This is a genomic window from Megalodesulfovibrio paquesii (genome assembly GCF_054653055.1).
In genome coordinates this window covers 1-54,779 of the sequence record NZ_BAAIGQ010000001.1, presented here as the reverse complement: position 1 = coordinate 54,779, position 54,779 = coordinate 1, and the positions used below count along the sequence as shown (strand labels likewise).

58 protein-coding genes, 1 tRNA gene and 1 other RNA gene (1 of these 60 running past the window's edge) are annotated in these 54,779 nt (G+C 62.7%); 44 read left to right on the top strand and 16 right to left on the bottom strand.

Going from position 1 to position 54,779, the window contains the following annotated elements; all coding sequences use genetic code 11:
• The 3 genes from ACYQ00_RS00300 to ACYQ00_RS00290 form a co-directional block, all read right to left on the bottom strand.
• Window positions 1-850: the 5' portion of an SGNH/GDSL hydrolase family protein gene (locus ACYQ00_RS00300; protein WP_460030236.1), read on the bottom strand. 38 nt of this gene lie to the left of the window's left edge; 850 of the gene's 888 nt are visible here — the first part of the coding sequence; it begins with the start codon at window positions 848-850; its stop codon lies beyond the left edge, outside the window.
• Window positions 851-1,104: 254 nt separating this feature from the next.
• Complete coding sequence (locus tag ACYQ00_RS00295) at window positions 1,105-2,190, bottom strand: AbrB family transcriptional regulator (protein ID WP_460030235.1); 1,086 nt, start codon at window positions 2,188-2,190, stop codon at window positions 1,105-1,107.
• 198 nt (window positions 2,191-2,388) lie between these two features.
• Complete coding sequence (locus tag ACYQ00_RS00290; protein ID WP_460030234.1) at window positions 2,389-3,393, bottom strand: zinc-binding alcohol dehydrogenase family protein; 1,005 nt, start codon at window positions 3,391-3,393, stop codon at window positions 2,389-2,391.
• 457 nt (window positions 3,394-3,850) lie between these two features.
• Here ACYQ00_RS00290 and ACYQ00_RS00285 point away from each other — a divergent pair, with 457 nt between their 5' ends.
• Window positions 3,851-4,129, top strand: a complete 279-nt coding sequence (locus ACYQ00_RS00285) for a UxaA family hydrolase (RefSeq protein ID WP_460030233.1) — start codon at window positions 3,851-3,853, stop codon at window positions 4,127-4,129.
• 14 nt (window positions 4,130-4,143) lie between these two features.
• Window positions 4,144-5,304, top strand: a complete 1,161-nt coding sequence (locus ACYQ00_RS00280; RefSeq protein ID WP_460030232.1) for a UxaA family hydrolase — start codon at window positions 4,144-4,146, stop codon at window positions 5,302-5,304.
• A gap of 150 nt (window positions 5,305-5,454) precedes the next feature.
• Here the strand turns inward: ACYQ00_RS00280 and ACYQ00_RS00275 are convergent, their stop codons facing one another.
• The 5 genes from ACYQ00_RS00275 to ACYQ00_RS00255 form a co-directional block, all read right to left on the bottom strand.
• Window positions 5,455-6,147 (bottom strand): energy-coupling factor ABC transporter ATP-binding protein, encoded by a 693-nt coding sequence (locus ACYQ00_RS00275; protein ID WP_460030231.1) that lies wholly within the window; start codon window positions 6,145-6,147, stop codon window positions 5,455-5,457.
• On the bottom strand, window positions 6,144-6,839 hold the full coding sequence (locus tag ACYQ00_RS00270; RefSeq protein ID WP_460030230.1) for an ABC transporter permease: 696 nt from the start codon (window positions 6,837-6,839) through the stop codon (window positions 6,144-6,146). Before ACYQ00_RS00270 ends, ACYQ00_RS00275 begins: the two co-directional genes overlap by 4 nt.
• Window positions 6,840-6,949: 110 nt before the next feature.
• Entirely contained in the window at window positions 6,950-7,777 is an 828-nt protein-coding gene (locus ACYQ00_RS00265; RefSeq protein WP_460030229.1) for an ABC transporter substrate-binding protein, read from the bottom strand.
• A gap of 459 nt (window positions 7,778-8,236) precedes the next feature.
• The gene (locus ACYQ00_RS00260) at window positions 8,237-9,091 is read right to left on the bottom strand and encodes a ThiF family adenylyltransferase (RefSeq protein ID WP_460030228.1); all 855 of its coding nucleotides are present in this window, start codon (window positions 9,089-9,091) and stop codon (window positions 8,237-8,239) included.
• A gap of 1 nt (window position 9,092) precedes the next feature.
• Window positions 9,093-9,317, bottom strand: a complete 225-nt coding sequence (locus ACYQ00_RS00255) for a MoaD/ThiS family protein (protein ID WP_460030227.1) — start codon at window positions 9,315-9,317, stop codon at window positions 9,093-9,095.
• A 294-nt stretch (window positions 9,318-9,611) separates the two neighbouring features.
• Between ACYQ00_RS00255 and ACYQ00_RS00250 the strand changes: the two genes are divergently transcribed.
• Both ACYQ00_RS00250 and ACYQ00_RS00245 read left to right on the top strand, forming a co-directional pair.
• Entirely contained in the window at window positions 9,612-11,351 is a 1,740-nt protein-coding gene (locus ACYQ00_RS00250) for an aldehyde ferredoxin oxidoreductase C-terminal domain-containing protein (protein ID WP_460030226.1), read from the top strand.
• A 249-nt stretch (window positions 11,352-11,600) separates the two neighbouring features.
• The gene (locus ACYQ00_RS00245; protein WP_460030225.1) at window positions 11,601-12,218 is read left to right on the top strand and encodes a hypothetical protein; all 618 of its coding nucleotides are present in this window, start codon (window positions 11,601-11,603) and stop codon (window positions 12,216-12,218) included.
• 52 nt (window positions 12,219-12,270) lie between these two features.
• Here the strand turns inward: ACYQ00_RS00245 and ACYQ00_RS00240 are convergent, their stop codons facing one another.
• Window positions 12,271-13,506: a molybdopterin molybdotransferase MoeA gene (locus ACYQ00_RS00240; protein ID WP_460030224.1), complete on the bottom strand. Its 1,236-nt coding sequence runs from the start codon at window positions 13,504-13,506 to the stop codon at window positions 12,271-12,273.
• A 265-nt stretch (window positions 13,507-13,771) separates the two neighbouring features.
• On the opposite strand from ACYQ00_RS00240, the gene ACYQ00_RS00235 reads away from it, so the two are divergent.
• From ACYQ00_RS00235 to ACYQ00_RS00220, 4 genes are all read left to right on the top strand, one after another.
• A complete protein-coding gene (locus tag ACYQ00_RS00235) occupies window positions 13,772-14,485 on the top strand; it encodes a molybdopterin-guanine dinucleotide biosynthesis protein MobB (RefSeq protein ID WP_460030223.1) in 714 nt (237 codons plus the stop codon).
• Window positions 14,486-14,589: 104 nt separating this feature from the next.
• Complete coding sequence (locus ACYQ00_RS00230; protein WP_460030222.1) at window positions 14,590-16,533, top strand: molybdopterin biosynthesis protein; 1,944 nt, start codon at window positions 14,590-14,592, stop codon at window positions 16,531-16,533.
• Between the two features lie 61 nt (window positions 16,534-16,594).
• Window positions 16,595-17,479: a formate dehydrogenase accessory protein FdhE gene (locus ACYQ00_RS00225; protein ID WP_460030221.1), complete on the top strand. Its 885-nt coding sequence runs from the start codon at window positions 16,595-16,597 to the stop codon at window positions 17,477-17,479.
• A 1-nt stretch (window position 17,480) separates the two neighbouring features.
• On the top strand, window positions 17,481-18,218 hold the full coding sequence (locus tag ACYQ00_RS00220; protein WP_460030220.1) for a formate dehydrogenase accessory sulfurtransferase FdhD: 738 nt from the start codon (window positions 17,481-17,483) through the stop codon (window positions 18,216-18,218).
• A 111-nt stretch (window positions 18,219-18,329) separates the two neighbouring features.
• On the opposite strand, the gene ACYQ00_RS00215 is transcribed toward ACYQ00_RS00220, so the two are convergent.
• The 3 genes from ACYQ00_RS00215 to ACYQ00_RS00205 form a co-directional block, all read right to left on the bottom strand.
• Entirely contained in the window at window positions 18,330-19,055 is a 726-nt protein-coding gene (locus ACYQ00_RS00215; RefSeq protein WP_460030219.1) for a 4Fe-4S dicluster domain-containing protein, read from the bottom strand.
• A gap of 15 nt (window positions 19,056-19,070) precedes the next feature.
• Window positions 19,071-22,109 carry a formate dehydrogenase-N subunit alpha gene (fdnG, locus tag ACYQ00_RS00210; RefSeq protein WP_460030218.1) on the bottom strand — a complete coding sequence of 1,013 codons (3,039 nt, stop codon included), beginning with the start codon at window positions 22,107-22,109 and terminating at the stop codon, window positions 19,071-19,073.
• Window positions 22,110-23,413: 1,304 nt separating this feature from the next.
• A tRNA-Leu gene (locus ACYQ00_RS00205) sits at window positions 23,414-23,500 on the bottom strand.
• A gap of 186 nt (window positions 23,501-23,686) precedes the next feature.
• Between ACYQ00_RS00205 and ACYQ00_RS00200 the strand changes: the two genes are divergently transcribed.
• The 11 genes from ACYQ00_RS00200 (at window position 23,687) to ACYQ00_RS00150 (ending at window position 40,575) form a co-directional block, all read left to right on the top strand.
• Window positions 23,687-24,373 (top strand): DUF554 domain-containing protein, encoded by a 687-nt coding sequence (locus ACYQ00_RS00200; RefSeq protein WP_460030217.1) that lies wholly within the window; start codon window positions 23,687-23,689, stop codon window positions 24,371-24,373.
• A gap of 113 nt (window positions 24,374-24,486) precedes the next feature.
• Window positions 24,487-27,315: an excinuclease ABC subunit UvrA gene (gene uvrA, locus ACYQ00_RS00195; protein ID WP_460030216.1), complete on the top strand. Its 2,829-nt coding sequence runs from the start codon at window positions 24,487-24,489 to the stop codon at window positions 27,313-27,315.
• 13 nt (window positions 27,316-27,328) lie between these two features.
• Complete coding sequence (locus ACYQ00_RS00190) at window positions 27,329-29,254, top strand: PAS domain-containing protein (protein WP_460030215.1); 1,926 nt, start codon at window positions 27,329-27,331, stop codon at window positions 29,252-29,254.
• Between the two features lie 11 nt (window positions 29,255-29,265).
• Window positions 29,266-29,811 carry a shikimate kinase AroL gene (gene aroL / locus ACYQ00_RS00185; RefSeq protein ID WP_460030214.1) on the top strand — a complete coding sequence of 182 codons (546 nt, stop codon included), beginning with the start codon at window positions 29,266-29,268 and terminating at the stop codon, window positions 29,809-29,811.
• The gene (aroC, locus tag ACYQ00_RS00180) at window positions 29,808-30,917 is read left to right on the top strand and encodes a chorismate synthase (RefSeq protein ID WP_460030213.1); all 1,110 of its coding nucleotides are present in this window, start codon (window positions 29,808-29,810) and stop codon (window positions 30,915-30,917) included. The genes aroL and aroC overlap by 4 nt, the downstream gene beginning before the upstream one ends.
• A gap of 5 nt (window positions 30,918-30,922) precedes the next feature.
• The gene (gene recD2, locus ACYQ00_RS00175) at window positions 30,923-33,169 is read left to right on the top strand and encodes an SF1B family DNA helicase RecD2 (protein WP_460030212.1); all 2,247 of its coding nucleotides are present in this window, start codon (window positions 30,923-30,925) and stop codon (window positions 33,167-33,169) included.
• Window positions 33,170-33,202: 33 nt separating this feature from the next.
• Window positions 33,203-34,780, top strand: coding sequence for a response regulator (locus tag ACYQ00_RS00170; protein WP_460030211.1), 1,578 nt, complete (start codon window positions 33,203-33,205; stop codon window positions 34,778-34,780).
• Between the two features lie 99 nt (window positions 34,781-34,879).
• The gene (locus ACYQ00_RS00165) at window positions 34,880-36,298 is read left to right on the top strand and encodes an SH3 domain-containing protein (RefSeq protein ID WP_460030210.1); all 1,419 of its coding nucleotides are present in this window, start codon (window positions 34,880-34,882) and stop codon (window positions 36,296-36,298) included.
• A 68-nt stretch (window positions 36,299-36,366) separates the two neighbouring features.
• Window positions 36,367-37,146 (top strand): TIGR00282 family metallophosphoesterase, encoded by a 780-nt coding sequence (locus tag ACYQ00_RS00160; protein ID WP_460030209.1) that lies wholly within the window; start codon window positions 36,367-36,369, stop codon window positions 37,144-37,146.
• A 22-nt stretch (window positions 37,147-37,168) separates the two neighbouring features.
• Entirely contained in the window at window positions 37,169-38,359 is a 1,191-nt protein-coding gene (gene tyrS, locus ACYQ00_RS00155) for a tyrosine--tRNA ligase (protein WP_460030559.1), read from the top strand.
• Window positions 38,360-39,441: 1,082 nt separating this feature from the next.
• The gene (locus ACYQ00_RS00150) at window positions 39,442-40,575 is read left to right on the top strand and encodes a DUF362 domain-containing protein (protein ID WP_460030208.1); all 1,134 of its coding nucleotides are present in this window, start codon (window positions 39,442-39,444) and stop codon (window positions 40,573-40,575) included.
• Window positions 40,576-41,136: 561 nt separating this feature from the next.
• On the opposite strand, the gene ACYQ00_RS00145 is transcribed toward ACYQ00_RS00150, so the two are convergent.
• Both ACYQ00_RS00145 and ACYQ00_RS00140 read right to left on the bottom strand, forming a co-directional pair.
• Window positions 41,137-41,589, bottom strand: a complete 453-nt coding sequence (locus ACYQ00_RS00145; protein WP_460030207.1) for a hypothetical protein — start codon at window positions 41,587-41,589, stop codon at window positions 41,137-41,139.
• Between the two features lie 600 nt (window positions 41,590-42,189).
• Entirely contained in the window at window positions 42,190-42,906 is a 717-nt protein-coding gene (locus ACYQ00_RS00140) for an XRE family transcriptional regulator (RefSeq protein ID WP_460030206.1), read from the bottom strand.
• Between ACYQ00_RS00140 and ACYQ00_RS00135 the strand changes: the two genes are divergently transcribed.
• The 17 genes from ACYQ00_RS00135 to ACYQ00_RS00055 all read left to right on the top strand — a co-directional run bounded on the left by ACYQ00_RS00135 (window position 42,900) and on the right by ACYQ00_RS00055 (window position 50,731).
• On the top strand, window positions 42,900-43,124 hold the full coding sequence (locus tag ACYQ00_RS00135; protein ID WP_460030205.1) for a hypothetical protein: 225 nt from the start codon (window positions 42,900-42,902) through the stop codon (window positions 43,122-43,124). The two genes, ACYQ00_RS00140 and ACYQ00_RS00135, sit on opposite strands and share 7 nt — an antisense overlap.
• Before the next feature lie 52 nt (window positions 43,125-43,176).
• Window positions 43,177-43,503, top strand: coding sequence for a hypothetical protein (locus ACYQ00_RS00130; protein WP_460030204.1), 327 nt, complete (start codon window positions 43,177-43,179; stop codon window positions 43,501-43,503).
• A gap of 29 nt (window positions 43,504-43,532) precedes the next feature.
• On the top strand, window positions 43,533-43,772 hold the full coding sequence (locus ACYQ00_RS00125) for a helix-turn-helix domain-containing protein (protein WP_460030203.1): 240 nt from the start codon (window positions 43,533-43,535) through the stop codon (window positions 43,770-43,772).
• Window positions 43,769-45,796 carry a Mu transposase C-terminal domain-containing protein gene (locus tag ACYQ00_RS00120; protein WP_460030202.1) on the top strand — a complete coding sequence of 676 codons (2,028 nt, stop codon included), beginning with the start codon at window positions 43,769-43,771 and terminating at the stop codon, window positions 45,794-45,796. The genes ACYQ00_RS00125 and ACYQ00_RS00120 overlap by 4 nt, the downstream gene beginning before the upstream one ends.
• A gap of 12 nt (window positions 45,797-45,808) precedes the next feature.
• Entirely contained in the window at window positions 45,809-46,021 is a 213-nt protein-coding gene (locus ACYQ00_RS00115; RefSeq protein ID WP_460030201.1) for a Mu transposase C-terminal domain-containing protein, read from the top strand.
• 1 nt (window position 46,022) lies between these two features.
• Window positions 46,023-46,754, top strand: coding sequence for an AAA family ATPase (locus ACYQ00_RS00110; protein ID WP_460030200.1), 732 nt, complete (start codon window positions 46,023-46,025; stop codon window positions 46,752-46,754).
• Entirely contained in the window at window positions 46,754-47,317 is a 564-nt protein-coding gene (locus ACYQ00_RS00105) for a hypothetical protein (protein ID WP_460030199.1), read from the top strand. Before ACYQ00_RS00110 ends, ACYQ00_RS00105 begins: the two co-directional genes overlap by 1 nt.
• Window positions 47,314-47,670 (top strand): hypothetical protein, encoded by a 357-nt coding sequence (locus ACYQ00_RS00100; protein ID WP_460030198.1) that lies wholly within the window; start codon window positions 47,314-47,316, stop codon window positions 47,668-47,670. Before ACYQ00_RS00105 ends, ACYQ00_RS00100 begins: the two co-directional genes overlap by 4 nt.
• A 12-nt stretch (window positions 47,671-47,682) precedes the next feature.
• Entirely contained in the window at window positions 47,683-47,871 is a 189-nt protein-coding gene (locus ACYQ00_RS00095) for a hypothetical protein (protein ID WP_460030197.1), read from the top strand.
• Window positions 47,868-48,509, top strand: coding sequence for a DUF3164 family protein (locus tag ACYQ00_RS00090; RefSeq protein WP_460030196.1), 642 nt, complete (start codon window positions 47,868-47,870; stop codon window positions 48,507-48,509). The genes ACYQ00_RS00095 and ACYQ00_RS00090 overlap by 4 nt, the downstream gene beginning before the upstream one ends.
• A 26-nt stretch (window positions 48,510-48,535) precedes the next feature.
• Window positions 48,536-48,817, top strand: coding sequence for an HU family DNA-binding protein (locus ACYQ00_RS00085; protein WP_460030195.1), 282 nt, complete (start codon window positions 48,536-48,538; stop codon window positions 48,815-48,817).
• Window positions 48,816-48,881, top strand: an RNA gene (locus ACYQ00_RS00080) — hammerhead ribozyme type II. Before ACYQ00_RS00085 ends, ACYQ00_RS00080 begins: the two co-directional genes overlap by 2 nt.
• 11 nt (window positions 48,882-48,892) lie before the next feature.
• On the top strand, window positions 48,893-49,351 hold the full coding sequence (locus ACYQ00_RS00075) for a gp16 family protein (protein ID WP_460030194.1): 459 nt from the start codon (window positions 48,893-48,895) through the stop codon (window positions 49,349-49,351).
• The gene (locus ACYQ00_RS00070; protein ID WP_460030193.1) at window positions 49,351-49,791 is read left to right on the top strand and encodes a helix-turn-helix domain-containing protein; all 441 of its coding nucleotides are present in this window, start codon (window positions 49,351-49,353) and stop codon (window positions 49,789-49,791) included. Before ACYQ00_RS00075 ends, ACYQ00_RS00070 begins: the two co-directional genes overlap by 1 nt.
• Window positions 49,781-50,134, top strand: a complete 354-nt coding sequence (locus ACYQ00_RS00065) for a hypothetical protein (protein WP_460030192.1) — start codon at window positions 49,781-49,783, stop codon at window positions 50,132-50,134. Before ACYQ00_RS00070 ends, ACYQ00_RS00065 begins: the two co-directional genes overlap by 11 nt.
• Entirely contained in the window at window positions 50,085-50,498 is a 414-nt protein-coding gene (locus ACYQ00_RS00060; protein ID WP_460030191.1) for a hypothetical protein, read from the top strand. The genes ACYQ00_RS00065 and ACYQ00_RS00060 overlap by 50 nt, the downstream gene beginning before the upstream one ends.
• Before the next feature lie 95 nt (window positions 50,499-50,593).
• Window positions 50,594-50,731, top strand: coding sequence for a hypothetical protein (locus ACYQ00_RS00055; protein ID WP_460030190.1), 138 nt, complete (start codon window positions 50,594-50,596; stop codon window positions 50,729-50,731).
• A 25-nt stretch (window positions 50,732-50,756) separates the two neighbouring features.
• On the opposite strand, the gene ACYQ00_RS00050 is transcribed toward ACYQ00_RS00055, so the two are convergent.
• Together ACYQ00_RS00050 and ACYQ00_RS00045 are read right to left on the bottom strand one after the other, a co-directional pair.
• Complete coding sequence (locus ACYQ00_RS00050) at window positions 50,757-51,242, bottom strand: thermonuclease family protein (protein WP_460030189.1); 486 nt, start codon at window positions 51,240-51,242, stop codon at window positions 50,757-50,759.
• Window positions 51,221-51,454 carry an Ada metal-binding domain-containing protein gene (locus ACYQ00_RS00045; RefSeq protein WP_460030188.1) on the bottom strand — a complete coding sequence of 78 codons (234 nt, stop codon included), beginning with the start codon at window positions 51,452-51,454 and terminating at the stop codon, window positions 51,221-51,223. The genes ACYQ00_RS00050 and ACYQ00_RS00045 overlap by 22 nt, the downstream gene beginning before the upstream one ends.
• A 310-nt stretch (window positions 51,455-51,764) precedes the next feature.
• Between ACYQ00_RS00045 and ACYQ00_RS00040 the strand changes: the two genes are divergently transcribed.
• From ACYQ00_RS00040 to ACYQ00_RS00005, 8 genes are all read left to right on the top strand, one after another.
• On the top strand, window positions 51,765-52,415 hold the full coding sequence (locus ACYQ00_RS00040) for a Rha family transcriptional regulator (protein ID WP_460030187.1): 651 nt from the start codon (window positions 51,765-51,767) through the stop codon (window positions 52,413-52,415).
• Window positions 52,412-52,630 carry a hypothetical protein gene (locus tag ACYQ00_RS00035; RefSeq protein ID WP_460030186.1) on the top strand — a complete coding sequence of 73 codons (219 nt, stop codon included), beginning with the start codon at window positions 52,412-52,414 and terminating at the stop codon, window positions 52,628-52,630. Before ACYQ00_RS00040 ends, ACYQ00_RS00035 begins: the two co-directional genes overlap by 4 nt.
• Before the next feature lie 76 nt (window positions 52,631-52,706).
• Complete coding sequence (locus ACYQ00_RS00030) at window positions 52,707-52,994, top strand: hypothetical protein (RefSeq protein WP_460030185.1); 288 nt, start codon at window positions 52,707-52,709, stop codon at window positions 52,992-52,994.
• A 126-nt stretch (window positions 52,995-53,120) separates the two neighbouring features.
• On the top strand, window positions 53,121-53,264 hold the full coding sequence (locus tag ACYQ00_RS00025) for a hypothetical protein (protein WP_460030184.1): 144 nt from the start codon (window positions 53,121-53,123) through the stop codon (window positions 53,262-53,264).
• Window positions 53,254-53,712 carry an N-acetylmuramidase family protein gene (locus ACYQ00_RS00020; RefSeq protein WP_460030183.1) on the top strand — a complete coding sequence of 153 codons (459 nt, stop codon included), beginning with the start codon at window positions 53,254-53,256 and terminating at the stop codon, window positions 53,710-53,712. The genes ACYQ00_RS00025 and ACYQ00_RS00020 overlap by 11 nt, the downstream gene beginning before the upstream one ends.
• Before the next feature lie 38 nt (window positions 53,713-53,750).
• Window positions 53,751-53,969, top strand: coding sequence for a hypothetical protein (locus ACYQ00_RS00015; RefSeq protein ID WP_460030182.1), 219 nt, complete (start codon window positions 53,751-53,753; stop codon window positions 53,967-53,969).
• A gap of 20 nt (window positions 53,970-53,989) precedes the next feature.
• Entirely contained in the window at window positions 53,990-54,211 is a 222-nt protein-coding gene (locus ACYQ00_RS00010; protein WP_460030181.1) for a TraR/DksA C4-type zinc finger protein, read from the top strand.
• A gap of 84 nt (window positions 54,212-54,295) precedes the next feature.
• Entirely contained in the window at window positions 54,296-54,646 is a 351-nt protein-coding gene (locus ACYQ00_RS00005; protein WP_460030180.1) for a DUF2730 family protein, read from the top strand.
• The last annotated feature ends 133 nt before the right edge of the window (window positions 54,647-54,779 follow it).

Sequence of the window (54,779 nt, the reverse complement as noted above, 5' to 3'; positions counted from 1 at the left end):
GCGCCACCACGGCATGCCCCTGTTCGGTCCAATGCATGTCCCGGGCAAAGTAGCAGCCCGGATGCTCGTCTGGTCCCTGCATGATGACCACCGGCGCCCCGAACTCTGCATATACTGCGACCAGGGCTTCCAGGCGCGGGCCTACGATGTGGGTGGTCAGTCCCACAACAGGCCACCCCCGCTCCCGGCAAAGCGCCAGGGCCCGGCGGGTCAGGGCCAGGGTGAGGGCGTCGCTGGCCCGGGCAGGGGCAAGGTGGTAGTCCTGCTGCTGCATTACAGATCGCATCCTGGCTTCCAGACCTCGCAGCAATCCCACCAGATGCGAGTTGGCAAGTCCGGGTATGGCTTCCATTATTGTTTGTGCATGACGTTTGATGCCGGGAGAGGGAGGCGGATGCGCAACGAGTTCCCCGTCCGCATCCAGAGAGTACAGGCCTTCCTGCAGATTGTCTGAGTAATCGTTGATACAGTGTTGCAGGACAACGGCGCTTGGGTCCAAGGCCGGAGCCTTGCGTTCCAAAAAGAGCACCCAATACCCGTTGCCGATGCCGCTGATGCCGGCGTTTACCACATCCCTGCCCAGCGACAATCCGACAAGATGGCTGAAGAGTTTGTCATCATTCACCTCCGCACCGAAGGTGAAGGAATCCCCCAGGAACACGACCGGCCGTACTGGCGGGTGCGCCGGCTCCGGGCCGCGATACCCCAGGTTGTTGATGGTGATGGTGGAGCGATACTCCGAGGAGATGCGGGAGATTCGCAGGTTGGCCTTGAGCCGCTTCCCATAGATTGGATCGTACAGGCTGGTGGCCTCGCCAACAAAGAAAGGCGGCGGGATGAAAGCCCGCAAGCATAATTCGACCAAGAGCAGACCGCAGCAGACAGAGCTGAAAACAAGGGCAAGGGAAAGTAAAGGGCGTGGCATGGCTACCCTCTGCAAAACAGCATCTTGCGCCACCGTGGGCTTCGTACATCGTCTGTGGGCGGCTTGATAACAGAGAAGACTGTTATACTTCACCAATATGGTGGGAGCCCGCGTGGCGTCAAGCGGCAGGGAGGGGATACTACCGGTTGGTTTGAAGCGGATTTGTTCTGGTCAGCCGGCTATGCGTGTCCGTTCTCCGTGCCCTGGCCGCGGTGACCACTTATCTTGCAGATGAACCGGGCAATGAGGGGGCCGGTCAGCACCACGGCAAAGAGGCGGGCAGTCTGCAGTGCCAGCACAAAAGGCACATCGCAGCCGCTGCCCACGGCGATGACGGCCACGGAATCCAGCCCCCCGGGACTGGTGGCCAAATAGGCGCTTAGCGGATCCACGTGCAGCCAGGCGGTCAGCATCCAGGCCGCACCGCAGCACAGCAGGATGAGCAGAAAGGTGGCCAGCAACAACTGGGGAATGGCCCGCACGGCATATTTGATTGTTTGTCGCGAAAAGCGCAGGCCAATGTACCAGCCCAGGCTGGCATATGCGGACCAGAGTAGCCAGGGGGGCAGGGTGATGGGCACTACGCCCAGAGAGTTCAACACCGCCCCACCCAGCATGGGAAACAGCAACGCGCCCGCCGGAACGCGCAGCCAGCGCGTCAGCAGCAGGCTGCCGGCGATGATGCCCAGGGTCTGCAGCAGGGGCAGCAAGGGAGCATCCAGCCCTGGAGACCAGGTGTGTTGCGCGGATGCGGCCGCCTCGTGGCCGAGGAGCAGACGGGAGACGCCCGAAGCCGTCAGCACCACCACAAACAGCCGCAGGTATTGCATGAAGGCAACCATGCGCACGTCCGCGCCAAAGGCTTCAGCCATGGCCGTCATGGCTGCGGCGCCGCCAGGAGAGCTGCCCCAGGCCGCGGTATTGCCCGGCAGGGAGCCATAGCGCATGAGCATCAGCCCCACCACGGCGCCGGCGAAGATGACGACGATGATGACCAGCAGCATGGCCAGCCAGTCCTGCCCCAGGGTGGCCAGGGTGGAGGGGGTGAGGGTGATGGCAACCATGCAGCCGATAACGGCCTGCGCCGCGCCAAAGGCCCAGCGCGGGACATGCACCGTGGCGTCGCGCATGGCGAAAAGCACGCCGGCCAGCATGGGGCCCAACAACATGGCAGCGGGAAAAGCGGCTTGCTGCAACCCATATGCAAGCACGGCAGAGACCAGCAGCAAGGCGACCCATTGGCCGCCGCGTCGAACACGGGACATACTAGCTCCAGGCCAAACTCCAGGCAGACGTCGGCAGCAAGGCCGACCGCCTGCGCCAAAGTGCAGTGGCAGCACTCGGGCAGGTTCCTTGGCCAAGGCACCCTACGTCCGCACAGCCAGGAAGTACAGTCCCGGTTTTTTCTGACCACCAGCCTCCGGCGCCACCCCCGTCGGCGGCGCCGGAGAAGGCGGAACCCCCTACAGCGTAATGACCTGTTTGCCGACCATGCTGCCGGTGCGTTGGCGAAGGTGCGCGGCGCGCACGGTTTCGGCGCTCAGGCCCTGGTAGGCCTCGGCCAGCGTGGTCCGGATGCGGCCACTGTCCACCAACTCGGCCACAGTACTGAGGATCTGCCCCTGGCGTGCCATGTCCTCCGTATGGAACATGGAACGGGTGTACATGAATTCCCAGCAAATCCGGGCGCTTTTCTGCTTGAATACGGTGATGTCCAGGGGGGTGTCCGGATCATCGATCAGGCAGATGGCCCCCTGCGGTGCCAGCACGGCAGCCATGGCTTCCCAGTGCTCGGCAGCATGGGTGGTGCAATAGATGGCGTCCACGAGCTTTCGGCCCACGCCTTCCAGCCGGGCGGGCAACTCGGTTCGTCCGATGACGGCAGTGGCCCCGAGTTCCAGGCACCACGCTGCGGATTCCGGCCGACCCGCCGTGGCAATCACCTCCAGTCCGGCCCAGGCCGCCAGCTGGATGATCATTGAGCCGACTCCTCCGGCACCGCCCACCACCAGCAGTGAGCGCCCCTTGTTGGCATTTGGTGCCGCCTCGAATCCCAGCCTGTCGAAGAGTCCTTCCCAGGCCGTCAGGGTGGTCAGGGGCATGCCGGCGGCCTGGGCCGGGCTGAGGCTGGCCGGCGCCTTGCCCACCAGACGCTCGTCCACCAGCTGGTATTCGGCATTGCTGCCGTCCCGGGTCAGGTCGCCTGCGTAATAGACCGTCTGGCCGGGAAGGAACAGCGTCGCTTCCGATCCCACGGCCTGCACCACTCCATGAGCGTCCCACCCCAGAATGCGCTCCTGGCCGGGGGAAAGGCGGCTGAAGACCTTGGTATCCACGGGGTTGACGCCAATGGCGTTGATCTTCACCAACAAATCCCGCCCGTTGGGTGTGGGGTGCGGGCGTTCTTCCTCACGAAAGGCCTGGGGGGCCTCGGTCGGGTGGCCACCGGTGGCGATGATGGCTTTCATGCGTAACCTCCTGAGCAATTGAAATACTGCGAAGAGTGAATGGCAGGGACAGCTCCGGCGCTCGCGCGGGACTGCCCTGCAGGAGAGAGGGGGAGAGGGGTGATCTGCACGGTGTCCTCCTTGGAACGTGGCGAACAAGCGGCTTCGGTAATTCTCTGATAGGGGGTGTTGCAGGAAAATGGAAATTAATAGTATTGCATCATTCAATAAGATATCGTTATTAACTTTGTGTTTCATGTGGTTGAGTAAAACTGCCTGCCCCCATTTTCGGAGTTTCTGGAGAGGGTGCATCGCGGAGCCCAGAAGTGCCCCGGAGTGGAATCTCGTCGCTGGCGCAGAAGCCGGGCCAAATGACTGGACCCGCCACCAGAGCAGACATACACTGCCCGCATCTGGCGGCAAGAGTCTGCAGCCGGCCACCCCGACCGACCATTCCGCACGCGAGGAGGAGCCTGGGATGAACCCGATTTTACGCATTAACGAAAAGGACAATGTTGTCACCTGCCTGCGTCCCCTGGCCAAGGGGGAGCGTGTGGAGGTGGATGGCCTGGCAGTCACGGCTGCCGCGGACATTCCCGTCTTTCACAAGATGGCCATTGCGAACATTGCCCAGGGCGGGATCTGCTACAAGTACGGCGAGGGTATCGGCCTGGCCACTGCGGAGATCCACCCCGGCGACCATGTCCACGTTCATAACATCGAAAGCACCCGCGGTCGCGGCGACAAACGGCACTGAGGAAGGTGGCACGCATGAAGATCATGGGATTTCGCAGAGAAAACGGCCCGCACGGCATCCGCAACCACCAGCTGGTCATACCCACCTCGGTCTGTGCCGCAGCCACGGCAGAGCGCATCGCCGCCCTGGTGCCCGGCGCGGTCTCCATCCCCAATCAGCATGGCTGCTGCCAGATCAGTTCAGACCTGGCCCTGACCCAGAAGACCATCGTCGGTTTTGGAAAAAATGCCAATGTTGGCGCGGTGCTGGTGGTGGGACTGGGCTGTGACGGCATTCAGGCTGCCCAGGTGGCCGCGGAAGTGGCCGAAACCGGCAAGCCTGTGGAACATCTCGTCATCCAGGAATGCGGCGGCACCCTCAAAGCCATCGCCCGCGGTGCGGAACTGGCCTCGGTCATGGCCCGCACGCTTTCCACCCAGGTTCGCGAGGAGTTCGACATCAACGAGCTGATCATGGGCCTTGAATGCGGCGGCTCGGATCCCACCAGCGGCCTGGCCTCCAACCCGACCATCGGCTACGCTTCCACCAGGCTCGTGGATCTCGGCGGCAGCAGCATCCTGAGTGAGACCACGGAAGTCATCGGGGCGGAGCATCTTCTGGCTGCCCGCTTTGCCGATCCCGGGCAGCGGGAGAAGTTTCTGAAGCTGGTCAAGGCCGTGGAGGACCGGGCCATCGCCATGGGCGAGGATCTGCGCAGCGGCCAGCCCACGCCGGGCAACAAGGTGGGCGGGCTCTCCACCATTGAGGAAAAATCCCTCGGCTGCATGTACAAGGCCGGCACCAGTCCCTTTGTGGGCGCGCTGGACTATGCCGAGGCCGTGGGCCCGGCGCACGGCCTCTACTTCATGGACACGCCCGGCCAGGATATCGACTCCATCACCGGCATGGTCGCCGGCGGGGCGCAGCTGGTCATCTTCTCCACCGGCCGCGGTACGCCCACGGGCTGCCCCATCGCACCGGTTATCAAAATAACCGGCAATCCCGCCACGTTCGAGAAAATGTCCGACAACATCGACCTCAACGCCGGCCGGATCATCGCCGAGGGCGCCACCGTGCCCCAACTGGGCGAGGAATTGTTCGAGATGATGGTCAGGGTCTGCAATGGCGAGCTGCCCAAGGCCGAGAGCCTGGGGCACCGTGAATTCGGCATCTACAAAATTGCCGGGACGTTCTAGCCGTCGGAACAGGCGAGGACATGGCACCAGGGGCGAGTTGCCAACGCGCACTCGCTCCTGGTCGGGAATACGGAACCGCAGGCTCCGTGAGTCATCCGGACTCCACGTATTTCGGATGATGATCTTCCAAGAAATCTGCTGAGATATTCATCACCTTATTTCGTGGACATCACACAGGGGAGCTGCAGGCACCGCGTCTGCGTTTGGCAGATCCTCGTCCCAGCTTTTGCCGAGTCGGAGTTCCCGTGCCCCCAGGGTCTGAATGAGGGCGCGATCGTGCGTGGCGCAGATGATGGTGGCGCCCTGGCTCCGGCAGAGCGCCAGGGCGGCCACCATGGCCCGGGCGCTGGGGGCATCGACATTGGCCGTGGGCTCGTCCAGGAGCAACACCTTGGGGCGCAAAGCCAGACGCGAGGCCAGCGCCACCCGCTGGCGTTCCCCGCCGGAAAGCTCCTGCGGGCCTCGCCGCGCAAAATCCCAGGGATTCTGAAATCCCACGGCGCGCATGCACTGTTCGTACACCTGCTCCGCATCATGACGTTGGCGCCGCAGCCGCAGTCCGAGCACCACATTGTCGAACACGCGCATGCGCAGCAAATAGGGATCCTGCAGCAACAGCGTGGCCTCCTGCCGGCCATGGCTGCCCCCGGCGTATCGCAACTCGCCGGCTGCCGGTTGCTCCAGGAACGCCAGCAACCGCAGCAGGGTGGATTTGCCGGAACCATTGGGGCCGATCAACGCCACAATCTCGCCCTGTTCCACCAGGAAGTGCGGCAGATTCAGGACCTCGCGCCCGTCGTAGCGTTGCACGAGGTTCGTGCCTTCATAGAGGGCTGCGCTCATACCGCCCCCTTGTGGCGTACAAAGGCCAGGGCCAGGTTGGTCAGAAAAGCCATGAGCAGCAGCACCAGACCAAGGGCGATGCCCTGGGCAAAATCGCCCTTGCTCGTTTCCAGGGCAATGGCCGTGGTCATGGTGCGGGTGGCGTAGCGGATGTTGCCGCCCAGCATCATGGCCACGCCCACTTCGGTAATGACCCGTCCAAACGCGGTGATGCAGACCATGCCGATGGCGTAGCGGCATTCCCAGAGTGAGAGCGCGGCCAGCTGCCTGGCGTTGGCGCCGAGGGTGAGCAGGGTTTCCCGGCAGCGCGGGTCCAGGCTTTCCACGGCCTGGGCGGTCCAGGAGACGACGATGGGCAGGGCCAGAACGGCCTGCCCGATGGCCATGCCCGGCAAGGTGAACAACAGGCCAAACTGGCCCAGCGGACCGCGCGCCGTGATGAAGGCATAGACCAGCAGGCCGATGAGCACCGTGGGAAAGGCCAGGAGCGTATCAGACACCAGACGCAAGGCCCTCTTGCCGGGAAAGGTGCAGTATCCCAGGGCAAACCCCAGGGGCAGCCCGAGCACCAGGGCGGCGGTCATCGCATAGCATGTGGACAGCACCGTGGCGTAAATGGCCGACATGGTGGCATCATCCATCTGAATCAACAAAAAAAGGGCCTTTTGCAGGCCATTGATGAGATACTCCATGGGGACGTCCGAAGGCTGAAGGACACGGGACGGGAGCGGCCACGCAGCCACGGCTGGTCCGGGAGCGTCAGGCCCCGGACCAGCCGGCTCATAGTGGCAAAGAGTGTAGGCTACTTGTCTGCGTTGGGGAAGAAGAGCTGCTTGCCCTTCAGCGTATAATCGGCAATCTTCTGCTGCGTGGCCGGGGCAACCCACCAGTCCTCAAACTTCTTGGCCATCTCGGTCTTGACCTTGGGGCACTGGGCCGGGTTGACCGTCAGCACGCTGTACTGGTTAAAGAGGGCCTTGTCGCCTTCCACGAGAATGGTCAGGGGGTTCGTGTCGCCCATCTTGTCGGCAAAGGTGATCCAGGTGCCGCGGTCCGTAAGCGTGTAGGCTTGCTTCTCACCAGCCATGTTCAGCGTGGCGATCATGCCCTGGCCGGCGGAAAGGTAGTTGGGCTCCTTGTCCGGAGACAGGTTGGACTGACTCCACAATTTCTGTTCGGCCTTGTGCGTGCCGGACTGGTCGCCGCGGCTCACAAAGGAGGCCTTGGCGTCAAAAATCCCCTTCAAGGCCTCACTGGTGGATTTGCCCTTGACCTTGGCCGGATCCGCGGCGGGGCCAACGAGAACAAAGTCGTTGTACATGACCTGGCGGCGGTCAATGCCGTGTCCTTCCTTCACAAATTCCAGCTCCGCAGCCGGGGCGTGCACCAGCAGCACATCCACATCGCAGTTTTTGGCAATTTCCAGAGCCTTGCCGGTACCCACGGCCACCCACTTGAGTTCGATCCCGGTATCGGCCTTGAACATGGGCTCAAGGTATTCGAGCAATCCGGAATCCTGCGTGCTGGTGGTCGTGGCCATCATGAGAGGGTCGGCAGCCTGGGCAACAGACGCAATGGCCAGGGCACCCAGGATAAAAGCAGTCATCACAATGCGGGAGAGACGAATCATACGCACAACTCCTTCAAAGAAGAGGTTTTGCCCGGAGTGGATGCAAGGCATCCCCACGCAGATCAAGGAGAGGCAACTCGCAGGGGGGGCCTGCGTTCGGGAGAGACGCGGGGGACGTGCTATCAAACGCCCCGCGATCATATAAAATAAAACCGTGCTCGTGAAGCCGCTTGGATGATAAAAAACGCCGGCCTGTCTCCCGGAAGGAGAGGCAGGCCAGACAACTGGTGGCATGTTCACGAAATAAGGTGATAATAATCTCATCGGATTTTGAAAAGGATCCTCACCCGGACTGCGCGGATTTCAGCTGACTCACCGAGCCTGCAACTCCGGGGACCGCCTTGCAGGCGGCTAGGTGTGGCGTCCTGAGCACAGATGTATTTTGAGGGCGCAACACGAGACGCGGGGAAGTCGATCCCAGTGGGCGGCCGGTCTGTCCGGAGAGAGAGGGGGAGCGGGTCAGGGCAGGGTGAATCGATCCATGCTCATGCGGTCGAGATCCAACACAGCCATAGCCCCCTCGGGACCGCCAAAGCGGGGAGATTGCCCCAAGGCCACCCGCACGGCCTCGGCCAGCATGAGCCCGCAGGCCACGTCGATGGCCGGCATCAGACAGCCCTGGACCTCTTCGGCGCTGTGGCCCGCCTGACCGCCTGGTTGCGAAAACAGGCAGCCCAGGCCTTGCCGGCCCGGCAGCACCGTGGCCACCATCACCGTCCAGCCTGCCACCGCCCCGGCCACCAGCGGCACGCCGGCCGCCTGGGCCCCGCGCTCCGCGTCCGGGCGGCAGTCCATGCCCCCCAGGGCGTCCAGCGCCACCGTGGCACCGGCAAAAAACTGCGGGAAGTCCGCCGCGGCCAGCCTCGTTTCGATCAGTTCTGTTTCCACGGCAGGATTGACCGCAGCAGCCCTGGCCCTGGCGGCGGCAGCCTTGGGCAGGCCCAGGGTGGCCGTGGTGGCCAGTAGCTGACGGTTGCAGTTGGTCGGCTCGAAGATGTCGGGATCGGCAGCGCGAATGCAGCCGAAGCCCAGCCGGGCAAGCCCCTCCAGGAGCGGGCCGCCCAGCCCGCCCAGGCCGACAAGGCTGACCCTGGATTCAAGCAGGCGGATTTGCGCGGCGCAATCGAAGGTCTTGAAATTGCGCAGATAACGTTCTGGGATCACATCCTGGCGCAGGGCCGCGATGTGTGTCTGGCGCAGGCTCGCGCCAAGGCTGGCCGCCAGCGCCGCCGTCTTCGCATCGGGGAGCATCTGAACGGGCGTGCCGTCCGGCAGGGTGGCGGGGCAGGCATGCCGGGCAACAGGGGACGCCACGCTATCCTCCTGCGATGGCCGGGAAAATGCCGACCCGGTCGCCATCAGCAAGGACCTTGTCTGCCCGCGCCTGAATGCCATTGACAAAAATGGTCCGGGCGTCTTCGCGGACGATGCCCAGCTCATCCAGCAAGGTGCCGATGGTCAGATTTTCCCGGAAGGGAATCTCCTCCCCAGGCGGGGAATGGTGCGCCAGGGTGGCGAAACAGCGAACAGTGATGCTCATGCGCAGCTCTCCATGAAGGTTGTCTCCCAAAATTCTGTATGACATGTGTCAGAATGTCAATCAGACCAAACGAGGTAATATGATGTATGCCTAAGAATGCATACAATTTGATTATTGCAATGTTTCTCCCTGGGATGTAATTGATGAACTGTAGAAATATATATGTCTGATCAGGCATAGATCAGATACCATCCACATGTGGGACTGGAGGGAAGTCGCATCATGCAGATTGCTTCTACGCAACAGTCCCGAAACCATTTCGCATGACGAACATGCGATGCTGGGAGGATTCACATGAGCACTATCCTGCGCATTGATGTTAGCGCACCAGGCGGCCCCAAAGCCAGCACCGAACCCGTGGGCGTGTACGCGGGGCTGGGCGGCCGGGCCATGACCACCACCGTGGTGGTTAATGAAGTGCCTGCCGACTGCCACCCCCTGGGCCCCGAAAACAAGCTGGTCATCGCCCCCGGCCTCATGAGCGGCACGGCCGCCGCCATTTCCGGCCGTTTGTCCGTGGGCTGCAAAAGCCCGCTCACCGGCGGTATCAAGGAAGCCAACGCCGGGGGCTCCGCCGCCCAGGCCCTGGCCCGGCTGGGCTATGCGGCCGTGATCCTGGAAGGCGAGCGCCCGGCCGGGGACGACCTGTACAAGGTGGTCATTACCAGCGCCGGTGTCGAGATCGTCAAGGATAACAGCCTGCGCATGCTGCCCAACTATGATCTGGTGCAGCGCATGGTGGAAGCCCACGGCGAATCCATCGCCGTCATCTCCATCGGCACGGCTGGCGAAATGCGCATGGCCAACTCCTCCATTGCGGTCACCGATCCCGAACTGCGTCCCACCCGGCATGCCGGCCGCGGCGGCGTGGGTGCCGTGATGGGCTCCAAGGGCATCAAGTGCATTGTGGTGGAAATGGGCACGGCCAAGAACCGCGAGCCCGTCAACCCCGAAGCCTTCAAAGCCGCCAACAAGACCTTTGTGGCAGGTCTGCGTGGCCACGCCGTCACCGGACAGGGCCTGCCTACGTATGGCACCAACGTGCTGACCAATATCCTGTGCGAAGCCGGCGGGTACCCCACGTACAACTTCAAGGAAGGCCGCTTTGCCGAAGCCGGCAAGCTTTCCGGCGAAACCATGGCCGAGCTGGAAAAATCCCGCGGCGGCAATCCCACCCACGGCTGCCACCGCGGCTGCGTCATCCAGTGCTCCGGCATCTACGTGGACAAGGACGGCAACTACATCACCAAGCAGCCTGAGTACGAAACCGTGTGGGCTCATGGCGGCAACTGCGGCATCAGCGATCTGGACGTGGTGGCCCGCCTGGACTACCTGGACGACAACTACGGGTTCGACACCATCGAAATGGGCGTGACCATCGGCGTGGCCATGGAAGCGGGCGTCATCCCCTTTGGCGATGCCGAAGGGGCCATCCGTCTGGTGGAAGAAGCTGGCAAGGGCACGCCCCTGGGCCGCATTCTCGGAGCCGGCGCGGCGGTCACGGCCAAGTGCTTTGGCCTGGAGCGCGCACCGGTCGTCAAGAACCAGGCCATGCCGGCCTATGATCCCCGGGCGGTCAAGGGCATTGGCGTGACCTACGCCACCTCCACCCAGGGGGCGGACCATACCGCCGGGTATGCCGTGGCCACGAACATCCTCAACGTGGGTGGCTCGGTGGATCCCCTGAGCGCCGCCGGACAGGCCGAACTCTCCCGCAACCTGCAGATTGCCACAGCCGCGCTGGACGCCACCGGCTACTGCCTGTTCATCGCCTTCGCCATTCTGGATCAGCCGGAAACCTTCCAGGCCATGATTGATTCCATCAATGCCATGCACGGCCTGAACATGACCGCCGACGACGTGGTGGCCCTGGGCAAGGATATCCTGAAGAAGGAACGCGAGTTCAACGAAAAGGCCGGCCTGAACAAGGCGCATGACCGGCTGCCCCGGTACTTCATGCGCGAAAAGCTGCCGCCGCACAATGTCGTGTTCGACGTGTCCGACGAACAGCTGGACAGCGTGCTCAAGTTCTAACACGCTGTGTTAAAGGGTTTCTGGGGGGCGCCTCTCTGCGGAAAGGCGCTTCCCCAGCCCCCCCTCTTTTCCCAAGCTTTTGCCGTACGTTCAAAGTATTATCAGCGTATTTGGAAAGGGAGACCGCGAACGGGGGAGCCTTTGTAATAAGGAGGCCGCCTCTTCGCGAGCTGTCCGCCATGGCGCGGGGACAACACGCACGAAACCAGCACATGGGGCGCACCAGCGCCACCGTGTTTGGATATGCTTATGCAAGAAAGCACCACTGTTTTGCCGGTCCCGGAGAACGCCTGCCGTATCGATCTGGAACATCCCGAGGTCGCGTCCTTCAGCTGCATGCTGCAGTTGGGCGTGTATGTGCCCTGTCCTGGCCCGTGCTCGGTGCGCGACTTTCTGACCGGGCCCCTCGGCCTGGATGGAGAGTACGCGCGCGATCGGGTGCAGACCGTGTTCCGCGATGGCCTGGCCGTGGATGATCTGGATACCGCCATCGTCAAGCCGGGGACCCGTCTGGCCCTTTCCGCCGCCTTGCCCGGCCTTGTGGGAGCCACCATGCGCAAGGGCGGCGCACTCGCCGGCATGCGGGCCTCCATCACCTGCGCCAGTGAGCAGGTGGGCGGCACGCAGGCGCCGTTTTTGGTCAAGGTTTTGTTTTTCAATCAGATTGGCCCGGAAGTATGCGAGGCGTTGCTGGGCAGGGGAGTCTATGTGGCGCCCGAAACGCTCCGGCACTTCGTCTCCATGCAGCCGACCCGCTTCTGTCAGGCGCTCACTGCGCACGGGCAGCCTGCCGAACCGGTCCTCTCCGGGTTGGCGGGGCAGCAGGAACTGATTCTGCTGACGGTTGCCCCGGCCCCGCGCGGGTGAGGGTGCCTGTCTGGTCTGGGCCGGTCTGGGCTGGCCGGGGCTGACGTGCCCCTTATACGGGACGCACAAAGACAACCGCGCCCTGTTCCCGGCCCTCCATGTCGGCAGGAATGGTGATGACGCCATCGGCCGCAAGCAGCGTTTTCAGCAGGCCGGATTTGCCGAGTACCGGATGGGCCAGGGGTGGCAGGCCCGGCCGGGCCTCCAGCCGCACGCGGACATGATCCTCGCGCCCCTGTTTCGAGGCGATATTGCGGGCGAGTTCCGCCGGAAAGAGATCGCGCGGCGGATCGAAGGCCGTGAGGCTGCCGGCCAGATGGGCCACAAAGGGCAGGCCAAACACGAGCATGACGATTTGTGCCGCCGCCACCTGCCCTGGCAGGCCCAGGCACGGCGCGCCGTTGATCGAAGCCAGGATGGTCGGCTTGCCAGGGCTGATGGCCACGCCGTGGGCCAGGATCTCGCCACCCAGGCCTTTGATGGCCTCCACGGTCAGGTCCCTGGTGCCCACGGAACTGCCGCCGGAAATGAGCGTCAGGTCAAAGTCGGCCGTGGCCGCGCCCAGGGCGTTCCTGAGGCGGTCCAGATCGTCGGGAATGGGCGGAACAGCCGTGGCCGTGGCTCCTGCTGCACGCAGCATGGCCAGCAGGGCATGGGTGTTGACGTCGCGGATTTGCCCTGGTTTCGGGGTGGCGGCAGCCGGGACAAGCTCGTCGCCGGTGGAAAGGATGGCCACGCGGGGAACGCGCCGCACCGGCACCTGCACAATGCCCAGGGCAGCCAGCAGGCCGATTTCCTGGGGCCGCAGCCGGGTGCCGGCGGCCAGCAGGGGCTGTCCGGCCATGGCGTCTTCACCAGTCAGCATGACATTGTCGCCTGGCGCCACGGGCCGGCGAAACTCAATCACCCCCGCCCCAACGTCCGCCGTGTGCTCGATCATCACCACAGCGTCCGCTCCGGAGGGCAGATAGCCGCCGGTGACGATGCGGGCGCAGCAGCCCCTTGGCAACGGTTTTTCGGGCAGGATGCCGATGGGGATGTCCATGTCCAGGTCCAGATAGGCCGGCAACCCTTCGGAAGCGCCGAACACGTCAGTAGCCCGTACCGCGTAGCCATCCATGGAGGCCCTGTCGGCCAGAGGGAGCGTCTCGGCTGCGATGACCTCGGTGGCCAGAAACCGGCCGGCCGCGGCGTCGAGCCCGGCAGTTTCGTCTGGCAAGCAGGGAAAGCGACGCAGCAGGTCCGTGAACTCATTTCTGGAGACGGCGCGGAAAAACGTATCGTGCATGGTGATTGTCCTGGAGGCGGGATGTCCTGAAGCCCGCGCTGCGCCGGGATTCAGGAGGGTTGACGAGTTTGCGTACAGGCATGTTTGCCCTGTGTGTAAGCCAGGCTGCAGGGTGAACACAAGCCTGAAAATATCTTACGAATTTCCTCTGTTGGCAAATTGTGGGAAATCGGCCAAGAATGACGAACTGTTCCCATGGGCAGCAGCTCACGGGAGAAGCTTCGCCTGTCAACTGATGGAACACAACGCCAAGGAGTGAGCCTGCATGAAAGGTGTGCAGATTCTTGGATTCAAAAAGACTGGAAAAACAACTTTGTGCGATGCCTTGCTCTCCCGTATCCGGGACAAGGGCCTGGTACCTTGCGCCTTGAAATGCACGCACAACCCGGGCCTGGACAAGGAAGATACCGATACCGACCGCTTCTTAAAACACTGCCGGACAGTTGGCGCACTGGCTGGCGGGGAAAGCGCCGTGTTCTGGAACACCCCCCGCAGTCTGCCGGACATGCTGGCCTTGTTGTCCGGCGATGTGTTGGTGATGGAGGGAGGGCGCGAACACGCCCTGGCCCCCCGCGTGCTGGTGCTCAATGATCCGGACGATGCGGAAAAACTGAGCGATCCCGGCCTGGTGCTGGCCGTGTTCGGAGAGGTGGCCGTACCGGGCCTGCCGCATGTGCCTCACCTTACGGACGTGGAGGCCCTGCTTGACCTGGTGCTTGCAAAGGGGTTTGTCCTGCCGGGACTGGACTGCGGCGCCTGCGGCCGTGACGGCTGCGGCGGGCTGGCTGCGGACATTCTGGCTGGCCGGGCCAGCGGGGAGGACTGCGCGGCCCGGACCCAGACCATGACCGTCCGTGTGGGAGAGACCACCCTGGCCATGAATCCTTTTGTGGAGCGAATCCTCCGTTCGGGCATTCAAGGGATGCTCAGTGGGCTCAAGGGGTTTGGCCCGGGACCCATTGCAATACAAATCGACTGACTGGCTGATTGGAAATCCGGCTGGCTGGCAGGCCGGCTGACAACTCGACAGAAAGACACACCGTAGCCGCCGTCCTTTCGAGAAGGCTGCATAAGGAGTGCCGCGTGAAACGCAATATCTACCTTCGCACGATTCCGCTTGAGGATGCGCTTGCCACGGCCATGGAGGCCCTGGATCGGGACGCATTGGTCGGCGTGGAGCGCATCGACGCAGCGAACGCCGCAGGGCGCATCACTGCTGCCCCGGTCATTGCCCGGTTTTCATCCCCCACGGCGCACAGTGCCGCCATGGATGGCATTGCGGTGCGGGCCTCCTCCACCTTCCGCGCCCGCGAAGGCCAGCCGGTGCGCCTGGAACCGGGCGAGGGCTTTGCCTTTGTCAATACCGGTCATCTCCTGCCGTCCGGGTTCGATGCCGTGGTGATGATCGAGGAAGTGGTCATGGATGGGGACACGGCCTGCATTGAGGCCCCGGTGGCGCCCTTTGCCCATGTGCGGCGCATTGGCGAGGATATTGTGGCCACGGAGATGGTGCTGCCCTGCCACCGGCGCATCAGTCCCTATGACGTGGGCTCGATGCTGTCCTGTGGCGTGTATACCGTCGATGTTTATGAAAAAATCCGCATGCGGGTCATTCCCACAGGCGACGAGATCATGGACCACACCACACACCCCGAGCCCGGCCCGGGACAGGCGGTGGAGAGCAATTCCATGGTGCTTTCGGCCCTGGCCGCGCAATGGGGCATGACCTGCGAGCGGGTGGCGCCAGTGGGCGATGATCCCGAGGCCCTGGCCGCCGCCCTGAAAGCCGGGTTGGACTCCGACGCCCACATTGTCATCCTGGTGGCCGGCTCCTCGGCTGGCAGCAAGGATTACACCCGCGCCACCATCGAACGGTTTGGCACAGTGCTGGTGCATGGCGTGGCCGTCATGCCGGGCAAGCCTTCCCTGCTTGGCGTGGCCGGGGGCAAGCTGGTGGTGGGTGCGCCGGGCTATCCGGTCAGTTCCGTCGTGTGTTTCGAGCGCCTGCTGCATCCGCTGGCCTGCTGGCTTTCCAGGACCGAGCCGGAAAGCCGCCAGACCGTGACCGCCACCCTTGCCCGCAGCCTGCCCTCGCGCCTGGGCATGGTGGATTTTGTCCGCCTGGCCCTGGGCGAGGTGGGCGGCCGGTATGTGGCCCTGCCGTTGCCGCGCGGGGCCGGGAGCATCTCCACCCTCAGCAAGGCCCAGGCCACCACCCAATTGCCGGCCAATGCCGAAGGCCTGGAAGCCGGCAGCACCATCACGGCCGAGCTGCTGGTGGAGCCAGCGGAGCTCGGACGCAGCCTCTTGTGTGTGGGCAGCCATGATAACACCCTGGATATTCTGGCCGACATGCTCATGGGCCGCACGCCCCCCGTGCGGCTGACTTCCAGCCATGTCGGCAGCATGGGGGGGATTGCGGCCATCCGCAACGGCTTCACCATGCTGGCAGCCTGCCACCTGTTTGATCCGGCCACCGGGGATTATAACTTCCCGTTTCTGGACAAGCACCTGCCCGGCCAGACGCTGACGGTGATCAACGTGGCCATTCGCCACCAGGGGTTGATGGTGGCCCCGGGCAATCCCAAGGGCATACAGACGGTGGGCGATCTGGCCAGGGAGGGCATCCGGTACGTCAACCGGCAGCGCGGCGCCGGAACCCGCATCCTGCTTGACTATCACCTGACCCGGCACGGTATCGACCCCGACCGCATCTACGGCTACGATCATGAAGAGCACACCCACATGTCCGTGGCGGTGAACGTGATGACCGGCTCGGCCGATGCCGGGTTGGGCGTGTACGCCGCCGCGGCGGCCATGGGGCTCGACTTTGTCCCCCTGGCCCGGGAGCGGTACGATCTCGTCATACCGGCGCAGCATATCGAGGATCCCAAGGTCCAGGCGGTGCTGGAGGTGATCCGCAGCGAGCCCTTCCAGGCCAGGGTTCTGCGTCTCGGTGGTTACGAAACCGTCTGGACCGGGCAACAGATGTCGCCCGGCATGGGCCTGCCAGGGGAATCGGCCTAGCCGCCCCGGTGTTCGACGTTACACGCAACAGTGAACCCCTCTGCCAAGCAAGGAACCAATCATGCCCTTTGATTTTGAAAAGACCACCCAGCTGTTGGAAAAGAAACTGCAAGCCATGTCCGGCAGCGCAGCTTTGCCGGAAATGTTGCTGCGACTGGCCTCCGAAACGTATCGCCAGCAGATGGAGGCCCGCCGGGCTGTCCAGGTGCAACTCTCCGCAACCATGCTGGCGGAAAAAGAACGCAACCTGCAGGGTGCGCCGCTGTTGGCGCGGGAGGAATTCCCGGTCGATATGCCTCAGGCGCTGGCGCTGTTCGAGCGGCTGGGGCAGCTGGCCTCGGAGTGCGGCCCGCAGCTGGCCTCCAGCGTGGAGCGCCTCAATGCCATGGCCGCGTCGGGCGAGCTGGATGTGAAGCACGCCATCGGCAGGGCTCTGGCTGGTGATGAGGCCTATTTTCAGGCAATGGGGGAACAAACCCCCGAGGCTCCGCGTACGCTGAGGTTTTTGATTCAGGCCAGCCTCGCGCCCCAGCTCGCCGCCGTGGGGGAGGCCGCCTATGCGCATTTCCCCAAGGACCGGACCTGGAATTTCGGCCACTGCCCCGTGTGCGCCAGCCCGCCGCTCCTGGCCAGGATGATCAACCGGGAGGGCGCCCGCGGGCTGACCTGCTCCTTTTGCCAGGTGGAATATCGGGCCAAACGCCTGCTGTGCCCGTATTGCGGTGAAGAGGACCCGGAACGGCTGGATCTGTTCACCGCCGACGAACTGCCCGGCTTTGCGGTGCAGGTGTGCAGCCAGTGCAACAGCTACCTCAAGACCGTGGATTTCCGGGACTACGACCGGCCCAGTCTGCCAGTGCTGGACGATCTGGAATCCCTGGCCCTGGACATGATTGCCCAGCAGCGCGGCCATGTGCGGCCCGTGCCTTCGGCCTGGGGGTTTTGAGATGGAGGGGGCCCCTTTTCAGACAGTGCCCTGCCTGCGCTTTCTGGCTGGCGAGACGTGCGAGATGGCAGATACCGTGGCCCAGGAGGTAGCCATCTCCCTGCGTCTGGACGATGGCCCGCCCCGCCGGCTGTTCGCCTCCCCGCGGGCCCTGGAGGTGCTGGCCCTGGGCCATGCCGCACTGGAGCTTGCGGCGCCGGGCCAGATTCCCGAATTGGCAGAGTTGCCAGAAGTGGCGGAACGCCAGGGCGCCCTGGCGCAGGCGTTCGCACTGCGCAGCCGGCCGGACTCACGGCCCGCAGCGGATCCCGCCCTGCCGCATGGCCGGTCAGCCGCTGATCTCCTGGCCCTCATGCGCCGGTTCATCGCTGCGCCGGGGTTGTGGGATTCCACGGGGTGCTTTCACCGGGCCGCCCTGCTCGATACGACAACAGACGAGTTCGTGGCCCGGGCCGAGGACATTGGCCGGCACAACTGCGTGGATCGCCTGGCCGGGTATTGCGTCCTCAACGGGCTGCGCCCGGCCAATCTGATGCTGTTTCTATCCTGCCGGGTCACGGCCAGCATGATGGACAAGGCGGCCCGGCTCGGGGCACGCGTGATCGTCAGCCGCTCCGCGGTGACCGACGCCGCCATCGCCCTGGCGCTTCACACCGGGACCACCCTGGTAGGCTTTGCCAGGGATGCGGAAGAACGCCTGACGATATTTGCCGACAGCGCCGGGCGCGTCCGGCAGTAGACTTTCCCTTTCCTGTCCAGAAGGGCTCTCCACAATACACATGAATGCGCAAACCGGCTGTCGGGCGAACCCGACAGCCGGTTGTTAAGGGCGTTGCGCAGAACGCGGCGGCTACGTCAGCAGGCGGGCAAAGGGCCGCGTCAGCCTGGCCAGCATGGCCTTGCGCGTCATCGTTCTGGGCGGGCTGTTCTCGGCAACGGCATAGTCGTGGTAATTCGAGCCGGGATACAGGCACAGGAAGATGACCCGCACGTCTTCATGGTCGGCCAGCAAGGCCTGCGGGTACGCTTTTTTGACCTCTTCCAGCCGTTTTTTCGCCATTTCCAGCATGGCGTCCCGGTCCCCGAAGTTCATGGTCCCGGTGGGGCAGGTTTTGACGCAGGCCGGCAGCATGCCTGCCTGCACCCGGTCGATGCACATGTCGCACTTGTACATGACCTTGGTTTCCGGATTGAGGCGCGGAATGTCGTACGGGCAGGCCACGCGCACGTCATCGAACGTGACATCCTTGGTCTTATCCGTAAACACAATCGCGCCGGTGGCTTCATCCTGCACGATGGCGCCTTCCATTTCCCCGTCCGCCACAAACTTGCACGGCGCGTCCACGCAGTGGCGGCACTGGTCGGGGAAAAAGAGCCAGTTGAACCTGCCGTCGATGGTTTTTTCCGTGAAACGCACGAGCTTGAGGGTCATCCAGGACAGATCCGCAGGATTCTGGTGCGAGCCCGTGTTTTCCGTCTGTTCAGCGGGCTTGTTCTTCCATTGCTTGCAGGCCACCTGGCAGCCGCGGCAGGCAGTACACTTGGACAAATCGATAAAGAAGCTCTTTCCACTCATGGTATCCGGTCCTCCTTAGGCCTTGCGCACGTTGACCATGAAGGCCTTGGTTTCCGGGATGCCGGTATTGGGATCGCCTACCGAGGGGGTGAGCAGGTTGGCCGATTCGCCGCCTTCCTTGGGGAAAACCCAGCCATAATGCCAGGGGATGCCCACCTGATGGATGGTCTGGCCCATGATGGTAAAGGGCTTGATGCGCTCGGTCACAATGGCCTTGGCCCACAGCTGGCCGCGCATGTTTTCCACGATGACCTTCTCGCCGTTCTGGATTTCGCGCAGTTTGGCCAGTTCAGGGCTCATTTCCACGAACATCTGGGGCTCTGCTTCGAGCAGCCAGGGGGTCCAGCGGGTCATGACGCCGGTTTGCCAGTGCTCCGTCACCCGGTAGGTGGAGCAGATGAACGGATAACGCGGATCGCACACGGCGCGCTGCTTTTCCTCGCCCGCAAAGAGCAGGGCTGTGGGGTTGTGCAGCTGCGGGGACAGGGGATGCTCGCCGATGGGGCATTCCAGGGGTTCGTAGAACTCCGGCAACGGCCCGTCGTTGCGGCCGGGGCCGTAGATCTGGCCGAACCCTTCGGTGGTCATGATGAAGGGATACCGGCCCTTTTCCTTGTCGGCCATTGGCGGCCAGGGGCCATCGGGCACGTCGCCCACCCACTTGCCATCCTGCCAGGCGATGACGGCCTTTTCAGGCTGGTAGGGCTTGCCGTTCAGATCCACGGAAGCGCGGTTATAGATGATGCGTCTGTTCACCGGCCAGGCCCATGTCCAGCCCGGGAACAGGCCGATCTTGGCCTGCATTTCGGTCTGGGTCTTGTCGCGGCGGGCGGCCATGTTCTTGTCGGTGTAGGAGGCGCAGTAGATCCAGTTCCCGGAGCAGGTGGAGCCGTCGTCCTGCAGCATGGCAAAGGCGGGCACCGGGTCGCCGGGCTTGAAGGTTTTCTCCGTATCGCCAACCTTGAGGGTCTTTTCCTTGAGGAAGAAGCCGTTGATGAGCTTGGCCACCTTGTGCGGATCAAAGACGTGGTTGGTGGCAACATCCCAGTTGAGGTTCAGGATGGGGTCGGGCAGGGCGCCGCCTTCCTTCTTGTACAACTCGCGGATTTTCTCAAAGAGTTCGTAGATGATGTCGCCATCGGGCTTGGACTCGCCCAGGGGCTTGGGGCCGGGATAGCGCCACTGCATCCAGCGTCCGGAGTTGGAGATGGAGCCTTCCTTCTCAATGGACACGCAGCAGGGCAGGAAGAAGACCTCGGTCTTGACCTTTTTGGGGTCCATGCCCGGTCCGCGCCAGAAGGAGCCGGTTTCGGTGTCAAAGAGATTCACCGTCACCATCCAGTCCAGCTTGGAAAGTGCCTCGCGGGTCTTGTTGGCGTTGGCCGTGCTGGCCGCGGGGTTCTGCCCCCAGGCGAAGAAGCCCTTGAAGGCGCCCTGCAGCATGGCATCGAACAGCGAGAGCCAGGAATAATCCTTGCCCGGCTCAAGCTTGGGCAGCCAGGAATAGGCGGTTTCCAGGTCCTGATTGGGGTACATGGCCTTGAGCAGGCTGGCGACGTACTTGGGCCGGTTGCCCCACCAGTTGGCGCTTCTGGGATCGGCGGATTTTGGCGTGTTCTTTTCGTTGTACTCCGCCAGGGTGGGCATAGCCGCGGTCGGGGTGGGCAGGTAGCCGGGCAGGATATGATACAGCAACCCCTGGTCCGTGGAGCCCTGGACGTTGGCCTCGCCGCGCAGGGCATTGACGCCGCCGCCAGCCACGCCAATGTTCCCAAGCAGCAGCTGGATGATGCTCATGGCCCGGATGTTCTGCACGCCCACGGTATGCTGGGTCTGGCCCATGGCGTACAGCATGGTGCCGGACTTGTCGGGTTTGCCCGTGGCGGCGTAGGCTTGGTACACCAGTTCCAGATCCTTTTCCGGCGTGCCGCAGAGCTTGGAGACGGTTTTCAGATCATAGCGCTCGTAATGCTTTTTCATGATCTGATAGACGCAGCGCGGGTCCTTGAGGGTGGGATCCTTTTTCGGGACCCCCTTGTCGTCCTTCACGAAGGCCCAGGAGGATTTGTCGTAGCTGCGGGTATCGGCATTGTAGCCGGAGAACAGACCGTCCTTGAAGGCGTACTTTTCACCAACGATGAATGCGGCGTTGGTGTAGTTGACCACATAGTCCTTGAAGGCCAGATCCTTTTCAAGGATGTAGCGGATCATGCCGCCAAAGTACGCGATGTCCGAGCCGGAGCGCAGCCGGCTGAAGATGTCGGCATGCTGCGAGGTGCGGGTGAAGCGCGGGTCCACATGAATGACCTTGGCCCCACGTTCCTTGGCCCGCATGACCCATTTGAAGGAAATGGGATGGTTTTCGGCAGGGTTGCTGCCAATGATGAAAATGCAGTCACTGTTGATCAGGTCGATCCAGTGATTGGTCATCGCGCCGCGTCCGAACGACTCTGCCAGAGCCGCCACAGTAGCGCTGTGTCAAATACGGGCCTGATGTTCGACGTACGTCAGCCCCATGGCCCGGAGCATGGACTGGTAGATCCAGCATTCCTCGTTATCCAGGGCGGCGGAGCCCACGGAGGCAATGCCAGTCACACGGTTGACGACCTGACCCTTGGCATTTTTGACTTCAAAGCTGGCATCGCGGGTTTGCTTGGTCAGTTTCGCAATGCGGTCCAATGCGAAATCCCAGCTTTTTTCTTCCCACTTGTCGGAATATGGCGCGCGGTAAAGCACTTTCTGCAGGCGCCGGTCATTTTCACCAAGCTGGGAAATGGAGGCTCCCTTGGCGCACAGCGAGCCTTCGTTGATGGGATGGTCCGGGTCGCCCTCGACGTTGACCGCCCGGCCATCGCCGTCTTTGGCGGTGTTGACAATCAAACCGCAACCCACCGAGCAATAACAACACACCGAAGTGGTCTGCTTGGTGAACTTGAGTTTGGCCGACTCGGCCTGAGCCAATGCCGGGCTGAGGTCGAAGCCCAGTCCGCCAAACGCGGCGGACATGACCCCGACCCCGGAGATCTTCAAAAAGTCTCTGCGGTGAAGGGACATCAAAACCTCCTTGGTTGCCACGAAGTAAAAGTTGCCTTCTCTCTGTCTCCAGGCACAGCCTGGCTGCATGCAGGGCCGATGCATCAGCCCGGGTGTGGCTATTCCAGATGGAGCCACGCCCTTTCATGCGTGCTGTGCCAGAACACAAAGAGCGTCCCGCTGGCACAACTCCACTGAGGGCACGCTGGTGGCGGGCATTGCCGCCTCTACGGATGGGTTTCAATGTGCCCTCATATGTCAAGATTGACATATACCACTGATTTCTTTGAATATCTACTATTCAGCCGTTTCCGTCAACACGTCGCGCTCCAATCATGGTAGTTTCGTGCTCCAATTTTGGCTCTCTCCCAATGGAATCCTTAGAGAATACTGCGAGGAAAAATATGATGGAACGGACAAGACCGTGCAGTGAAACATTGCGACTGCGGAGCATCCCGCTTGTGCATAAAAATCGCGTGTTCCAGGCACGCCAATGCTTCGGACAACATTTGCGGTGCCAATCAGTGTGAAGAAAATGCGGTGTTCCGGGATGCAGATTTTCTGCAATGGCCGATTAGTGTATATCTATGCTAAATCATGCATAGATTTGATGAAGTAATAGATGCGCCGATTTCTTCCTACAGGCACCGTGCAGCTCCCGAGAAAATGGGGACTCAATCTATTGCTTCGATATGTCAAATCAATAGAATGTGGTGCCATATCTTGCAGGAGCCACTCGTTGCGGACTTGTTATGTATTGCCCTTCGTGTTTGATGCGACATATTATCCATTGTTGCAGCCATATTTTGGATTGGGTGCACATGGGGCGCTTCCATCGTTCAGGCGCATGCCGTGGCCATGGGGAGCCCGTCCGGGAACGGGTCGGGAAAGGGAGCCATGGAATGATGACGCCACGGAACTGTCCCTGGAAAGTTCTGTGGAACTAGGGAAGCGCAGCACCCGCAGGTTTGTTCCAAAGGGGCGGACTTGAGGGGGCATCCGGAAGGACAGTCATGCGCCGCTCGCGTCCGGTCGAGACACACACCACACTTCGACCTCTGCGGCGCTGACTGCTCTCGGCGTGCGGGCGATGCAGTATCTTGTCGATTAACGCTTGCAACTGTGCGCGCTCTATCAATCGACCATGAACCAGGCCCGGACGTGAGAGCCGGTTGGATGTTGGGCGAGGAGAGAGCCGCTCCCTTGCATCTCTTCACAATGCGGCACAGGGCGGTCTGATTATTTCGGAACTGGCCACCGTTCGCCCACGAAAAAGGGGTCGCCTGCGACTGCTGTAATCGCATGCAACCCCTTCAATTGGTTCCTGGTGCCGGGGGCGAGAATCGAACTCGCATACCCTTGCGGGTGCCGGATTTTGAGTCCGGTGCGTCTACCAGTTTCACCACCCCGGCAGGAAAGAGAGTTTACTAGCCGAGGCTGGGGTGCCCGTCAAGGGGGCAAGACCCAGGACCGGGATTTTCCTTTTCAACGGGCAGGGTTTTCAGTATGTCTAGGCGCCGGCCATTTGAATGGCGTGTGGCGCGCTGCGCCCCGGGGCTTGCTGCAGTATTCCCGTCACCTTTTCCCCCTGTTCCATCATGCACCTTCCCCTTGGCACCCTGTTTAACGTGGCCACCATTCTTGTTGGCGGCGGCATTGGCCTGCTGCTGCATGGCCGGCTTTCGGACCGCTACCGGATCATCGTGTTCCAGGGGCTGGGGCTGTGCACCCTGGCCCTGGGCGTGAAGATGAGCCTCTCCATGCAGAACCCGCTGCACATTATCTTTGCCGTGCTGGTGGGGGCGATTTTTGGCGAATGGCTGCGGCTGGAGCAGCGCTTCGAGGGGCTGGCCCTCAAGGTCAAGCAGGCCGTGAAGTCCGAGACCTCCACCTTTGTGGATGGTATGGTCACGGCCAGCGTCATCTACTGCGTGGGGCCCATGGCCATTCTGGGCAGCTTTGACGAAGGCCTGCGCGGCGAGCACAGCATCCTCTTTGCCAAGGCCGTGCTCGACGGCTTCGCCTCCGTGGCCCTGGCCTCCACCTATGGTGTGGGCGTGCTCTTTTCCAGCGTGGCCGTGGGGGTGTATCAGCTGAGCCTGACGGTCTTCGCCACCACCCTGCAAGGCGTGTTCGACGAACCCTCCACGGCCGCCCTCACGGCCACGGGTGGGGTGCTCATCCTGGGCATCTCCATCAAATTGCTGGATATCAAGCATATCGCCTTGACGAATCTGCTCCCGGCATTACCCATGGTTGTCCTGCTGGTGCAGTTGTTTCCCTAATCTGCAGCAGGAGTTTTCTTTGGGGGAGCGATTTGTTACTCAAGCCCGGCAGCATCCCCCGGCGTATCCCGACCATATCCGGGCAGCCTGACCGCAGGAGCATCACGGTGAGCATGGAAGCAGGACGCGCCCAGCGCGTCATCAGGATAGAAGGCGCGCGCCAGCACAACCTCAAGAATTTGACCCTGGATATTCCCCGCGATGAGCTGGTGGTCATCTGCGGTCCCTCGGGCTCGGGCAAGTCCACCCTGGCCTTTGATATCGTCTACGCCGAGGGGCAGCGGCGCTATGTGGAAAGCCTCTCAGCCTATGCCCGGCAGTTCCTGCCCCAGATGGACAAGCCCGAGGTGGACAAAATCGAGGGCCTCTCCCCGGCCATCTCCCTGGAGCAGCAGAGCGCCAGCCGCAACCCGCGCTCCACCGTGGCCACCACCACGGAAATATACGACTTTCTCCGCGTCTTTTACGCCCGCCTGGGCGTGCCGCACTGCCCCAAATGCGGCCGCCCCATCCAGGCCCAAAGCACGGACCAGATTGTGGACGAGTTCCTGGCCCTTCCGGAAGGCACGCGGTTCATGATCCTGGCGCCGTTGGTCGAGCATCAGAAGGGCACCCAACAGGACAAGCTCAAGAAGCTGAAATCACAGGGCTTTGCCCGTGTCCGCCTGGACGGGGAGATCATCTCCCTGGACGAAATACCGTCCATCGAGAAAAACAAGAAGCACTCCCTGGAACTGGTGGTGGACCGTCTGGTCAGCCGGGCTGATCAGAACGAGCTGCGTGGCCGCCTGGCCGACTCCATTGAACTGGCCCTGGACATGGGCAAGGGCAGGGTGATCATGCATCTGCCCGATGCCGCGGACGGCAGGAAGGATCGCGCCCTTTCCACGGACTCGGCCTGTCCGGACTGCCGCATCGCCATCCCTGCGCCCTCGCCGCAGCTGTTCTCCTTCAACTCGCCCCAGGGCGCCTGCCCCACCTGCTCGGGCATCGGCAGTGTGGAATACTTTGAGCCGCGGCTCCTGGCTCCCAACCGGGGCCTCTCCCTGGCCGAAGGCGGACTCCTGCCCTGGAAGAGCCCGCGGGTCTTCGCCAAATACGAAAAGGCCCTGGCCGAACTGGGCGCGACCCACGGCTTTGCCCTGACCACCCCCTTCGAGAAGTACAGCGAGGAGGCCTGGAGCGCACTCTTCAATGGGGATGACACGCTCAAGTGGAAAGGTGTTGTCTCCATTCTGGAAGGCGGCATGGATTTTGGCAGCATCTGGCGGGATGAACTTTCCCGCTTCCGGCAGTCCATGCCCTGCCCGAGCTGTCTGGGTGCCCGGCTCAAGCCCGAGGCCCTGGCCGTGAAGGTGGATGGCCTGAGCATTCATAATTTCTGCTCCCTGTCCATCGCCCGCTCCCTGGAATGGCTGGAGGGGCGGGAGTTCAAGGGGCACACCTCGCGCATTGCCGAACCGCTCATGAAGGAACTGACCCACCGCCTGGGCTTTCTGGCCAATGTGGGGCTGGAGTACATCGCCCTGGCCCGGAACATGTCCACACTGTCCGGTGGCGAAGCCCAGCGCATCCGGCTGGCCGGGCAGCTTGGCTCCGGTCTGGTGGGGGTGACCTATGTGCTCGACGAGCCCTCCATCGGCCTGCACCCGCGGGACAACGTCCGCCTGCTGAACACCCTGCGCAGCCTGCAGACCCGCGGCAACACCGTGCTGGTGGTGGAACACGACGAGGCGACCATCATGGCGGCGGACCACGTTATCGAGCTTGGTCCCGGCTCGGGCATGCTGGGCGGGGAGATCGTCCACGCCGGCCCGGTGCGCGGTGAGGGCGGGTTGATGGAAAGCCAGGCCTCCCTTACGGCCAAATATTTGCGCGGCGATCTGGCCATCCCCCGGCCCACCTCCCGTCGCCCGCCCAATGGCAGTCTGGTGATCAAGAACGCCCGCACCAACAACCTGCGCGGCGTGGATTGCCGCATCCCGCTTTCCAGCCTGGTCTGCGTCACCGGGGTGTCGGGGTCGGGCAAAAGCTCGCTGGTGGTGGATTCGCTGTACAAGCATCTGGCCCTTTCGCAGGGGTTGAAGGTGGAGCAGCCCGGGCTCATCGATGGCCTGGAAGGGGCCGAGGCTGTGGAACGCATCGTGGCCATCGACCAGACCCCCATCGGCCGCACCCCGCGCTCCAACCCGGCCACCTACACCAAAATCTTTGATGAAATCCGTACCATTTTCGCCTCCACGCCGGACGCCAAAAAGCGCGGCTACCAGCCGGGCCGCTTCAGCTTCAACGTCCGTGGCGGGCGTTGTGAAAAATGCCAGGGCGACGGCACCATCACCGTGGAGATGCATTTTCTGCCCGATGTGTACGTGACGTGCGAGGTCTGCAAAGGCCGGCGCTACAACCGCGAAACACTGGAAGTGCAGTACAAGGGCAAGAACATTGCCGAGGTGCTGGACATGAGCGTGCGCGAGGCGCGCATCTTTTTCCAGAACTACCCGGCATTGGAGCGTCGTCTCGGGGTGCTGGAAGATGTGGGCCTGGAGTACATGCGCCTGGGCCAGCCGGCCACCACGCTTTCCGGCGGCGAGGCGCAGCGCATCAAGATCAGTCGCGAACTGGGCAAGCGCAGTCTGCCTAAGACGCTGTACATTCTTGACGAGCCCACCACTGGATTGCACATGCATGAGGTTGGCAAACTCATTAAAGTGTTGCACAGTCTGGTAGACAAAGGGGCCAGCGTGGTGGTCATCGAGCACAATGTCGATGTCATCCTGGCGGCGGACTGGGTGCTGGATCTGGGACCCGGCGGCGGGGAATCCGGCGGGCGAATCGTCAGCCAGGGGACGCCGGAACAGATCATCGCCGATCCGGACTCCGTCACCGGCGCGTTCCTGACCCACAGTATCCCGGCGCAACGGGAAGTTTCCCCCGCCGGATGAGCCAAGGCCCGCCATGGAACAGGACCTGCACGCCCGCCTCGCCTTTCTGGAAGCACAGAACCGCTTTCTGCTGGAGGAGAAGCGGCAGGCCCTGGATGCCCTGGAACTTGCTGTTTCGCTGGTGCACTTCACCGGTTCAGGCGGGGAGGAGGGCGGCCGGCAATCCATTCTGCAGGAAGTGGCCGCCAGGGCCTGTTTGCTGGTGCCGTGCAAGGCGGTGGGCTTTTGGATGGTGGATCAGACCACCCAGGATTTCGAACGGGTGCTGGTGCAGCCGTATCTGCTGGTGGCGCAACTGGAAAGCGAGGTGGAGCGGCTTATTCAGGAAGGCGTTTTCGCCTGGGCGCTGACCCGTGACAAGCCGCACCTGCTCGGCAGCAAGGATGATTCCGAACAGCTGCTGCTGCATCCCTTGCGCACCCCCACCTCCACCCAGGGCATGTTCGTGGCCATGCTGGCCGCGGACCGCAGCGAAATCCAGGACTCCATCACCACCATTCTCTCCATATTGCTGCACGCCGGCGCCCAAATGCTGGAGAGCGACCTTATGGCTCGCCGTCTGGCCCTGGCCAATCAGGAACTGGCGGCCAATCTCCAGCAGCTGGAATCCTCCCGCGCGGCCCTGGCCCTGCGCAAGGAGGATCTGGAACGCATGGTGACTGAACGCACCCAGGATCTTTGGGATACCAATGCCCGGTTGCAGGAGGAGATCCGCCAGCGCGCTGCCGTGGAAGACGAGCTGCGCCTGGCCAGCCGTCGGCTGACCGAAGCGTTTGACGCCAGCAGTGACGGTCTCTGGGAAAATCATCTGTTCACCGGCCGGGAGTACCATTCCCCGCGCTGGGCGGCCATGCTGGGATATGCGCAGCACGACATTGCCCAGACCCAGGACGGCTGGCTGGAACTGCTGCACCCCGAGGACAAGGGCAGAGGCGCGCAATACATGGAGCGCTATCGTCGCGGGGAGATCACCGAGCATGCCGAGGAGCTGCGCCTGCGGACCCGGGACGGCAACTGGAAGTGGATTCTTTCCCGTGGCAAGGTGGTGGAATGGCAGGATGGGCGGCCCGCCCGCATCGTGGGGACACATCAGGACATTACCGCCCGCAAACGCCTGGAGGAAGAGCTTACCCGCGCCAGGGATGCGGCACACGCCGCCAGCCGCGCCAAAAGCGAGTTCCTGGCCACCATGACCCATGAAATTCGCACCCCGCTCAATGCGGTCATCGGCATGGCCGAACTCATGCGCCAGGGCGAATGCACCCCGGAACAGGCGGAATACCTTGAAACCATGGAGCGCCAGGCCCGTTCCCTGCTGACCATCCTCAACGATATTCTCGATCTGGCCCGCATGGAGACCCTGCATGTGGAGCCGCAGCACGAGGCCTTCAATCTGCAGCAGGTGGTGGAATCGGCCATGGAGCCCTTTCAGGCGGCGGCCAAGGGCAAGCACCTGCGGTTGCAGTGCATTGTGGATGAGGAATTGCCGGTCATCCTGGTCGGGGATGGGCCGCGCCTGCGGCATGTGTTGTTCCATCTGGTGGGCAATGCGGTCAAGTTCACGGAACAGGGCAGCGTGGAAGTGATGGTGACGGAATTGTCGTCCAAGGGAGGGGAATCCTCCAGACTGCGGTGCGATTCGGCCAGTCGGGACGCGTTCCCCACGTTCCCCGCTGCCGAAATCAGGCTGCTCTTTACCGTGCGGGATACTGGCGTGGGCATTCCCCGGGAAAAGCAGGCCGGCATGTTCCAGGCCTTCACCCAGGGGGATGCCTCCTTTGCCAGGCCCAAGGGCGGGCTTGGGCTTGGCCTGGCCCTGTCCCGTTCCCTGGTGGAGCTCATGGGCGGCCAGCTGTGGATGAGCAGCGTGGAGGGCCGGGGCAGTGTCTTCAGCTTTGCCCTGCCCCTGCAGCGGCTTTCGCCGCGGGATTCCATTTGAAGGATGGATGCATGAAAATTTTTCTGATTGGCCCCCGGGCCAGCGGCAAGACGACCCTGGCCCGGGCCCTGGCCGAGGCGTTGCAAGGAACCTGGCTGGATACGGACGCCCTGGTGCAGCAACAGGCCGGCATGAGCATTGCCGAACTCGTGGACGCCCAGGGGTGGGAGGCATTTCGGGATCTGGAATCTGCAGTGTTGCAGGTGACCTGCGGACGCCAGGCCGGGCAGGCGCCGCTGTTCGCGGCCACCGGCGGCGGGATGATTCTGCGTCCCGAAAACCGCGCTGCTCTGCGCGCCGCCGGACTGGTTCTTTGGTTAAATGCCTCTGGCGACCTCATTACCGCGCGTCTGGCTGCAAATCTGGAACCCGGCCAGCGGCCCTCCCTGACGGGCGATGACCCCGTGACCGAGGCCGCACGGGTTGCCGCTTCGCGGGAATCCCTGTATCGGGAGACGGCCCACGCGGCCCTGGACGCCAGTCTGCCCGTCGCGGAACTCGTACGGCAGGCCCGGCAGTTGATTGACGACCATTTTTTCGGGAGCAGAACATCGTGAGTGGCGACATCTTTGGACGGCTCTTCACCCTGGCCACCTTTGGCGAATCCCACGGCCCGGCCCTGGGGGGCGTGGTTTCCGGCTGTCCGGCAGGCATTCCCCTGAGCGAGGAGGCCATCCAGCAGGAGCTGGACCGGCGCCGCCCCGGCGGGCCCCAGGCTGGCGCGGCTGGCACGGCCCGCAAGGAGCCAGACCGTGTGGAACTGCTCTCCGGGATCTTTGAAGGCCGGACCACAGGCACGGCCATCGGCTTCCTCATCCGCAACACGGACCAGCGCAGCGCGGATTATTCCAACATCAAGGATGTCTTCCGCCCCGGGCACGGGGATCTGAGCTACGCTGCCAAATATGGCGCGCGCGACTACCGCGGCGGCGGCCGCTCATCCGGTCGGGAAACGGCCTGCCGCGTGGCCGGCGGGGCCATTGCCCTGGCGTTTTTGGAAACCCTGGGCATTCAGGTGGCTGCCTACACCATGGAGCTGGGCGGCATCCGCGCCCTGCCGCCGGCGTCCCTGGCGGCAGTGGGCAATGTCTGGGATCGACCCTTCTTTGCGCCGGATGAGGACGTGGTTCCGGCCTGGCAGGCCCGGGTGGCCGAGGTCAAGGCCAGGGGCGACACCATCGGCGGGGTGGTGGAAGTGCGCGCCGAGCCCATGCCCCAGGGCCTGGGCGAGCCGGTCTTTGACAAGCTGGATGCCCGGCTGGCCGGGGCGCTCATGTCCATTGGCGCGGTCAAGGCGGTGGAACTCGGCGCCGGCTTTGAGGCTGCCCGCATGACCGGCACCCAGCACAACGACCCCATCCTGCCCCGCGAACGCCGTCAGCAAGCCACCAACCACGCCGGCGGCGTCCTAGCCGGCATTTCCGACGGCCGGCCCCTCGTGGCCCGCGCCTGGGTCAAACCCATTGCCTCCCACCATAAGCCCCAGGCCACCATCAATGCCGCCGGGCAGGAAACCACCATCACCGTGGGCGGCCGGCACGATATCGCGGCCATCCCGCGCATTGTTCCGGTGTGCCGGGCCATGGCGGCCCTGGCCCTGGCCGACTTCTGCTGCCTGCAGGCCCGCAACGCCGGCGGACTGGCCGCTTCCCTCCGGATCTGACGGGCGTGGGTACAAGGTCGATGGTCAAGAAGCAGACGAAGCAACCGCCGGAACAGAGGCCCCTGCCCGCGGATGCCCCCGCGGCAGAAGGCGAGGGCACGCAGGAACTGGCCGGCCGCATTGAACGGGTAACCTTCAGCAATCCGGAAAACGGCTTTACCGTGGCCCGGGTCCGGCTGCCGGGATCGCGCACGCCGGTTACCGTGGTCGGCGCCATGCTGGACGCCCTGCCGGGCCAGGAGTTCAAATTCACTGGTCGCTGGAAAGAGGATCCCCGCTACGGGCCGCAGTTCCAGGCCGAATCCGCCGTGCAGGCCCTGCCCGTGGAGGAGGATGGTATCCGCCTCTTCCTGGGGTCCGGGGTGATCAAAGGCGTCGGACCGGAGTTGGCGAACAGAATCGTCAATTATTTCAAAGAAAAAACCCTCGACATCCTGGAGCGGGAGCCGGAACGCCTGCAGGAGGTGGAGGGGGTGGGTGAAAAGAAGCTGAAACTGGTGACCGAAGGCTGGGCTGCCCAGCGCGAGGTCCGCCAGGCCATGCTGTTTTTCCAGTCCCATGGAGTCAGCGCGGCGCATGCCTTGCGTATTTTCAAACATTACGGGCCGGCGGCCGTGTCCGTGGTGCAGCACAACCCGTACCGGCTGTGCATGGAAGTCCACGGCTTCGGCTTTCTGACGGCCGACGCCATTGCCGCCAAGCTCAATTTTGCCAAGGACAGCGACCTGCGCGTGGAGGCCGGCATCGTCTTCGTGCTGGGCGAGGAGACCGGGCAGGGCCACGTCTATTCCCCCAGGGATCCCCTCCTTGAACGCGCTGCCCGCATGCTGGATGTGCCGGAAGCGCTGTGCCGCAAGGCCTTGGAAACGCTTGTGTTTGAAAACAGGCTGATTCTGGAGGAACTCCCCGGAGTGGGGGATGCGGTGTATCTTTCGAGCTTCCATACCGCCGAACGGCGAGTGGCCTCCCGCCTGCGCGCCCTGGCCGCAGCCCCGCGGCGGCTGCGGCCCGTGGACGCCGAGGAGGCCATTGAGGAAGCCGAAGCCTCTCTGGGAATCGAACTGGCCCCGAGGCAGGTGGAGGCAGTCAAGCAGGCCGCCAAGTCCAAAGTGCTGGTGGTGACCGGCGGCCCCGGCACGGGCAAAACGACGATCATCAAGGCTATCCTGGCGCTGTATCAGTCCCTGGAGGCCGCGGCCCTGCTGGCCGCACCCACCGGCAGGGCGGCCAAGCGCATGGCCGAGGCCTGCGGCCAGGAAGCCAAAACCATTCACCGTCTTTTGGAATTCAGCCAGCAAAACGGCGGGTTTTCGCGTACGGAAGAAGACCCGCTGGACTGCGACCTGCTGATCATCGATGAAAGCTCCATGATCGACCTGATGCTCATGCATCATCTGCTCAAGGCCGTGCCCCTGGGGGCCACCATGGTGCTGGTGGGCGACGTGCACCAACTGCCCTCGGTGGGGCCGGGCAACGTGCTCAAGGACATCATCAACTCCGGGGTGGTGCCCGTGGTGGAGCTGGACGAGGTGTTCCGCCAGGCCCGGCAGAGCGACATCGTCCTTGGCGCGCACGCCATCAATCAGGGGCAGGTGCCATACATGGAAACCTCGCGGGAACGCCCCTCTGATTTTTATTTTATCGAAGAGGACGATCCGGAGCGCTGCGCCCGGCGGATAGTGGATCTGGTCAAGCACCACATTCCCCGCCGGTTCGGGTTTGATCCCATGGACAGCATCCAGGTGCTCGCCCCGATGCACAAGGGTTCCGCGGGGGTGGAGAAACTCAACGAGCTGTTGCAGCTCTCCCTGAACCCCCAGGACAAAGCCCTGGTGCGAGGTGGCAAACGATTTCAGTTGCACGATCGTGTAATGCAGTTGCGTAATAATTACGATCTGGATATTTATAACGGTGATCTCGGGCGGGTTGTGGCTGTTGACCCGTTGGGGCCCGGGGTCATGGTGAAATTCGATGATCGGGAAATCCTGCTGGAAGGGGCGGATTTGGATGAGATTACCCCGGCCTATGCAATTTCCATCCACAAATCACAGGGTTCCGAATACCCAGCCGTTGTGGTGCCCGTCTTGACGCAACATTATGTCATGTTACAACGCAATTTGTTGTATACAGCGGTCACGCGGGGGCGCAAGCTGGTTGTCCTGGCCGGGTCCCGCAAGGCGCTGGCCATTGCGGTGCGCAATAACAAGACCCTGGCCCGGCACACCTGGCTGGCCGAACGGTTGCGGGGCTGACGGAAACCGCTAACAGGCATTGGAGAGAACAGCATGTCTTCTCAGGACAACTCGCGCCAGACACTGCCAGGTGGCATGAAGGATTGCCCAGTGGCCCTGCTGGCTGTCTCTCCGGAAGGCGAGTTGCGCGATTGCAATTCGGCAGCGCATCGGCTGCTGGACGCGTGCCAGGATCCGGCCCATACGGTAATCAAAACCTTGCATGGCGCCATGCAGGCAGCCGGCTGCTCGGAAGAGAATGATCGTTCCATCATCTGCCGGCTACCACTCAAGGCCGGTGGGGTGTGTGACCTTTCCCTGCATGTCTGCTCGCTTGACGATGGCGGCCAGATAGTGGGCCTGGCGGATGTGACGTCCTTGGTGGCGTCTCGCGAGGCCTTGTCCTGCGCCATCTCCGAACGCGAGCGTGCCCTGGAGAAGGCGCTGGCTGCCAAACGCGAGTTCCTGGCCAACATGAGCCACGAACTGCGCACGCCCCTGAATGGCATTCTGGGCATGACCGATCTGCTCTCCATCACAGACACCACCGAAGAACAGCGGCTCTACATCGAGGCGGTGCGCAGATCTGGGCGTGATCTGTTACATATCGTCAATCATCTTCTTGATTTGTCTGCGTCTGAACGCGGGATGCTGACCTTGCGTGTGACGGAATTCCGGCTGCGCGAAACCTTGGCCTCGGTCTTCGACATGCTCAAGCGTCTGGCCGATGAAAAGGGCCTGGCCTTTGAGTCGTTCATTCAAGCGGATACTCCCGACATCCTCGTCGGCGATGCCGAGCGCCTCAAGCAGATCATCTACAACCTGGGCGACAACGCCGTGAAATACACCCGCCAGGGCGGTGTGGCCATTCATGTCCATCCCTGGACAGAAACGGATGGCGTCAGGCCGGGCAATGGCGCCAAGGCGGAAGATGGCGCCGCCACCCTCGTCATCCAGGTGCATGATACCGGCCCGGGCGTGCCGGCCCACAAGCGGCAGCATATTTTCGATGCCTTTTCACTCGGCGAGGAATTGCTGACCAAAAAGCACGCCGGCGCCGGGCTCGGGCTGCCTGTTTCCAAAACCCTGGCCGAAATGATGGGCGGCTCTCTGGTGCTGACCAATGCCGGCGAAAACGGCACCGGCTGCACCTTTACCTGTATCGTCAAGCTCTGCACGGCAAAGGAAAGCACAGCGGAACGTCAGCCCCTCCAGCCACCTTCGCAAGGGGAAGCCAAGCTGGGTTCCCTGCGGGTCTTGTTGGTGGAAGATGAAGACGTCAGCCGCATCTTTGCCAAGGTGTTTCTGGAAAAACAGGGACACACGGTGGAAACAGCCCTCAATGGACTGCAAGCCCTGGAAAAACTGGCGGCTTCCCGTTTTGACGTGGTACTCATGGACGTGCAGATGCCAGAGATGGACGGCCTGACCGCCGCCAGGGAGATTCGGGCCGGAACCAGCGGCGTGGATCGCGACGTGCCCATCGTGGCCCTGACCGTGTTCTCCTCCGCCGAGGACCGCGACCGGGTCAAGCAGGCGGGCATGGACGAGTATATCTCCAAGCCGGTGGATGCGGAACGGCTGGACCGCGCCCTGCGCCGGGCGCTTGCCAGAAACCGCCACGCCGACTAAAGAGAATCCTCCAACACAGGGTCGCTCGGTATCATGTGCCCGTTGCCGCACGCACGTGCGCGGTACGATACGATCATGGGAACACGCGGCCAGGCGAGTATGGACGGCACGCTTTTGCAATATCTGACCACGTTTCCGCAGCGTCTGGCCCGGCCGGCGCATGCCGGCCGGTACATGCTGCTTGCGGTGCTGGTCTGGGGCTTGCTTCTGGGTGCCTGTGCCAGACACCCTTCCGCCGTGCATTCGCCTGCGCCGGTCTTCGGACCGGTGGCGGACCTGGCCAGCTTTCCGCAGGATCCCCGCCGCCTGCTCGGCACCGGGCGGGCCTGGCCGGAAGGGGCGGCCTTTCCTCAGGCTGCGCTGTACGCCTCTTTCCGCGAGCGCTGGCTCAAGCCCTGGAGCCCGGACACCGCGCCCCTTTCTGCCAAAAGCGCTCTCTGGGGCATCGGCACCTACGGCGGCAAACAGAGCTTTTTCCGCGATGGCAAACCCCGCCCCGCCGGCTGGAGCAGCGCCATCGCCGCCAACTGCGCCGCCGCCACCTTTCCTTCCCTGCGGCTCCCGGGCCTGGTGCTGCAAACCGGGGATCTGCGCGTGTTGCCCACAGCCGAGCCGTTCTTCCTGGATCCTTCGCGCCCTGGAGAGGGATATCCATTTGATTATTTTCAAAATTCAGCCATCTGGGCCGGCACGCCCGTGCTCATCACCCACCAGAGCGCCGATGGTCTGTGGCTGCATGTGGACGGCCCCTATGCCTCGGGCTGGATGCCCCGCCAGCAGGTGGAGGTGGTGGACCAGGGCCTGATCGATCTCTTCTCCCGCGCGCAATGGGCCGCGGTGACGGCGGAGCACCTGACCATCACCGCCGAGGGCAACCGGGTCACCCAGCGGCTGGGCGTGGGAGCAGTGCTGCCCGTGCTGGAGCAGGGGCCTTTTGGGCTGCGGGTTGGTCTGCCACGACGCAGTGGCAACCGCGTCGCACTGGATCCGGCGGTCTTGGGCAACGCCCAGGCGTCCGTCATGCCCGTGCCCTTCCGGCCTGAGCGGGTGGCCGGCATCGCGGCGGGCATGCAAGGCCAGGCCTATGGCTGGGGTGGTTTGGACGGCCTGCGGGACTGTTCCTCGCTGATGCGCGATCTGTTCACCCCCTTTGGCATCTTCTTGCCCCGCAATTCCTCGCAGCAGGCCAAGGCCGGGGAGCAGCGCAGTTTGGAAGGGCTCTCGGCCCGGCAAAAGGACGAGCTCCTGCAGCACGAAGGCCTGCCGTTTCGCACCCTGGTCAACAAACCGGGTCACGTGATGCTCTACATTGGCACCCACAAAGGGCAGGCGGCGGTCTTTCACGCCATCTGGGGCGTGCGCGCCGAGGATGCCGCGGGCCGGGAGGCGAGGGTGGTTCTGGGCCGGACCAGCATCACCAGTCTGAACCCCGGTGCGGAGCAGGATGCCGTCAAACGTCTGGGGAAAACCTTGGGTGACACCCTGACATCCTTCACCATCCTTCCCGGCCAGCCATAGGAGGCAGTACTCCCATGTGCACGCCCTGCACAGCGCTGGACGCCAGCCCCTTCCGGATGTAAGCAGCAATGCGGATCTTGTTTCTTGGAGATGTGATGGGCCAGCCCGGGCGCGAGGCCGTGCGCCGGGAACTGCCCCGCCTGCGGGAGCGCCATGCGCCGGATGTGGTGATCATCAACGCCGAAAACGCCTCCGGCGGCGTGGGACTGGCCCCGCCCGAGGCCCGCGAACTGCTGGCCCTGGGCGCGGACGTGCTCACCGGCGGGAACCACACGTTCCGATTCCGCGAGCTGCAGGACTACATGGACACCGAACCCCGGGTGCTGCGTCCGGCCAATCATGCACCGGGCACTCCGGGCCGGGGCTGGACAGTGGTGCATACTGCCTCGGGAACACCTGTGGCCGTGTGCAACCTGCTGGGCCGGGTGTTTCTGGAGCCGGTGGATTGCCCGTTCCGCAGTGTGGATGCCGTGCTGGACGAAATTTCAGTGTTTGACAAAGAAATCCGCCATATTGTGGTGGATTTTCACGCTGAGGCCACCTCCGAAAAACTGGCCATGGCCTGGCATCTGGACGGTCGCGTCAGCCTGATGGCCGGCACGCACACCCACGTGCAAACCGCGGACGCCCGCATCCTCCCCAAGGGCACGGCCATGCTTACCGATGCCGGTATGTGTGGTGTGCAGGATTCCGTCCTGGGCATGGCCCGGGAGCCGGTGCTCAAAAAGTTCATCACCGGCCTGCACACCCGGTTCGAGCTGGCCAAAGGGGAGGGCAGCGTGCAGGGGCTGCTCCTGGAAACCAACGACGCCACCGGCCGCGCCACGGCCGTGCTGCCCATCTCGTGACATCAACATAAAGGATCATCGCATCGTGGACGCCGAACTCAAGCAACTGCTGCGCGGCTGCGTGGACTGCATCGACATCGAAGAGCTTAAGAAGAAGCTGGCCAAGGGCAAGCCCCTGCGTGTGAAAATCGGCTTTGACCCCACGGCGCCGGATCTGCATCTCGGCCACACCGTCTGCCTGCAAAAGCTCAAGCATTTTCAGGATCTCGGGCACCAGGCCATCTTCCTGATCGGCGACTTCACCGGCATGATTGGCGACCCCACTGGCAAGTCCGAAACCCGTCCGCCCCTCACCCGCGAGCAGGTTCTGGCCAACGCCGAAACCTACAAGCAGCAGATCTACAAGATCCTGGACAAGGACAAGACAGAAATTGCCTTTAACTCCACATGGATGGATCAGTTCACCGCCTCGGACTTCATCCGCCTGTGCTCGCGCCACACCGTGGCCCGGATGATGGAGCGTGACGACTTCTCCAAACGCTTTGCCGACGGCCGGCCCATCGCCATCCACGAATTCCTCTATCCCCTGGTCCAGGGCTACGACTCCGTGGCTCTCAAGGCCGACATCGAACTCGGCGGCACGGACCAGACCTTCAACCTCCTCGTGGGCCGCCATCTGCAGAACCATTACGGCCAGGAACCCCAGTGCATCATGACCATGCCGCTCCTGGAAGGCCTGGACGGCGTGCAGAAGATGAGCAAATCCCTGGGCAATTACGTGGGCATCGACGAGCCGGCCAAGGACATCTTCGGCAAGCTCATGAGCGTTTCGGACGTGATGATGTGGCGGTACTACGAGCTGCTCTCGGACAAGAGCCTGGATGAAATCGCCGACCTCAAGGCCCAGGTGGAGGGTGGTGCCCTGCATCCCATGGAATGCAAGAAGCGTCTGGCCTGGGAAATGGCTGCCAAATACCACGACGCCCCGGCCGCGGACCATGCCCGCCAGGAGTTCGAGACCGTGTTCAGCAAAGGCGCTCTCCCCGAGGAGATGCCCGAACATGCCGCCACGGCGGGCGAGGCCAGCCGCCCCTTCCAGTTCCTGGCCGACTCCGGCCTGGCCGCCTCCCGTGGCGAGGCCCGCCGCCTGATCAAATCCGGCGCGCTCTCCGTGAACGGCGACAAATGCGACGATGCCGAAACGCCCCTTGCCCCAGGCGAGTACGTGATCAAACTGGGGAAGAAGCGGTTTCTTAAGTTGTTGGTATCTTGATTGATTAAAAAAACACCCGCAAAAGGCTTGAGCCTTGACGCTTTTTGATGCAAGATTCCGCCCGTCGCAGGCTGAGTAGTTTGCGCCGGTTTACCAAATATGGCAACAACGTCCCGGGCTTTTGGGACAATTGGGGAGAGAGGCGATTCGCGATGCAATCCAAACCCTTGACACCCACCCAACGTGCCGTGCTGTGCACTATTGAGTCCTTTGCCCAAGCCAAACGGTATCTTGGCCTCATGCCCCGGCATGTGGTGGTCTCCCTGTCTGAGGAAGACGTACACTGCTTGGAATCCCAGGGGCTTGTGGCCTGGGACGCTGCAGTGAATCCGCTTGGCTCCACCGTGGAAGGGTTACGCCTTACCCCTTGCGGGCAGGCGGCGGTGCAGCCTGATGCACCGTGCAGGGCCTGAACGCGCCTCGGCCATTCTGCGCAAGTCCGATCTTCCACGTCGCGTGCAGCACTTTTTGCTGTGCGCGACGTGTTTTTTTGCAGTAACAATCCTTGGCATGATCTGGATTGTGCGCCCTTGCTCCAAAGCAGCTGCGCTCAACCTGTGATTGTATCTGCAAATCGTGCCAAGTTAAATTATTTGGTAACACAATCCGACGTGCTCAGGGATTTTGACAGGATTAGGCAAGAAATTTATAGGATCATACCTGCCGCCCTGCCTCCCGAGCGCGTACATACAGTGCTGCGCTACACGCATCGGCCTCCAGAACTGCGCCAACTTTTTTGGAAAAAAGGTGAGCAGCCGCAATTGGGCCATGTGACGTCATCCTGATTGCATGCCAAAGACCGGCCATGGTTGTGCTGGAAGAATCCAGGCCATCACAGGAGGAATGTCCTGCTCCGTCGCAGCCGGATCACAATCCCCTCCAGCAATGTCGTTTGAGTCTCCATGCGGGCGCGGAAAGACGAACCGCAGTCGTGGATCTCAATAAACTGCAACACGGCATGACACTCCGCAGATGTGCTGCAATCAATCAGCACTTGGCGCTCTCATGGGGTCGCTGCGTTTCATTTCAATTCTTGCAATGCACATTGATACTCTACCTGTAACCAGCAAGGGTGGAACAACATGGAAAAGTCGAAGGTGTATTTTACGGATTTTCGGACAAAAGCCTTTGGCGACAGTTTGCCGACCAAATTGAAGAAGCTGATAAAAAAGGCCGGCATTGCACACATAGACATGAAGGGCCGCTTTGTGGCCATCAAGCTGCATTTTGGCGAACTGGGGAACCTCAGCTATTTGCGCCCCAACTATTCCAAGGCCGTGGCGGATGTCGTCAAGGGATTGGGCGGCAAGCCGTTTCTCACAGACTGCAACACCATGTATCCGGGCAGCCGCAAAAACGCCCTGGAACATCTGGAGTGCGCGTGGGAAAACGGCTTCACTCCACTCACCGTGGGCTGCCCGATCCTCATTGGAGACGGCCTCAAGGGGACTGATGATATTGAGGTTCCCGTTGAGGGCGGTGAATATGTGCGCGAGGCCAAAATCGGCCGTGCCATCATGGATGCGGACGTATTCATCAGCCTCACGCACTTCAAAGGACACGAAATGACCGGGTTCGGCGGGGCCATCAAAAATATCGGCATGGGCTGCGGCTCCCGCAGGGGCAAGGCCGAACAGCACAGCGACAGTAAAGCCTCCATTGATGAAGCCCGCTGCACCGGTTGCCGCGCCTGCCTGAAAGAGTGCGCCAACAATGGCCTGGAGTTCAACCCCGAAACCAAAAAGACACGAGTGCTACAGGACAACTGCGTCGGCTGCGGACGTTGCCTTGGCGCCTGCAACTTTGACGCGATTTCTTTCGGATTCGACGCGGCGGTGCAGGCGCTCAACTGTCGTATGGCAGAGTACACCAAGGCGGTGCTGCATGGCCGCCCGCATTTTCACATCTCGCTGGTTGTCGATGTGTCCCCCAACTGCGATTGCCACGGCGAAAACGACGCCCCCATTTTGCCGGATCTCGGCATGTTCGCGTCCTTTGACCCGCTGGCGCTGGACCAGGCCTGCGTGGACGCCTGCCTCAAGGCCACACCGCTTCCAGGCAGCCAACTGAGTGACAACATGGGAAAATCAACTTTTGTTGATCACCACGACCATTTCACCAATTCCAGGCCGGAGTCCGAATGGCGCACGTGCCTGGAACATGCCGAGAAAATCGGCCTGGGCAGCCGCGAATATGAGCTGATTGTGGTCAAATAGCGAGTTGCACGCAGACGGCGCGGACGCTGGGAGATGGGATCTTCCAACGTCGTTCCGCACGCTGGCGGGTCTTCTCCCTTGGCGCAAGGGGTGAAGCCCCGCCATTTATTGAACGGGCAAAAGGCGACGCAAGCACGCCGTCCACCCCTCCCGGCGAATCCCATTGGGCGGTGAGTTCTGCGGGATTAGGCAACAGAGGTGTTTACTTGAGCGCAAGAACTGCAACACCCAGCCCGAGAACCGCGATGATTGTGCTCCACACCCATTGCCAATGCCGCAGATAAAAACCAACGATGGCACGAACAATCTTGGCTGTCCAGTGATACTCCTATAGACCATCGGTATGATGAAAACTGAACTGCCAGGATCGATTTCAAACGCATGAATTTTGGTTTCTCCTTCCTACCAACGTTTGATGTGCGAGAGCATGAACGCTCCTTTGCGCAGTTAAATTGATCCGCACCTAAGGCAGAACTTTTTTTACTTGTCCAACACTCCGACATGCACTGCGCAAAAAATGATTGAGCTGTTGAAGGATCACCATGTACGTATCATTCATTGCTACGGAAAATCCACGTCACTGGTGAGATCGATGCCAGGAAACTCGAACAGCACTGGCGTGCAGGTGCCCTGACGGATGATGCGCAAGCGGCAGGGCAAGGTACGTCCCCGGTGCAGGTCATGGGCAGTCACGAAACGTTCCCCAGGCGGGCGGCCACCGGCCAGGCTCAAGTGATGGAGTTTTCCCGGTTCGTACAACTCGCTCCTGACAGGGCTGTCCGGAACGAAGCTGAAGGTCACGGACAGGGCAGCATAGGGCAAATCAGGGCGCGGTTCAGCCTGCGGGGCCACCGCTTCGATGGTGGCCTGGCCAGGGAACTCGTCATATTGACAAGCGCCCCCAGTCATAACCCCCTGACCCCCTGGAGCCTGCCTGGCCGGGAGCAGGCAGCCAAGCAGCAGCGTCAGGGTTATCACCATCGCAGCCATCGGAAATCGACTGAAATCGCACATGATACCTCCAAAGTATAGTCAGGCTCAATGTACCCCCGGCGGCCAGTTCCCTGATTGGCACAGGCGGGTCGGAGGCTCGCCGAGCAGCCACGCCTCGGGACTTCGCTCTGCCACCGTGTTCGTTTGGAACAACGCAGTGTTGTAGATATATCATGCTGGGGTTAAACACGAAAGCGTAAAAAACCACGCAGATGCAGGGCAGCGGCTGCTTTTATCAGGCAGTGAGGCGGGACATGGTGGGATTTGAGGGGATATAGTGGGAAGGAAAACGCGTTGTTAGGAGCGTCCTGGCGGGTCTGAAAGCCGCTGGGGCGCTTTTATCAGTTTTGGGGGTTTGCGGCCTGCTGGCCAGGTCTTGCCGCGTCTGCTTTTATCACCGGCTTTCACGTAACTATTTGATGCTGCAAGCTTTCGACATCAGGACCCCCGCGCGGTTGATTGGCTGACCCGGAACCAACTGCACACTTACACTGAGAAAAAATCATATTTTAAATCAGTAAGTTGATGTTGTTTTGACAATCTAGTTCCGAGTCCGACTCGGAACTAGATTTCACCCATAATTCTATACTGCCAATGTATACAATGACACGTTTGGCATACCTATCTTGCCTCTCTACACCACCATAAGACGCGCCCTATAATGTGAATGTATTGCCCTTCGAGTGAAAGGTCTATTTCGATAGGATCGTATGACGGATTTTTGCTCCTAAGCACAAGCTTGCCTGGAAGCTTGTCAATGCATTTAATTAGTATTTCATGGTCAATTGCAATCGCATAAATCGCGCCTGCAATTAGTTCCTTTTTGCTTTCATCTATTAGTACCATGTCGCCGCCATGAATGTCAGGCTCCATAGAGTCACCATAAACATCCATAAGCACCATGCTAGATGGGCGACCTCTCGCAATAACCCACTCTTCGCGGAAGGCGAACCACCCGTGGACATCTCCAGATGTTTCCAAGCTGCCATTACCAGCCGACAGCCGTGCGTTGACTTTCTTAATGTAGATCATGCCGCTTTCGGATGCTAACTGCGGCGCGGCGTCTATTTGGCCGAGAAGTAGAAAGTCGGTTGAACAACCGAAAAATCGGGCGAGACTGATTATGGCGTCGCCTTTCGGTAGCCAACCATCCTCATAGCGCTGCAGTGAAGAGGTCGCGACTCCGAGCGCCTGTGCAACATCGCGCTGTGTAAGGCTTTTCGAGTCCCTAAGCTTGCGCAAGCGTTCGCCGAAACCTTTATTTTTACCTCCCTCCTCAGGCATTTTGGGATGATTTTTTTGCATTTTTATCCAATGGTTAAAGTGTGTTGATGGCATCACTCAAAAAACAGGTGATCATTGCTCAATTTTTCGGTTGCAACACCCGAAAAATCGGTTTAGAAGAAGTCTCGCAAGGTCGCCATGTAGACCATGCCCCCAGTCTGGATAACACCAGTTCAGGCCGGAAACAACGCCCGGAAAAACCCGGATATTGGACGGACAATGCCCCATCGGACGCGCCCACTGTCTCTTTTCGCCGCATCGTTGGACGTTGATCCAATGATCAAGGCGGCCATGCGGCGAGCTTATGAATCCACGGGGCTGAGTATGGATCAGGTGGTTGATCGGATGAACGGGGTAGCCGGGGAGCATGGGCTCACACTCTCGGCTGGGCGCGGTGGGCGGCTTTCTGTCGAGACTTTGGCGAAATGGCTGAACCCAATGGAAACAGACAGACCGGTGCCAACGCGCGGGGTGGTGGCTTTCTGCCGAGCCTTGCACACGCTGGAGCCGTTGCAGGCGCTGGCGGCTCCATTGGAGGCGAAGGTCATCGACCGGAAGCAGGTTGCCCTGCTGCAGCTTGCGGAGTTGGAAGAGGCCGAGCGGCAACTGAAGAAGAAAAAGGCCCGGTTGCGGGCTGTGTTGGAGGACTAGGCATGACGGGTAGCAAAAGGCCTATGGCCATGGCGCGGCGTATTGATTCCGTGGAGAGCCCACGCAACGGGCGGGCGATCCGGGCGTACCTGGTGCGTAAAGGGATCAGCATGGCGGACATCGCCAGGGATCTGGAGTGCTCCCGCAGCCTGGTCTGCCACACGGTGCGTGGCGGAAAAAACAACAAACGGGTGCTGACGCGGCTGGTTGAACTGGGCGTGCCGCGCCGTTATCTGGCTCTGCCGGACGGCGTAGGGGTGGCTGCGTGAAAGCGCTGCCGGCCCGCGTAATCGCCTCATCGCTTGGCGTAACCGAGCGGGGACTGAGGAAACGTGCTCTCTATGAGGATTGGCCCTACGTCACCGGCACGCGCGGCGCACGGCTGTATCTGCTGGAGGGGTTGCCGGCGGCGGTACGGGAGCGGGCTGTTGCGCATGTGCTGGACCAGGCTGCCCCATTGACCGGACCCGCGCCAGCTGCGCAGGTGCCGGCCTGTCTGATGGCCCCCATGCGGGACTGGCAGGCGGAGGTGCGGGACGCGCGATTGGGCGTGCTGGAAGCCGTCCGCGGGCTGGCCGAAACCATGCGGGTGGGGATCATCAAGGCTGAAGCCACATTTGCAGCAATGGCCGCGGCGGGGACGTTGGCCCCCCGGCTGGCGGAGTTGGCCGCGGTGGCCAATGCCCGCAAGGGCGAACAGCGGGCTGTGAGTGCCGTGACGCTGCGGCTCTGGCGCACCACGCTGGACCGGCAGGGGCCGGATGCCCTGGCCCCGAAGCCCACCAAATTGCCAGACAACGCGCCCCCGGCGTGGCTGGGGCCGTTCCTCAAGCTGTACCGCCGGCCTGGCAAGCCGACCCTGGCCATGTGCTATGAAGTGGCCGTTACCCAGGGGTTAACGCTGCCTTCCATCAGCGCGGTGGAACGGACCATCAAGCGTCTGGGCGCGGTGCAGGCCAACAAGGGCCGCATGGGGCCGCGGGCGCTGCGGAATCTGCAAGCCTACGTTAAACGCACCTTCAAAGAGCTTTTGCCCGGCGACGTGTACACGTCCGACGGCCACCGGCAGGACATGAAGGTGCTGCACCCGGATCATGGCCAGCCATTCCGGCCCGAGGTGGTGGCGGTATTGGATCTTGCCTCGCGCAAGTGCGTGGGCTGGAGCAGCTGGGAGCATGAATCCGCCGGGCTGGTGGCAGATGCCCTGCGGCACAGCGTGGAGACGGCGGGCATCCCGGCCCTGTTCTATGCGGACAATGGCTGCGGCTTCAAGAATGAGATGCTTGGCCGCGAAGGCGACGGGCTGTTGCTGCGCCTGGGCGTGCGCATTGAGCACAGCATCCCCTACAATTCCCAGGCCCGCGGGGTGATCGAAGGATTTCAGAAGAACTGGATCCGCAGCGCGCGGATGCTGCCCGGCTACTGCGGCTGGGACATGGATGATGAGGCCGAGAAGAAGATCCACAAGCTGGCGCTGGTGCAGATCAAGGAGCGCGGAACTTCGCCCCTGTATCCGACCTGGGATCAATACCTGGCCTGGATGGACGAGCAGATGCGGGCCTACAACGCCCGGCCGCATCGTGGCTTGCCCAGGATTCAAGATCCGCAGACGGGCCAGCTCCGTCACCAGACCCCGGACGAACGCTGGGCCGAGCTGGCCCGCGATCCCCTGTGCGAGCTGTTCCACCCGACGCCCGAAGAGGCCGCCGAGCTGTTCCGGCCGCATCTGATCCGGACCTGCCGGCGGTGCCTCGTGACGCTGTTCAACCGGGAGTACTACGCGCCGGAATTGGAGGCCATGCACGGGCAGGAAGTGCAGGTTGCCTACGATTTGCACGACTTTTCCAAGGTCTGGGTCCGCAACCTGGACGGCCAGCTGCTGGCCATTGCCAAGCAGGACGGCCACGCCGCGGCGTATTTCCCGCAATCGACCATTGAGGCCGCGCGCGAAGGTCGCCGCAAGGCGCAGCTGAAGCGGGCGCAGGCCAAGGTGGTGGAGATGCAGGGATATGTGCTCGGGGGAACTGAGTTCCCCCGAACCCCCTCCATTCCACTCGATCAGGGGGGGCAGGGGGGATTCTCCCCCCTGGAGGCTGCCTCCATTGCCCCCGCCCCGGCGGGGAACCCCAAGCGTGAGCGCTTCCTCAAAGCGCAGGCCCTGGAGGCCCGGCGCACGGGAGGCGAGGCCCTCTCGCCGCATGAAGCCAAGTGGCTGGATTATTACGTCACCACACCAGAATACCTCAGCCAGGCCCGGCTCTATGAAGAGTTCGGGGAAGTGGCCCTGGGATAACAGGAGGAACAGATGAGAGTGTTGCAACGAGTCCCCCAACGAGGTCGCATCGTGATCCATGGCACGAGTTACGAACACCCCGCATTGTGCCTGCAGCATGGGGGCGAGGTGAAGGTGGCTTTTGATCCTACTGATCTAGGCAGTGTGTGTGTCTATGACAAATGTTCACGCCCCCTGTGTGTTGCCAAACAGGCCACCGTTGGCCCTGCCAAGAAAGGAGCCTGAGATGACGGCAGCAGGCACGGGCATTGCGCCCCTGACAAACGTGCGGCTCTTTGCCGAGCTGGTGGAACGGGTCTGCAACCGGCCGGCGCACCTGCCGGGCATGGCCACGTTCCACGGGCACAGCGGCTACGGCAAGACCTGGAGCGCCATCCACGCGGCCAACAAGGCGCGGGCCAAGTACGTGGAGGTGGGGTCATCCTGGACCAAGAAAAAGCTGTGCACGGCCATTGCCACCGAGCTGGGCCTCGCGCCCCGCGGGACCATCGGGGACATGGTGGAAAAGGTTGTCGAAGCCCTGGCCGTGGCCAATGCGCCATTGATCATCGACGAGGCCGACCATCTGGCGGCCCGTGGCATGATCGAGCTGGTGCGGGAGCTGCACGACGCCAGCGGCGCGCCCATCATCCTGATTGGCGAGGAGCGGCTGCCGGACAAGCTGGCCCAGCATGAGCGCGTCCACAACCGGATGCTGGACTGGCTGCCGGCCCAGCCGGCCACGGTACAGGACTGCGAGCTGCTGGCCCGGCACTACTGCCCGGATGTGGCCATTGCGCCCGGCTTGCTGGCCCGGTTGCACCAGGCCAGCGGCGGGCGGCTGCGGCGCATCTGCGTCAATCTGGAACGGGTGCGGGAAGCGGCCCGGACCGAGGGCTGGGAGCAGGCGGACGAACAACACTGGGGCAAGCGGGAATTCTTCAAAGGGGAGACCCCGGCCGTGCGGAGGGCTGCGTGATGCCTCCGAAACCTATTGATCAACGCCACCCCCTGGCCGGCAATGACGCGGTGTGGACGGCCATGCTGGAGTTGGCCGACGCGGGCAGGGACATCACTGTGGCGGCCGTGGGGGCCAAGGTACTGCGGGGCAAGGGCGAAATCCGGGAATACCTGCGCCGGCTGTGCCTGGCCGGGGTGTGCACGGCCACTCCTGGCCAGGGGATAGGGGCGATGACGACGTACCGATTGACGCAACGCCCGGCGCAAGCCCCGCATCTGGACAAAGAAGGCAAGCCGTTCCCGGAAACGGACCAACAGCGCATGTGGCGCGGGTTGCGGATGATGAAGGCGTGCACGGCTGTGGACCTGGCCACCGCCGTCTCCGTGAAGGAAAGCGTCGCCTACACTTATCTGAAAATGCTGGCGCATGCCGGGTATGTCACCAGATCGGGCGACCAGTACCGCCTGGTGCGCCAGCATGGGCCGCTGGCGCCGATGATCCAGAAGGTGAAGCAGGTCTATGACCCCAACCTCCAGGCCGTGGTCTGGCCGCAAGGGGCGCAGAAGGGGGCGCGGCCATGAGTGCGTTGCAGGTGGCGAGGCAGCACTGGAGCCCGCTGCCGCCCTGGGTGGAGACCCTGGCCAAGGCCTGCGACGCGGAGAGCCAGGCGGCGGTGGCCAAGCAGTTGGGCGTCTCCCCGGCCCAGGTCAGCACGGCGCTTCGGAGCAAATACCCTGGCGACCTGGTCGGGCTGGAAGCGAAGGTCTGGCGGGTGCTCGGCGGGGACGTGGTCAACTGCCCGGTGCTGGGGGAAATCGAAGGGGCCACGTGTCTGGAACATCAACGGCGGCCCCTGGCCGCGACATCCGGATTCCGCGTGCGGCTGCATCGGGCCTGCCAGGCCTGTCCGCAGCGCATCGTGAACGGCAGTTGAAGGAGGCGTGAAATGTCAATCGCTATTGAAATCATGGAGACGGCCTTTGCCGTGCAGCGGCTGCAGGGCTGGAGCAGCGACCCCAACCTGATGCGCGAGTCCAGGGATATTGCGGAACGGCTGGTGCAGCTGGCCAAGCATGTGGATGCCCTGGAAACGACGGACAGAGCCAACAAGGAAGCAGAGGAGGTGACGGCATGAGCGAGGAACAGGCGGCCTACGGAGCGACACCCCAGACCGACATGGCCGATTTTCGCCAGGATGCCCGCGGCAATCTGGTGCACGTGAAGAACATCAAACCCCTGGACATGGCCCGCGATGACCTGGTCCGGTCCATCATCCCAGATGCCCTGGCATTGCGCCAGGCCCTGCGGGACTTCAAGGCCAGGGTGTCCGGCGATGTGGCCGCCTTCGTGGATCTGGCATTCGAGGAGTACGGCGTCAAACGCGGTGGTAGCAAAGGCAATGTCAGCCTGCCGACCTTTGACGGCCGGTACAAAGTCGAACGCGTCATTCAGGAGCGGGTGGAGTTCGACGAACGCATCAAGGCGGCGCAGGCCCTGGTCCAGGACTGCCTGACGGAATGGACCTCCGGCGTGTCCCCGCAGGTGAAGACCATCATTGACGCGGCCTTCCAGGCCGATGGCAACGGCATGCTCTCGCGGGCCAAGGTCTTGAGCCTGTTGCGCCTGACCTTTGAAGATGACCGCTGGAATCGGGCCATGGAGGCCATCAAGGACAGCCTGCGTGTGGTGGACAGCAAAACGCACTTCAAGATCCTCGAACGTCAGGAAGACGGCAGCTATCGCAACATCCCCCTGACGTTGAGTGACGCATAACCCAAGAGAAGAAGAAGGAAATCATCATGACCGAAGCACAGCTCATCGACGCCATCAAGGACAAGTTCGCCGGAGATATCACCAAGACCGCCATCGGCCAAGTGCTGGACGCCCTGGCCGCGGTGGCCACTGAAACCCTGGCCCGTGGGGAGAGGGTGCCCCTGCCGGGCCTGGGCAAGCTGGAAGTGCAGCAGCGCGCCGCTCGCATGGGGCGCAATCCCAAGACCGGCGCGCCGCTGGAGATTGCCGCCAGCAACACGGTGAAGCTCAATCTGGCGCAAGCGCTGAAGGGGGCGGTGAATCCGTAAGCGAAACGGGAGGTCTCCTCCCGTCGGCATGGCGCGGTGGCCAGGCCCTGATGAGCAGCCAACGGAGAAAGACGCATGAAACCCACACGCAACGCAACCCCCACCCATACGCCGCAGGACACCAAGAAGGCCCTGGCCATGGTGCATGTGGCCAAGCAGAAGCTGCGGTTGGATGACGACGTGTACCGCAACCTGCTCCAGGACAGGTTCGGTGTCGGGTCTGCCAAAGACCTGACCCCGGCGCAGCTGGGTTTGTTGCTGGACCAGTTCCGCCAGCTCGGATTCAAGCCGTCCAAAAAGCCGGCGGATGTGAAGACGGGCCGCGGCACAGGGCCACTCCTGCGCAAAATCGAAGCCCTGCTGGCCGCCAAGGGTCAGGATGAGGGACGCTTTGTGCCCCTCTCGTATGCCGAGGGCCTGCTCAAAAAGATGACCGGCGTGGAGAAGCTGGCATGGGCCACACCTGAGGATTTGCGCAAGGTGGTGGCGGCACTCTCGGTGCACAATCGGCGGCACGGTGGGAGGCAGTCCTGATGCCGCGGCCGTCTGCCCTGCTGGGCGACCCCTCACACCGTACGCGCTGGCTGCCGGCCTCCCTGCGGGCGCTGGCCGAGGAGCTCGGCCCCGGCGGCGGCGAGGCCTGCCTGCGGTTGATGGAGGCTTACGGCGGAGTGGCCCGGCTGTACATCCCGCGGCACATCGGGCCGGGGCATCCCATCGCCCGGATCATGGGCTGGCCGGAGGCCAAGCGCCTGGCGGCAATCTATGGCGGCGACTACCTGTGCAACGTGCCCCTGGGCACCGAGGCCGTGCGCAAGGCCCGAGACGCCGAAATCGTGGAGCGCGTGGCCGCCGGAGCCTCGCCGCGGGATGTGGCCCTGGACCTGCGCCTGACCGAACGCACGGTGCGCCGGGTGCTGGCCCGGGCACGGGATGCCGGTCCCCGGCAGGGGAGCCTGTTCGATGACTTTTGAGGCAGCCCGGCTGCATGGGGTGTGGCAGGGCGCAGCCCCCGGCTCCAAGGACGTGCTGCGCTTTGATCCCTCGGGCCGGCTCTACGTCTTTATGTACGGCCACGCTGCAGCCCGGGATCTGCTGATTGAAGACGTGGCCGAGACAGACGCCGGCCTGGTCTTCCGGCTTCGCTCCGGCCGCAAGTCCGTGGTGGCTACCATCAGCCAGGATGGCCGGCTGAAAATGGAGTGCGGCGGGGAAGTGTATTTTTTTTCAGAAGGTTGGATGGATAATGGCCGAAAAACGCAAGCCCATGGCGACGCTCTTGCTCAGAAAACCGGGCAATATAAGCATCAAAATTGAAATTTTTGACGGCGCGCTTTTCGGGCAAGCCGGCTACCGCCTGCGGGTGAATGGGCGCTTTGTGTCCGTCAAGGGCCAGCCCTTTTACCATGCTGCAGACGGGGTGGTGGCAACATTGCGTGGGCTGGTCTTCGGCACCTGGATCCTGCCGGAACCGGAAGAGGAAGCCCCGCCGGCCGCCTTCGCCCCCGGCGACCGTGTGACCGTATTCTATGAACTGGCCGGCGTGCCACGGGCCGAGATGGGCATTGTCCGTTCCGCCCCCCTGCAGGATCAGGCCGGCCGGCAGCATGTGCTGGTGGCCACGGGCGGGCCGATGCGCGTGGCGCTGTTTCCGGTGGAAAAAGTGGAGGTGCGGGAGTGAAATCGCTGCTGTTGCCCGGCCTCGTTGCCGTTGTGTCGCTCGCCCTTGTCTTTGCCCTGGGGGTTGTTCTGGGTGTGTCTGCAGGGATGTACGGGATGCTTGAATCCCTACGCGCCTCCACGGTGCGGACGGTGGAGGATGGGGAGCCGACAGTGGAGTTGCACTTTGTCCTTGGCCCGTTCCGGTATGTCAAAAAGATCGCTGCCGAGGCCCCTGCCGATGCCCCGCGTTAAAAAAGCCGGGTTGCCCCGGCTTCGTTCACTTGTTCCGCCTGCGCCACTCCCACGGCGGGGTGGGATCGGCCTCTGCCCAAAGGCCGCGGCCGGCTGCTCTGGCGGCAGCCTCGCTCGCGTCCCATTGCTTGCAGACGGTGATGGTGCAATATTTCGTGTAAACCCAGGCGTGCCCGGCCTCTACAATCTCTCCGTTGAGGCTTTTTCCGCCGATGGAGACCAAAGCAACCTGCCGACCATACCGGTCCACATCAACCGTTTCTCCTTCAACCACCGCGTTGTATGCCTTGGCCCGGACGAATTGCGTCGCCTCGAAGCCTCCAGGCTGGGCAGATTCCGGGCAATCGATCCCGTACAACCGCACTTTGATCGTCGTGGCATTGTTCAGGATGACGTGGATGGTGTCACCATCGGGGATGTACGAGACGACGCCGGACCAGCCCCAGGCAGAGGCCGGCACAAGCAACAGCAGGAAAACGAGCAGCCGCGTCATGGCTTGCAGACCTTGCATGGGCGGTATCCTGCAGCAATGGCTGCATCGCGGGATTCAAAGGCGGCTGTGCAGCGTTTGCAATTGAAGTGTTTGCAGCCCTGGATATGGAAGATGCCGGATTCAGTATTGCCGTGGTACGTTGCTCCGGCGGCGTGGAGCATGGCCGCAGCGCCCATAGCCAAGGCCAGGGACAAGGCCAGCGAGACGGCCAAGTTGCGAAGTGGAAGCATGTCTCCTCCGATAGCTACACGGTTGATGGTATTGACAAGCCAGCATGCATGGCTCTTGACATTTTCCCGCATCGGGTGCAACTCTTTCCATACGGAGCCTGAGAACTCCTCAAAGGTCGGACCCGCACCCGTTAGACTTGCGGTTTTTTTGCGCCCTGCGTCTTCCTGACGGCAGGCAAGAGCCCAGATTGTTTTGCCGGGTGTAGGTTAATACAAGAGCCCTTTCGGGGGTAAATAAGCCTGCCGCTACCTTTGGCGGTTCTCAGCACCCGGCTTTTTTTGTTCATGAGAAAATCAAAGGAGCTCTGCCATGTCTGACCTGATCCCCCTTGATGTGACCCGCGACCTGGAGTTTCACGGCGACACGCCTGTGATCTCTTCCCTGCGCATTGCCGAGCGTTTCGATAAGCAACACGGCAACGTTCTGCGCGACATCCGCGAATTGTCTACCAAGTGTTCGGAATCATTTGTTGGACTCAATTTTGAGTTCAATACATACACCGATCCCATTGGCCGCACTCTGCCTATGTGCTACCTGACCCGCGACGGATTTTCCATGTTGGTCATGGGGTTCACCGGCCCCGAGGCCATGCGCTGGAAGGAAGGCTACATTGCCGCCTTCAATGCCCTTGAAGCGGCCGTGAAAGAGTCCCTGGTGCAGCGCCTGGAGCGGGCGGAAGCCGTGACGCGGATCCTGGAGGCCACGCACCGGGAGGAGGTGGCGCGGCTCCTGGCCCTGCCGGACGAGCGGCGGCAGCTGCTCTTGCGCGCGGCGCGGTATGTGCGTTTGGGGCTGGCCCGGTGGGAAATCCGCCGCTTGACGGGCGTGTCCGAGCGGACGCTGGAGCGGGCCATTGCCGACGCCCGCAGCCTGGGGCTGATAGACTATCCGCCAGAGAAGGAAAAGCCCTTTGGGGCGCAGTTGGCGCAGGCCCTGCTTTCCATGGAGGCTACGGCATGAACTACCTGCGCCCGACGGACACGTGCCAGGATGCCCTGGAACGGGCTGCCGGCGTGGCGGCCTTTCTGGGGGCCATGGCGGAACGGGTGGCGCTGGAGCCCCTGAGTCCGGATGAAGCCTACGGGCTGCAGTGCGTGGTGATGGCCCTGGAAGAAACGCTGACCCTGGCCAAGGGCCTGCCGCCGTGCCGGCGGCCCGGCAGCCTGGCTGCATAGCGCATATAGGGGAAGGCCCTGGCCTGCAAGCGTCGAGGCCTTCCCTTTCCGCCCAACTCCACATAGGATAGTCGCCATGCGTACCACCTTCGCCTTGATCCTCTCCTTGCTCCTCATCCTTCCTGCCGCCGCCCAGGTCGCCAAGGCCGCCCAGGCCGCGGACTCCGGCCACATGGTGGACGGCCAGGGCCGGACCACTGGGACGTACACCCGCCAGGGGGACGGCGTGATCCTGCGGGACCGCCAGGGCCGGACGCTGGGGCGCATGGAACAGACGCCCGGCGGGGATGTGCGCGCCACGGACCGCCAGGGCCGGCGCGTGGACCCTGCGGCCGTGCTGCCCGGAGCCTCCCCGCAGCCCTGATCCCGCCTCCGCGCCCATTCCCCATCTATGTCCGCCTGCTTCGGCCTGACACCTGTCAGGCCGTTTTTTTTGGCCCGCCAGGGGTAGCGTCTGCACATTGCTGCATCTCATCTGCCTGGAGGTCACATGCGCGCTCCCTTGACCGATGCCGACATTGCCGCCGCAGCCGCCGCCCTGGGGGTGGAAGCCTGCGCGGTGCGGGCCGTCCTGGCCGTGGAATCCTTGGGCAAGGGATTTTTGCCCCGACGGCCGCCCGAGGGTGCTGTTTGAGGGCCATATCTTCTGGCGTCAGCTGGTCTCGCGAAATATCGACCCCGCGCCCCTGGCCGGCAAGTACCCCAACCTCGTGTACCCCAAGTGGGACCGGTCGCAGTACCGGGGCTCCCTTGGTGAATGGGAGCGGCTGAACAGCGCCGCCCTGATACACAAGGATGCGGCCCTGTGTGCGGCGTCCTGGGGGTTGTTCCAGATCATGGGCTTCAATCACCCGCTGTGCGGGTTCGCTGACGTGCAGGCCTTCGTGGCTGCGCACTGCGAAAGCGAGGCGAGGCAGCTGGAGGCCTTCTGCGCCTACCTGCGTTCCGCGGGTCTGGTCGCCCCCCTGCAGCGGCTGGACTGGTCCGAATTCGCCAGGCGCTACAACGGGCCGGGCTACAAGGCAAACAAGTACGACACCAAACTGGCGGAGGCCTACGGGCGCTGCCGCCGGGATCAGTAACCAACAACACGACGTCCCCCAAAAAAAGGAGCATTCTCATGGCTGATCTGAACACCGTCAAAACGTTCTTCGGCTCCAAGACCGTCTGGGGCGGGCTGGTGGCCCTGGCGGCCGGCCTGGCGGGCCTGGTCGGCTACGCCATCAGCCCGGAAGACCAGGCCCAGCTGGTGGAAGTGGGCGCGGGACTGGCCGCGACCGTAGGCGGGGCTGTGGCCGTCGTTGGCCGCGTGGTGGCCACCAAGGCCATCAAGAAGTAAGGCCGGCAGGCGACGCGCAGATGGATGAAGCAGATCAGGCGCAACGGGCGGAGGCCGCCTTTCTGGCGCAGGCCCTGGCCCAAGCGGGTCGGGCGGGCGCGCCGGAGCTGGCCAACGCTGACGGGCTGTGCCCCGACTGTACCGATTGTGGCGACCCCATCCCCGCAGCGCGGCGGCAGGCCATGCCCGGCTGCCGCCGCTGCCGGGACTGCCAGGAACTCTATGAATCGGAGCGGCCATAACAGGCCATATTAGGGGCCGCCGCCAATGCCTGACCATCCACCGACCATCAACCGGCCTGCGGGCCAGGCCCCCCGGAGGCATGCGTGGACTACGCCACCGCAAAATTCTGGATTGATTTGGCCCAGACGTTTTTTACCGGCGCATTGGGCATCTACATTTACATGGTCAACCGCGAACGGGTCACGAACCAGCGTATCAAGGAGCTGGAAGACACCCTTGAAGAGCGTTTGAACGACCATGCCTCGCGCCTGGCCAAGGTCGAGACCACGTGCTGTACCACGCCCAGTCAGACCCAGCTGCATACGGAGCTGGCCAAAGTCTATGAGCGCATGAACCGCATTGACAGCACCTTGAACGATCTGGCCGGCGAATCACGGGCCAATCGCCAGTTGCTCACCACCATGCATACCTTCCTCTTGGAGCGCAACGCATGAGCACCTATGCCACCACTGTGGAGCAGCGCCGCCGCTTGGACCTGCTGCGCCTGCTGGCCCTGGAGCCCGGCTACCGGCTGAACGCCCCGCTGCTGCAGGCCTGCTGCTGCGAGGCCGGCTTGCCCAGCACCCT

Excerpts from the sequence above, each read along its gene's own strand:
- ACYQ00_RS00030 (WP_460030185.1), top strand. The coding sequence starts at position 52,707 with ATGCGTACCACCTTCGCCTTGATCCTCTCCTTGCTCCTCATCCTTCCT.
- ACYQ00_RS00150 (WP_460030208.1), top strand. The coding sequence starts at position 39,442 with ATGGAAAAGTCGAAGGTGTATTTTACGGATTTTCGGACAAAAGCCTTT.
- ACYQ00_RS00215 (WP_460030219.1), bottom strand. The coding sequence starts at position 19,055 with ATGAGTGGAAAGAGCTTCTTTATCGATTTGTCCAAGTGTACTGCCTGC.
- ACYQ00_RS00025 (WP_460030184.1), top strand. The coding sequence starts at position 53,121 with ATGCGCGCTCCCTTGACCGATGCCGACATTGCCGCCGCAGCCGCCGCC.
- ACYQ00_RS00105 (WP_460030199.1), top strand. The coding sequence starts at position 46,754 with ATGCCTCCGAAACCTATTGATCAACGCCACCCCCTGGCCGGCAATGAC.
- ACYQ00_RS00130 (WP_460030204.1), top strand. The coding sequence starts at position 43,177 with ATGGATCAGGTGGTTGATCGGATGAACGGGGTAGCCGGGGAGCATGGG.
- ACYQ00_RS00055 (WP_460030190.1), top strand. The coding sequence starts at position 50,594 with ATGCTTGAATCCCTACGCGCCTCCACGGTGCGGACGGTGGAGGATGGG.
- ACYQ00_RS00060 (WP_460030191.1), top strand. The coding sequence starts at position 50,085 with ATGGCGACGCTCTTGCTCAGAAAACCGGGCAATATAAGCATCAAAATT.
- ACYQ00_RS00190 (WP_460030215.1), top strand. The coding sequence starts at position 27,329 with ATGGAACAGGACCTGCACGCCCGCCTCGCCTTTCTGGAAGCACAGAAC.
- ACYQ00_RS00050 (WP_460030189.1), bottom strand. The coding sequence starts at position 51,242 with ATGCAAGGTCTGCAAGCCATGACGCGGCTGCTCGTTTTCCTGCTGTTG.
- ACYQ00_RS00090 (WP_460030196.1), top strand. The coding sequence starts at position 47,868 with ATGAGCGAGGAACAGGCGGCCTACGGAGCGACACCCCAGACCGACATG.
- uvrA (WP_460030216.1), top strand. The coding sequence starts at position 24,487 with ATGGAAGCAGGACGCGCCCAGCGCGTCATCAGGATAGAAGGCGCGCGC.
- ACYQ00_RS00220 (WP_460030220.1), top strand. The coding sequence starts at position 17,481 with ATGGAGGGGGCCCCTTTTCAGACAGTGCCCTGCCTGCGCTTTCTGGCT.
- ACYQ00_RS00015 (WP_460030182.1), top strand. The coding sequence starts at position 53,751 with ATGGCTGATCTGAACACCGTCAAAACGTTCTTCGGCTCCAAGACCGTC.
- ACYQ00_RS00065 (WP_460030192.1), top strand. The coding sequence starts at position 49,781 with ATGACTTTTGAGGCAGCCCGGCTGCATGGGGTGTGGCAGGGCGCAGCC.
- ACYQ00_RS00070 (WP_460030193.1), top strand. The coding sequence starts at position 49,351 with ATGCCGCGGCCGTCTGCCCTGCTGGGCGACCCCTCACACCGTACGCGC.
- ACYQ00_RS00285 (WP_460030233.1), top strand. The coding sequence starts at position 3,851 with ATGAACCCGATTTTACGCATTAACGAAAAGGACAATGTTGTCACCTGC.
- ACYQ00_RS00135 (WP_460030205.1), top strand. The coding sequence starts at position 42,900 with ATGGCATCACTCAAAAAACAGGTGATCATTGCTCAATTTTTCGGTTGC.
- ACYQ00_RS00035 (WP_460030186.1), top strand. The coding sequence starts at position 52,412 with ATGAACTACCTGCGCCCGACGGACACGTGCCAGGATGCCCTGGAACGG.
- ACYQ00_RS00045 (WP_460030188.1), bottom strand. The coding sequence starts at position 51,454 with ATGCTTCCACTTCGCAACTTGGCCGTCTCGCTGGCCTTGTCCCTGGCC.
- ACYQ00_RS00250 (WP_460030226.1), top strand. The coding sequence starts at position 9,612 with ATGAGCACTATCCTGCGCATTGATGTTAGCGCACCAGGCGGCCCCAAA.
- ACYQ00_RS00170 (WP_460030211.1), top strand. The coding sequence starts at position 33,203 with ATGTCTTCTCAGGACAACTCGCGCCAGACACTGCCAGGTGGCATGAAG.
- ACYQ00_RS00295 (WP_460030235.1), bottom strand. The coding sequence starts at position 2,190 with ATGTCCCGTGTTCGACGCGGCGGCCAATGGGTCGCCTTGCTGCTGGTC.
- ACYQ00_RS00275 (WP_460030231.1), bottom strand. The coding sequence starts at position 6,147 with ATGAGCGCAGCCCTCTATGAAGGCACGAACCTCGTGCAACGCTACGAC.
- ACYQ00_RS00100 (WP_460030198.1), top strand. The coding sequence starts at position 47,314 with ATGAGTGCGTTGCAGGTGGCGAGGCAGCACTGGAGCCCGCTGCCGCCC.
- ACYQ00_RS00270 (WP_460030230.1), bottom strand. The coding sequence starts at position 6,839 with ATGGAGTATCTCATCAATGGCCTGCAAAAGGCCCTTTTTTTGTTGATT.
- ACYQ00_RS00140 (WP_460030206.1), bottom strand. The coding sequence starts at position 42,906 with ATGCCATCAACACACTTTAACCATTGGATAAAAATGCAAAAAAATCAT.
- ACYQ00_RS00110 (WP_460030200.1), top strand. The coding sequence starts at position 46,023 with ATGACGGCAGCAGGCACGGGCATTGCGCCCCTGACAAACGTGCGGCTC.
- ACYQ00_RS00125 (WP_460030203.1), top strand. The coding sequence starts at position 43,533 with ATGGCGCGGCGTATTGATTCCGTGGAGAGCCCACGCAACGGGCGGGCG.
- ACYQ00_RS00265 (WP_460030229.1), bottom strand. The coding sequence starts at position 7,777 with ATGATTCGTCTCTCCCGCATTGTGATGACTGCTTTTATCCTGGGTGCC.
- ACYQ00_RS00040 (WP_460030187.1), top strand. The coding sequence starts at position 51,765 with ATGTCTGACCTGATCCCCCTTGATGTGACCCGCGACCTGGAGTTTCAC.
- ACYQ00_RS00010 (WP_460030181.1), top strand. The coding sequence starts at position 53,990 with ATGGATGAAGCAGATCAGGCGCAACGGGCGGAGGCCGCCTTTCTGGCG.
- ACYQ00_RS00280 (WP_460030232.1), top strand. The coding sequence starts at position 4,144 with ATGAAGATCATGGGATTTCGCAGAGAAAACGGCCCGCACGGCATCCGC.
- ACYQ00_RS00115 (WP_460030201.1), top strand. The coding sequence starts at position 45,809 with ATGAGAGTGTTGCAACGAGTCCCCCAACGAGGTCGCATCGTGATCCAT.
- ACYQ00_RS00290 (WP_460030234.1), bottom strand. The coding sequence starts at position 3,393 with ATGAAAGCCATCATCGCCACCGGTGGCCACCCGACCGAGGCCCCCCAG.
- ACYQ00_RS00145 (WP_460030207.1), bottom strand. The coding sequence starts at position 41,589 with ATGTGCGATTTCAGTCGATTTCCGATGGCTGCGATGGTGATAACCCTG.
- ACYQ00_RS00240 (WP_460030224.1), bottom strand. The coding sequence starts at position 13,506 with ATGCACGATACGTTTTTCCGCGCCGTCTCCAGAAATGAGTTCACGGAC.
- ACYQ00_RS00225 (WP_460030221.1), top strand. The coding sequence starts at position 16,595 with ATGCCCTTTGATTTTGAAAAGACCACCCAGCTGTTGGAAAAGAAACTG.
- ACYQ00_RS00085 (WP_460030195.1), top strand. The coding sequence starts at position 48,536 with ATGACCGAAGCACAGCTCATCGACGCCATCAAGGACAAGTTCGCCGGA.
- ACYQ00_RS00160 (WP_460030209.1), top strand. The coding sequence starts at position 36,367 with ATGCGGATCTTGTTTCTTGGAGATGTGATGGGCCAGCCCGGGCGCGAG.
- ACYQ00_RS00255 (WP_460030227.1), bottom strand. The coding sequence starts at position 9,317 with ATGAGCATCACTGTTCGCTGTTTCGCCACCCTGGCGCACCATTCCCCG.
- ACYQ00_RS00200 (WP_460030217.1), top strand. The coding sequence starts at position 23,687 with ATGCACCTTCCCCTTGGCACCCTGTTTAACGTGGCCACCATTCTTGTT.
- ACYQ00_RS00095 (WP_460030197.1), top strand. The coding sequence starts at position 47,683 with ATGTCAATCGCTATTGAAATCATGGAGACGGCCTTTGCCGTGCAGCGG.
- ACYQ00_RS00245 (WP_460030225.1), top strand. The coding sequence starts at position 11,601 with ATGCAAGAAAGCACCACTGTTTTGCCGGTCCCGGAGAACGCCTGCCGT.
- ACYQ00_RS00235 (WP_460030223.1), top strand. The coding sequence starts at position 13,772 with ATGAAAGGTGTGCAGATTCTTGGATTCAAAAAGACTGGAAAAACAACT.
- ACYQ00_RS00165 (WP_460030210.1), top strand. The coding sequence starts at position 34,880 with ATGGACGGCACGCTTTTGCAATATCTGACCACGTTTCCGCAGCGTCTG.
- ACYQ00_RS00075 (WP_460030194.1), top strand. The coding sequence starts at position 48,893 with ATGAAACCCACACGCAACGCAACCCCCACCCATACGCCGCAGGACACC.
- aroL (WP_460030214.1), top strand. The coding sequence starts at position 29,266 with ATGAAAATTTTTCTGATTGGCCCCCGGGCCAGCGGCAAGACGACCCTG.